The sequence below is a fragment of the Streptomyces sp. WAC 06738 genome (genome assembly GCF_003945505.1).
Lineage (GTDB): Bacteria > Actinomycetota > Actinomycetes > Streptomycetales > Streptomycetaceae > Streptomyces.
In genome coordinates this window covers 4,639,100-4,692,334 of the sequence record NZ_CP029618.1, presented here as the reverse complement: position 1 = coordinate 4,692,334, position 53,235 = coordinate 4,639,100, and the positions used below count along the sequence as shown (strand labels likewise).

Here is a 53,235-nt window from a genome sequence, read left to right as displayed (position 1 = left end):
CGCCGAGATTGCCACCCAGCCGAGTTGCTGGCGCCGAGCCCGGCAGGAGGCGGCGGCCGTCCCCGGGCTGCCGCAGCCCGGGGAGAGGGTCGCGGTGGTCGGCTGCGGCACCTCGTGGTTCATGGCGCAGGCGTACGCCGGGCTGCGGGAGGCGGCGGGCCAGGGGCACACCGACGCCTACGCCGCCTCCGAGTTCCCGGCCGGGCGGCGGTACGACCGGATGGTGGCGATCACCCGGTCCGGCACGACGACCGAGGTGCTGGACCTGCTGGCCGCGGTACGGAACGACGCCGCCGGGACCGCGACCACCGCCCTCACGGCGGACGCGGGGACGCCCGTCGCCACGGCCGCGGACGCGCTGGTCACGCTGGCGTACGCGGACGAGGAGTCGGTCGTGCAGACCCGGTTCGCGACGACGGCGCTGGCGCTGCTGCGCGCCGGGCTCGAACTGCACGGACCGCCCGCGGCGGGTGTGAAGCCGGTCACGGACGCCGCGGTCGACGCCGAGCTGGCGGCGGTGCAGCCGCTGCCGAAGGAGCTGGCGGCGGCGGTGCAGTGGACGTTCCTGGGCCGGGGCTGGACCTGCGGCCTTGCGGCGGAGGCGGCGCTGAAGATGCGCGAGGCGGCCGGCGCGTGGACGGAGAGCTACCCGGCGATGGAGTACCGGCACGGCCCGATGGCGATCACCGGTCCCGGGCGGGCGGTGTGGCACTTCGGCGAGCTGCCCGAGGGGCTGGCGGCGGACGTCGGCCGGGTCGGCGGCCACCTGAGCGCGGAGTCGACGGCGCGCGGGCTCGACCCGATGGCGGACCTGGTACGGGCCCAGCGGCTGGCGGTCGCCGTGGCGGAGGCGAAGGGGTACGACCCGGACCGTCCCCGGAACCTGACGCGGAGCGTCGTCCTGCGATAAGGCCGTGCGGCCGGCGCGCGGCGGGGGGATCCGCGGTCGGCGTCCGGGGGGGGCAGCGGGGGCACTCGACCGGATACCGGCGGAAACCGGACCCGTCATCGCGACTGGACTAGACCTCTCGCCCCTCTACGGGCGAGACTGTCCCCCGTGAGACACGTCATCGCCCTCGATGTGGGCGGCACCGGCATGAAAGCCGCCCTCGTCGGGGCGGACGGCGCGCTGCTCCACGAGACGCGCCGGCCCACCCCGCGCGAGGCGGGTCCCGAGGCCGTCGTCGCCGCCGTGCTCGACTTCGCGGCCGAGCTGCGGGACATCGGCGTGGAGAAGTACGGCGAACCGGCCGTCGCGGCCGGGGTCGCCGTGCCCGGGATCGTGGACGACGCCGAGGGCGTCGCGGTGTTCTCGGCGAACCTCGGCTGGCGTGACGTACCGTTCCGCCGCCTCCTCGGCGAGCGGCTGGCCTGCCCCGTCGCCGTCGGCCACGACCTGCGCACCGGCGGGCTCGCCGAGGGCCGGCTCGGGGCCGCGCGCGACGTCGACCGGTTCCTCTTCATCGCCCTCGGCACCGGCATCGCCGCCGCCATCGGCATCGAAGGCCGCATCGAGCCCGGCGCCCACGGCGGCTCCGGCGAGATCGGCCACGTCGTCGTACGCCCCGACGGACCCCCCTGCGGCTGCGGGCAGCGCGGCTGCCTGGAGCGGCTGGCGTCCGCCTCCGCCGTCGGCGAGGCGTGGGCCACCGCCTGCGGCGACCCCGGCGCGACCGCCGCCGACTGCGCCGAGGCCGTCGAGGCCGGCGACCCGCTGGCGGAGGCCGTCTGGCAGGACGCCGTCGACGCCCTCGCCGGCGGCCTGATCACCGGCATCACCCTGCTCGACCCCCGCCGGATCGTCGTCGGCGGCGGCCTCGCCGAGGCCGGCGACACCCTGTTCGTACCGCTCACGCGCGCCGTCCGGGCGCGCATCACGTTCCAGACATTCCCCCAGATCGTCCCGGCGGAGCTGGGAGACGCCGCCGCCTGCCTGGGCGCCGGGCAGCTCGCCTGGGACCTACTCGCCACGGAGGTAACCGCCTGATGCGGGATTCGATGCGGGAGGGCGGCACGGTCCTCACCGGCGCCCGTGTGGTCCAGCCGGCCGGCACCGTAGAGGACGCCCGGCTCACCGTCGCGGACGGCCGGATCGCCTCAGTGGCACCGCAGGCCGGCACGGCGCGGAACGGCACGGCACCGCGGGCTTCCGGCGCAGAGCGGGACGACGGCGGGCCCGCGGCCCTCGACCTCTCCGGGCACTGGATCGTCCCCGGCTTCGTCGACATCCACGTGCACGGCGCCGGCGGCGCCTCCTTCTCCGGCGGCACCCACGAGCAGGCCCGCACCGTCATCGACACCCACCGCGGCCACGGCACCACCACCATGCTCGCCTCCACCGTCACCGGCGACCTGGACGACCTCGCCCGGCAGGCCGGCGTCCTCGCCGAGCTGGCCGAGGACGGCGAGCTGGCCGGCATCCACTTCGAGGGCCCGTTCATCTCCCCGCACCGCTGCGGCGCCCACCAGCCCTCGCTGCTGCGCGACCCCGCGCCCGCCGACGTGCGCAAGCTCGTCGAGGCCGGCCGCGGGCAGACCCGGATGCTCACGCTCGCGCCGGAGCTGCCGGGCGGGCTCGACTCCGTGCGCCTCCTCGCCGACAGCGGCGTCATCGCCGCCGTGGGCCACACCGACTCCTCGTACGACGCCGTGCAGGAGGCCGTCGCGGCCGGCGCCACCGTCGCCACCCACCTCTTCAACGCCATGCCCGCGCTCGGCCACCGCTCGCCGGGTCCCGTCGCCGCGCTGCTGGAGGACGAGCGGGTCACCGTCGAGCTGATCAACGACGGCGTGCACCTGCACCCGGCGGTGCTGCAACTGGCGTTCAGGACCGCGGGGGCGGGCCGGGTCGCGTTCATCACCGACGCGATGGGCGCCGCCGGCATGGGCGACGGCCGCTACCCGCTCGGCCCGATGGAGGTCGACGTGCGGGACGGCGTGGCCCGGCTGGTCGACGGCGGGTCGATCGCGGGCTCCACGCTGACGCTGGACACCGCGTTCCGCCGGGCGGTCACCGTCGACCGCCTGCCGGTCGGGGACGCCGTGGCGGCGCTGTCGGCGACGCCCGCGAAGGTGCTCGGCGCATACGACCGGATCGGCTCGCTGGAGCCCGGAAAGGACGCGGATCTCGTCGTGTTCGACGACCGGTTCACTCTCGTCGGGATCATGCGCAAGGGTGCGTGGATCGTCGAACCCGGTAGCTGAGGCGCGCCGTCGGCGGCGCGTGCCGTCGACGGCGCTCCGGCACCATGACAGGATCTTTCGCGCATATGTTCCTCACCGTCACACTCAATCTCGCACTCGACGTCACGTACCGGGTGCCGCGGCTGCGTGCCCACGCGTCGCACCGCGTCACCGACGTCACGGAGCGGCCCGGCGGCAAGGGCCTGAACGTGGCCCGCGTGCTCGCCGCGCTCGGCCACCCCGTCACCGTCACCGGCCTCGCCGGCGGCCCCACGGGCGCGCACGTCCGCGCACTGCTGGCCGCGGAGCCGGGATGGGCGGCCGGCGGGCAGGTGACCGACGCGCTCGTCCCCGTCGCGGGCAACACCCGGCGCACGGTCGCCGTCGTGGACGGCAGTACGGGCGACACCACCCAGCTCAACGAGGCGGGGCCCGAGGTCACCGCGGAGGAGTGGGCGGCGTTCCTCGACGCGTACGCGGCGCTCTTGAAGGACTCCGGCACCGGCGAAGGCGCCGCGCCCGTACGGGCCGTGGCCCTGTGCGGCAGCCTGCCGCCCGGCGTGCCCGTGGACGCGTACGCCGAGCTGGTACGCGCCACGCACGCCGCCGGCGTGCCCGTACTCCTCGACACCAGCGGCGAACCGCTGCGCCACGGCGTCGCCGCGGGACCCGACCTCGTCAAGCCCAACGCCGAGGAGCTGGCCCAGCTCACCGGCGGCACCGAGCCGCTGCGCGCCGCCGACGACGTCCGCCGCCGCGGCGCCCGCGCCGTCGTCGCCTCGCTCGGCGCCGACGGGCTGCTCGCCGTCACCGCCGACGGCACCTGGCGCGCCGCACCGCCGCGGCACGTGCCGGGCAACCCCACCGGCGCCGGCGACTCCGCCGTCGCCGGGCTGCTGTCCGGGCTCGCCGAGGGCCTGGACTGGCCCGCCCGGCTCGCCCGCGCGGTGGCGCTGTCCGCGGCGACCGTCGCCGCGCCCGTGGCGGGCGAGTTCGACACCGCCGTCTACGCGGAGACGCTGCCGCGCACCGAGATCACGTCGGGCCGCGGTGCGGCCCGGGATGGGGCCTGAAGATGCCACTCACGACCACCGGCGAACTCGTCGCCGCCGCCCGCGCCGCGGGCCACGGCGTGCCCGCCTTCAACGTCATCACGCTGGAGCACGCCGAGGCCATCGCCGCCGGCGCGGAGGCCGCGGGCGCGCCCGCGGTGCTGCAGATCTCGGAGAACGCCGTCCGGTTCCACGGCGGCCGGCTCACGCCGATCGCCGCCGCGACCGCGGCCGTGGCGCGCGCCTCGTCCGCGCCGCTGTCGCTGCACCTGGACCACGTCGTCTCCCCGGATCTGCTGCGCTCCGCGCACGGTCTCGGCTTCAGCTCGGTGATGTTCGACGCCTCCAAGCTGTCGTACGCCGACAACGTCGAGGCCACCGCGGAGGCGGTGCGCTGGGCGCACGAGCACGGCATCTGGATCGAGGCGGAGCTGGGGAAGGTCGGCGGCAAGGAGGGCGAGGCGCCGCTCGACGCGCACGCGCCGGGGGTGCGGACGGACCCGGACGAGGCCGTCGCGTACGTCACGGACACCGGGGTCGACGCGCTGGCCGTCGCGGTGGGCAGCTCGCACGCGATGACCGAGCGCACGGCGGCGCTCGACCACGAGCTGATCGGCCGGCTGCGGACCGCGGTCGCGGTGCCGCTGGTGCTGCACGGCTCGTCCGGGGTGCCGGACGAGGAGCTGCGGCAGGCGGTGACGTCGGGGATGGTGAAGATCAACGTCGGCACGGCCCTGAACACCGCGTTCACCGGCGCCGCCCGCGCCCACCTGGACGCGCATCCCGAGGTGGTCGACCCGCGCAAGTACCTGGCGCCGGGGCGCGACGCGATGGCCGCGACCGTGCGCCGGTTCCTGGAGGTCGTCGGCGGCTGACGGCCGCGAGGCCGACGACGGGCCCGTAGCGGCGCTACGGGCCCGGACGTACCGGCGCTATGGCACCGGAAGCGCTACGACGAGACCTGGCCCTTCTTCAGCTCCACCTTGCCGATCGCGCTCTGGCATTCCTTGTTCCCCGACTCGCAGGAGAGCGTGATCTCGTTGGCGCCCTCTTCGAGGGAGATCCACGAGTAGGTCCGGGTCCAGCCCGCCAGCCAGTCGTCCTTCTTCGCCTTCGCGAAGTTCTCCAGGTTCAGCGGGCGGCTCTCCGCCTCACCGTTGATGGTGAGGGTGAGTTCGGCGTCCTTGCCCGGGACGCTGTAGTCGACGAAGAGCGTGTACTCCCCCGCCTCGCCGACCTCGGGCTTCCAGGTGGCGGACGCGCCCTCGTTCTCCAGGCCGTGGACGTACGGGCCGTCCTCGGAGACGTTCGCGTCGCTGCCGACGACCGCGCCGCCGGCCAGCGCCAGCTTCGCGCCGTCCTCGCTCGGCGGGGTGGTCGGGTCCTTCTCGGGCTTGTCGTCGCCGTTCTTGGGCCCGTCGTCGCCCTTGCCCCCGGGGCTGGGGGCGACGGACTCCGAATCGCCGCCGCCGACGTCCGAGTCCTCCCCGTCGCCGCTGAAGAGCACCGCGGCGACGATGGCGATGACCACCGTGGCGACGACGGCGACCGCGCCGAGCATCAGCCCGTTCCGCCCGCCGCCGCGGCTGCGGCGCGGGCCCTCGCCGGGGTCACCCGGCGCGAAGGACGGGGGCTGCGGCGGGGGGCCGCCGTAGGTCTCGGGGGCGGCGTAGTGCGGGCTGGGGCTGGACTGCCCGTACGGATACGCCTGCTGGGGCGGCACCTGGTGCGCGGCCTGCTGGCCGCCGTACGTCCGCTCGCCGACGGCCCTGACCTGGGTGTACGACGTGCGCGGCACGCCCGGGGCGGGGGCCGTGCCCTCCCCCGGTCCCGGCACCGGCGCGGCACCGCCCTCGGGGCGGTACAGATGGGCGAAGGGGTCGTCGTCCTCGGGCGGCGTGCCCGCACCGTGGTTGCCGGCCGTCATCTCCCTCTCACTCCCTGGTGCGCGTTGCGTCCGGGCCGGCGGACCGCCGGCCAGGGGGCGAGCCTACCCCGTCCGGAGCAGTACCCGAGCGTTCCTTCGGTCGACTGTGGACGAAGCCACGACGGCCGCCTGTGGACGGCCGGGGGCCGCGGGGCGGCGCCGCCCCGGGCCCGTACCACCGCCACTAGCCTGCCCGGCGGTGCGAGCGGCCCTGCGAGCGGGCCCGCTTCTCGCGGTACATGAGCTGGTCCGCCGAGCTGAGGATCTCCTCCGTCGACATCCCGCACACCGCCCAGCCGGTGCCGATGCTCGCGCCCACGCGCACCCCCCGGCCGTCGACGCGGATCGGCGGGATGATCGCGTTCCGCAGCCGGACCGCCAGGTCCTCGGCGCCGCCGGGCGTCAGGCCGTCGGCGAGGACCACGAACTCGTCGCCGCCGAGCCGCGCGACGGTGTCGCCGTCGCGGACCGCGTGGGTCAGCCGCTGCGCGACGGCGATGAGCACGGCGTCGCCGGTGTTGTGGCCGAAGCGGTCGTTGATGGACTTGAAGCCGTCGAGGTCGCAGAAGAGGACCGCGAGCCCCTTGCCCCCGGACTCCCCGCCGGCCTCGGGGGCCATCGCGTGCACATGGTGCTCGTACGGGCCGGGTCCCGCCCACTGCTCCTCGGCGCCGTCCGTCCCGAAGCCGTGCCCGTTGCTGTCGACCTCGCGGGGGACGGGACCCGCGCCGACGATGGCGCGGCCGCGCGGCCCCGGCAGCCCGGCGGCGGAGTGGCTGACGGCGCCCGTGTACAGCTCCGGCGGCCGGTCGCAGAGCCGGGCGGTGAGCCGGGCGCGCAGTTCGGCGGCGTTGGGCAGGCCGGTGAGCGAGTCGTGGCTGGCGCGGTGCGCGAGCTGCGCCTCGTGGCGCTTGCGCTCCTCGATGTCCTCGACGTGGGTGAGGAGGTAGCGCGGGCCGTCGGCGGCGTCGGCGACCACCGAGTTGCGCAGGCTCACCCACACGTACGTGCCGTCGCGGCGGGCGAGGCGCAGCTCGGCCTTGCCGCCCTCGGCGAAGGTGCGCAGCAGGGTGCCGACGTCCTCGGGGTGGACCAGGTCGGAGAACGACAGCCGGCGCAGGCTGGAGGGCTGGCGGCCCAGGAGCCGGCAGAGCGCGTCGTTCGTACGGATCAGCCGCCCGTGGTCGTCGCCGCCCATCTCGGCGACGGCCATGCCGCTGGGCGCGTACTCGAACGCCTGGCGGAAGCTCTCCTCGCTGGCGCGGAGCGCCTGCTGCTCGCGCTCCAGCCGCACCAGCGCGCGCTGCATGTTGGCCCGCAGCCGGGCGTTGGTGATCGCTATGGCGGCCTGCGAGGCGTACATCTGCAGGGCCTCGCGCCCCCAGGGGGTCGGCACCCGGCCGTTGGCCGGCTTGTCGACGGAGAGGACGCCGAGCAGCTCGCGGCCGGCGTCGTAGATCGGTGCGAAGAGGCGGTCGCCGGTGACCCAGTCACCGGGGGCGGAGGGCGGCGGGACGACGGGGTGGGTCTGAGGCACCTCGTCGCCGTCGAGCACCCAGCCCTCGCTGTGGGGTATGTAGCGCAGCTCGCCCCACGCGATGCCCATGCGGAGCCGGCGCTCCCACGCCTCGCGCGGGCCGACCCGGCCCGCCATGATCGCCTCGGCGGTCGGATCGCCGCCGACGGCGGCGACGACGAGGTCGCCGTCGGGCCGTACGAGGTTCACCGCGGACACCTCGTACCCGAGGGCGACGAGCCCGTCCGCGACGCTCTGGAGAGTGTCGGCGAGGCTGCGCGTCTGGTTCAGGTCCGCGAGGACCGAATGCAGCCGGCGCAGGCTCGCCAGCCTTACGTAAGGTTCGGCCTCCGTCTCCATACCTGCCCTCCCGTCTCGCCCCGACCTCGGCGGAAGACCCCCGCGTGGAATTTCATCCAACGACACGGCCACTGAATCACAGCCCGCTCTTCGGCGGGTACACAGGGTCAACATTGGACGCTCTCTGTGACTCAAGTCACAGGGCGGGGAGGTGTTAACCGGCGTGCGGCCAAGAGCCGCACGCCGGTCTGCGGGAGCTTCGCGCCGGGTGGGGCGGAAGGGGCCGCGCGGCGGGGCCCACGGGGGTCCCGCGGCAGGTGGGACGGGACGGAGACCTAGGACTCCCCTCCGCCCTCTGCCCGATGTCCGGGGCCCGTTCGTCCCGTTACCGTTCGAGGCGTGCTGCATGAGACGCAAGCGGTGGACCATCCTGTTGGGGTGAGCGACGAGCAGTTCCGGGCGGCCATGAGCCGGCTGGCCGCGGGCGTGGTGCTGGTCACGGCGTACGACCCGGACCCCGGCCTCAACGGCGAGGACGTCGGGATGACGGCGACCGCGTTCCTGTCGGTGTCCCTGGACCCCCCGCTGGTGATGGTCAGCGTCCGCAACGGCTCCCGCATGGACGAACTGCTGACGGAGCGCGAGGAGTGGGCGGCGTCGGTGCTCTCCGAGAGCCAGCGGCACATCGCCGGGCGGTTCGCGATGAAGGGGCGGATCAGCGACCGGCTGCTCTTCGACGACATCCCGTACACGCGCGGCGAGGTGACCGGGTGCGCGCTGGTGGGCGGGGCGCTGGCGACGGTGGAGTGCAGGACGGAGCAGCGCGTGGTGGCGGGGGACCACACGCTGGTGATCGGGCGGGTGCTGAGCGCGACGCAGCCGAGTGCGGACGGCAGCCCGCTGACGTACTTCCGGGGCGGTACCGGACGCTGGGCTGAGCCTTCGCACCTTCGCGTTGGCGACGGGCGGGAGCGACAGGGGGAAGGCCGGGGTTACTGGCCCCAGCCGCGGCCCGTGCGGCCGCGCTTGACGTCGGACCGCTGCTTCTTCTCCCGCAGCCGGCGCTCGTTCACCCCCCGCGGGACCTTCCGCTTCCGCCGCGGCGCGGGCGGCGGCGCCGTGGCCTCCGCGAGCAGCGCGGCGAGCCGTACGGCGGCGGTCTCGCGGTTGCGCCACTGCGACCGGTGCTCGCCCGCCCGGACCACGACGTGCCCGTCGACGAGCCGGTCCGCGAGCCGCTCCAGCGCCCGCTCCTTCCACACCGGCGGCAGCGACTGCGTACCCGCGAGGTCGAAGCGGACCTCGGCCTGGGTGTCACTGGTGTTCACGTAACGCACCAATCCACATACGTCCACGTGGGTGGATGCGGGCGGCGTGGCGGCGGCTGGTCCGCCTCCTCTGCGGCCCTCGGGTGTAGGCGTGAAGGACCGCCAGACGACCGCGAGAGAGACCCGATGAAGATCAAGGCGTGGAGCCCGGCGCAGCTCGGCAAGGTGCCGCTCGTCGTCTTCCTGTACGTCCGTGTCAGCCTCGGCCGAGACATCATGGACAGCCCCGAAACGCAGGAAAAGAACGGCGAACTGACGGCCAAACTTCTGGGCGTCAAAATCAAGGAAATCGTCCCCGACATCGACGAATCCGGTCAGTTCTTCGGGCATCGCAAGGTGCTGTGGATGATCGAGCAAATTCGTCAGGGCGCGGCCAACGGCATCATGGTTCTGGACACCAGCCGCTGGGGCCGCAACCTCATGGAGTCGCGCCAGTACGTCAAGGAGCTGTACGACGCCGGCGGCGTCCTCATTTCCATGACGCAGCCGATTGACCCCACGACTGCCGACGGCCTCATGATCATGAACCATTTCATGAACATGGACGAGCACCAGGGCAACAAGATCGGTGAATCCTGGGTCCGCGCGCACAACATGCGGAAGGACAACGGAAAGCCTCATCACGGTCGCGAGGTTTTCGGCTACAAGCGCTGCCCTGACTGCCGACGCAGCGAACGAAACAAACGAGCTTACGAGTGGTGCAAAACCTGCGAAGGCGTTTTGCAGGTCGACGAGGACGTAGAGCTTTACTACCGGAACGCGTTCAAGGACTACAACGCCAACCGAAAGTCCATGCAGACCATCGTGCGGGAAGGAAACGCCCTCGGGATCACCACCGTCAACGGAAACCCTCTCAGCGTCAGCGGTTTGCGAAACGCCATGGACAGCGGGTTCGCTGCCGGATTTGTGCGGGTGAATGACCCGACGCAGAACAGCCGCACATCCACCCCATGGGATTGGAAATCCTGGAAGCGCGGAAAGCACAAGCGCATCATCAGCCTCGGCACCTGGATGCGCTACGTCCAGAAGCGCAGAAAGCAGAGCCGCCCTGAGTCGCGAAACATCGAACCCGCCTACTCCCTCTCCACACTCATGCGGTGCGGCAGGGGAGAAACGCACGACGCGCGCTGCTTGGCATCCATGCACGCCAATCCCCACAAACGTGCAGACGAGTCCACATTCCGCTGTAGCAATGAGTCGCAGGGCAAGGGATGCCAGGGAATCACTGTGACCATCGTTCGTGCAGAGCGATTGGTCCTCGAATGGGTGGCGGACCGCGCCCGGGGTGAAGAGCAGGCCGCCCTTGAAATGAAGCGTTCGGCTCAGGCGAACTTCGACATGAAGGAACTCAGAAAGCTGGAGAAAAGAAAGAAGGCACTGAAGACGCAGCAGGACCGTCTCCTCGATGCTCTGCTTGATGGGGTGTTCACCAAAGAGCAGGTGCGGAAGAAGCAGGACGAACTCAACACCGACCTCAGCATCGTGGAACAAAAGCTGTCCATGCTGGGTGAGTCGATCGCCAGTAATCAGGCGCCCCCGGCTGAAGCCTTCCAGGGTTTCTTGGCACTGTGGCCCAAGTTGACGGTCGTCGAGAAGCAGAAATCCCTCTCCGTGATCATCGACCATATCGTGGTCTACCCCACGCCGGCCGGCATGCCCAACCGGCTGGAGATTGTGCCGAAGTGGGCGCCGCTGGAGGACCGCCTAATCACGAAGACCAAGAACTGGGACCGTATCCGCGCCCAGCGTGCTGCCGCCGCCTGATGCTCGCTCCTCGGCCCAGACGCGGTATGCCGCCTGGCCGATGATGCGCCAGAACTCTGCCCAGCACTCCTCTTCGGTGGGGTGCTGGGCGGTCGTGTACCCGGAGGCAGGTGCGCGGTCGTCCATATGGGCACATTAGGCGCGCGTCACGCGGATCAGATATACAAACGCCACTCGTCAACCGAATGCCGCACACTCACCCCTCCGATGGGCGAGACAGGCACGGTCGCATAAATAAAGTGGGACACCCATTTGAGTGACGGTCCCCATTATTCGGTGGCAGCTCATTTAGCCTGCTGGCCATGGAACTTGGCGACGCGAAGGCACTCGTGCAGGCACTGGCCCGCGGACTGGCCCGTGAGCCGGACCCGGAGGCACTCGATGCCCTTTACCGCTCGCTCCCTCGAATGGAGTGCAAGGGGAGATGCGCGTCCGCATGTGGGCCGGTCCCGTTGAGCCCGCTGGAGAGGCAGCGAATCCGCGAGCGGGGGTTTCCCTGGGTCGACGGCCGGGTGGTCACCTTGCCGCTGGGGCAGAAGGGCGGGACGACGTGTTCCGCGCTCGACGTGGAAGGCGGGCGGTGCCGGATCTACGAGGACCGGCCGTTGATCTGCCGCATCTGGGGGGTGGTGAAGTCCTTGGAGTGCCCGTGGGGCTGTGTTCCCGAAGGCGGCCATCTCGACGACACCGAGGGCCTGCGCCTGGTGAACCTGTCGCTTTGGTACGGCGGTTCGCCGCTCGCCATCGAGCCGGGTCGGTATGACGAGCTGGCCGCGCATCCGGCGCGGCGGCGGGCGGCGGCGGAGTTCCTTGCCCGTTCGCGGCCGGTCAAGGAGGAGCTGCGGGTGATTCAGACGACGATCCCGGTGCGGTCGGCCGGCTGAGGTACCGGGAGGTACGAGGGCCCCGTCCTGGCTTTCTAAGAGGGGGCCGAGTCTCTGTTTCGTGTGACGAGTGGCCGCGCTGTTGTCCTAACACGGTCCCCGTGGAGGCTTATGCGGCCGGCGCGGACGTTTCTGCTGCGTCCCGGCTCGGCGCGGGCTCCCAGCCTTCGCTGTCGGCCTTCTGGATGTGCATGGCCAGCCCTGCCGCGTTCTTGAAGCCGAAGCCGCCGGCCTCGGCGCACAGCTTGTGCTCGAAGCACTTCACGCTGAGGGTGAAGGTGGCCTCGGGCGGGAGCTTGTAAGGGATCTGCGGCCCAAGCAGGTCGTGGCTGGATTTTGCGTGACTGCCACGGTTGCGGACTTCGACCCAGTATTCCTTGGGGCTGTTGGCGCCCTTGTGATCTAGGGGGCAGAGAACCTGATCCACCTTCGGGTCCCAGCGGCCTCGGTTGCCCTGGGCTTTCTTGCGGACCTGCGCCGGCGGAGGTTCGGTCTCGGGCTCGGCCTTGGCGACCGCCTTCTTCGTCGACTGCTTGGGTTCCGATGGTGAGCCGGGGATGGCGAGTTGGGCCGGGACCCGCCTGCGCTTGCCGTCTTCAGGTTCGCGGCCTGAGCGGAGGAGGCGTTCGATGACCTCGCGCTTGAAGAACTCCACCAGCACCTCGACCCGGGGCATGCCGAGGTCGAACAGCAAGCAGCAGCCTTCACAGAGGTCAACTTCCTTGCCTGTGGGGGTGATGCGTACGTGGCCGGCAGGGAGCTTCACGGGGGTGTCGAGCTGCTCGTGCCAGTCACAGCTCTTCTCCGTGACGATGCGCTGCGCCATTTAGGCGGCTCCCATGTGAGGGCTGGCGATCTTGACCAGGGATCGCCGGATGCGGTCCTCCCGGATGAGGTCGGGCATCTCGGCGCGGACGTTGATGCCCGTGTGAGAGACGCCGGCCGGGCTGGCGAGGTCGGGGTGCATGTCGTCGTAGCTGTACTCGGTGGTGCGGACCAGACTCTGGCTGCGCTCGTTCCACTCCATCTGGTACCTGCGCTTCCGGCCGCAGCCGCGTTCCTCGTGTTCGTCGACGACGCAGGTATCCGTGCACTCGAACCAGGAGGCCCTACGGAGGTCGCCTCCTCGGAACTTGTTGCCGCTCGCGGTGTAGCCCTGGGCGTTCGTCATGATGTCCCAGTTGTGGTCACCACCCTTGCATCGGCGGTACTTGGGATGGATGCCGCGCATGTGCGCGTAGATCTCTGCTTCGGTGGGGACCTCGTGCTGTGTTGCTGCCACGGTTACTCCCTGTCGCGCTCTTATTGCGATGGAACACAAAATAGCTGGGGGGCGACCTTGGCTGGAACTACGCTGGACTATTTCTTTCACCGACACTCGAATGGGTGAAGCTGTTTGCTAGCGGAGTTTGGAGCCTGCCACGGCGCGTTTCGTGCAGGCTCCACGTAACCGCCACACCTCATTCACCCATGCCGTGCATCTTGACGGCGTATTCGCCGAAGGTTGTCACGCTCCAGCCGTGAGGACTGTCCGCGTCGACCTGGATCATCTCCAGGTCTTCCAGCTTGGTCGCTGAGGTCTTCAGGCCACTGACCCTGCCGCCCCTGTCGAGGTTGATGTGACCAGCGAGCTTGCCGAGGATGGTGGCGTTGGAGTCAGTGAGCTTCGCCATCCGCTCGACAAGCGTCATGTCCTCGATCTTCATGCCACCGGTGGTGCGCTGCTTCCAGTACGCGTCGCTGGCCGCTCGTTCGCTGCGAACAGACAGCGGCTTGTAGTGCTCGCGAGCCGCACCCTCGTCCAGGTCTTCCAGCTTCTCGCCGCCCTCGCCCACGGGTTCCGGCACCGGGTCGGTGGCCGGCAGGCCCAGCGGGCGGCGTTGCCGAGGCCGCTGCATGGGCTGGGCCCCGCCCACGACGACTGCGGTGCCGTACCGCGGGTCTTGCCTCAGCTCGTTGAGCGGACCGTAGTTGTGGAACTTTGCGGCGCGGAACGCCTCACCGAACGCCTTGGGCAGCCTTCCTCGCTCGGGCGCCTTCAGCCCGTTCTCCTTGGCCCAGGCCCGGACGGCGGCGGGATCGGTGCCGTTCTGATGCCTGTTGGTGGCGGCGCTCTCGCGGGCAGGCTCGGTGATGGGCCGCCTGCCGCGCTTGGAGCCACCACTGATCTGTCGGCCGGCCTGGATGAACTCCTTGAGCCGGGCGCGCAGTACGTGTGCGTTGTCGTTGGTGAGGTCGATCTCGTAGGTCTTGCCGTCCAGACCGAAGACCACGGTCTCGTCGGCTTCGGTAGCGTCGTCGTTGATGAGGTCATCGAGCAGGATGACGCGTACTTCTCGTGCCATGGTTCTTCCCTCCGGTGTGAACGAAACAGGCCCCGCATTGACGGGGCCTGGGCTGGAAATGGACAAGGAGAAGCCCGCTGCGGGGGGCGTACAGCGGGCTTGGGGCTTCCCAGTCGGGTCAGTCTTCGGTCGGAGAGACTCCCCGGACCTCGAAGTAGAGACGGCCGACTTCGGTGATCTGGTAGGTGGTCCTGCCCTTGCGCGTGACGACCGCTGTGCAGCAGCCACGGTTGTCGAGGGCCTGGAAGCTCGCCTTGTCACCACTCGTGCCGTCGGTCGTGACACGGCCCTTGTCAGCGGCGAGCATCCTGCGCAGTCGGCTGAGCTGCTGGGAGTTGAGCCGACCGACGTTCTTGGCCTTCTTGCGGAGGACTTCATCCTCTGTGGGCTCAGGCTTCTTCGAGTCCACGAGAGTCAGGGCCCGTGCGTCGGCCAGGGCCTTGTCGGGGTCGATGTCGTGTTCCAGGAGCAACTTCCGCCAGGGCTCTTCGTTGTCGTTCTGGAAGGCTGTGTAGATCTCGCGGATAGCCGCCGGCATTTTGCCGCGGGCAGGGATGCCCGGCACGCCGTAGCGCTTGGCCCACTCCCGTACCTGCGTGTCCGGTACTCCGCTGCCCTGGGACACCGCCCCGTTCTGCCGGTCCTCGGTGGCCGCCTGGCGGGGCACCTCCCCCAAGTGAGGGGTGGGCGGAAGCGCGGGGGCGGCGTGCAGCACAGGGCGGTCGGTGACGAAGTCGCTGTGGCTGATGAGGTACTCGCCAGGACCGGTTGCTGTCGCCACGACCGGGACGGTGTTCATGCTGGAGTCGTCAAGGATGTTCAGGGCCCCGGTCGCGTGGTTCAAGCGACCTGGGAGGCACACCAGAACGTTGGTGACGGAGGCTGCGCGAGCCTTTAGCAGGTAGGGACGCAGCATGGCCTTGAAGGCGTCGGCGTTGTCGGGACTCAGGTTGATCTCGTAGGACTCACCGTCGTAGGCAAAGGGGATGGTCCTTGCCCCTGGTGAGTTGTCCATGTCGTCGTAGAGGTCGACTTCATCCTGCGCCATGGGCTGTTCCTCCATGCCATTTTTTTATCGAAGTCTCGTGGTCACACCTGGCTTCGACTGTAGCGGCATCAAAGGGGTGGGACTGGGATCAGAGGGTAGGCGCAGTGGTTTGGGCAGGGACAGGGTGTGATGGGATTTTGTCCCAAAGTGCCGGGGGTTTTTCACCGCTGCGGGGGGCGCATACCCCAGGCGCATAGGCGCGTGCACTGGCCAGAGCTGCGCCTGGGCGTAGCGCAATTGTTCGGTACATGCTTTTCGCATATCGCGTGACAGGCTAGGGCGAGCCTGATGTGCCGGTAGGCAAGAGGATGTAGAGATTTTGGTGAGGGACCCGTATTTCAGGCGTCGGTGCCTGCACCTCCGCGCTTGGGCCCCCGCAGGCCGCCCCCCTCCTCGACACGGCGCTCCCACTCCGCGAGCAGCTTGCGCCCCTTTTCGGTCAGCCCGTCGATGCGCCACGAGCCCTTGCGCTCGACGTCGCCGGCGTCCAGCCAGGTGACGTTCCACAAGCCCTGGTCCTGGAAGTTGCGCACCTCGTTGGTCTGCCATGTCGCCGGGGTCTGCAACCGGCCGACAGGGGCGCGCTCGGCGACGTGCTTCAACCGCGCGGCGCCGCTGGCCCAGAGCTTGCGGCGTGTGCCGTGCTCGTCGGTCCAGTTCATCCCGACCCGAGGTTCCGCCACGACCCTTTACTCCTTAACCCTTTTCATACGGGAAATCCGCGGTGCCCGTTGACACTGGCAGCCACTCCAGCTCACCCCTCGTCCGATCACTCGCACGAGGGATGAGCTGGCGAAGCCGTCAGTCGTTGCTGTTGCGTCCTTGGCCCCGAACCTACGCTCCCACGAACAGAGCAGGGAACACCCGCTCCGCCATCACGCGGTGCTCGGTGCAGAACGCCGACCCGTCGTCCGTCGTGTCGGGATCGTCGCAGTAGACCGAATCGGTCTGGTCGATGAGCAGCCACTGGCGCGGGGCGTGCAGGTCGACGATCCACTTGCAGCCCGGTCGCCTGGCAACGTCCCAGAGCTTCTCGAACTCCTCGGCCGGCACCTCCTCGACCTTCTGGAAGGCGGCGCTGTTGCGGACGGACAGCAGAGGCACGTCCGTGGCCTGGACCCACTCCTTCGTCGTCGTGCCCGGCTCGAAGCCGCCGTCGTCCTGGTGCCACAGCATCCGGCCGTCCGGGTACAGCTCCACCCGACGGATCTCGGTGTCGGTGAGGTCGTCGATCTCCTGGAGGACCGCCCACGGCTCGGCCAGGCGCAGGCTCGCGCCGGTGCGGATGACGCGGTGGAAGGAGAGGCTGGGGATGCCGGTGCGGCGGGCCTTGAGGAGCTTGAGGCCCCGGTCGAACTCCTCCGGGGTCTTGTCGCCGTGTCCCGTCCGTTGACCCAGGTGGAGGCGGATGAACGCCCTGTTGACGTACCGCGCCGAGAAGGGTGTCTCGTCCTTGAGGTATACGAGCGGCACACCCAGCTCGTCGTACAGCTCGAAGAGGGCCTTCGCGCGGCGCAGGCACTCTTCGGCGTTGTCCGCGGTGTACTCCTCGACGCCCATGAGCGCGGCAATGACGAATTCCGTCAGCGGGTAGTTGGTGCGCCTCTCCACGACGGGGGCGGTGAGGTACTTGCCCTCGTCGGCGGTGTCGTCGGGCGTGTTGTCGGTCGGGTTGGTCATGGGGACTCCTCTTAACGGGTGTCGGGTGTGTCGGTTCGGGGCAGCAAAATGGCCCGCCCCCTGCCTCTCGTACGAGGTAAGGAACGGGCCGCGGCCCCCAGAGGGATTTACTCCGACTGGCGCTTGACCAGCCTCATGCCGCGTCCCTCGGGGAAGACCGCCGGTGCCGCCGTGTCCTCGGCCGCCGCCGGCGCTTCGGCCGACCCCTCTGCGGCTGGCGCTTCGGCCGGCTCGGGCTCCGTGGTGTGGCGCGGGTCGGTCGTCCTGACCACCTTGGCCTCGGCGGAGCTGAAGTTCAGGAACCACGTGACGCCCTCACTGGACGTGGCGAGCCCGCCCACCCAGCCGGACGGCCCGGTGTGCTCCGGCGGGGCGAGCTTCCGCATGGCCTCCTCCAGACTTGCGCCCGTGGCCCTGCCCGAGATCCGCGCCTGGAACGCGACGTAGTACTCGAACTCCGGCTGCTCGGCCTGGAGTTGCTGCACCGCAGCCGGCTGACGGAACGCCCTGAGAGCGTCACGCCACTCCACCAGGGCCTGGGCGTACTCACGCACACGGGTCTGCCGCTCGGCGGTGGCGATCATGCCGACGGTGATCCACTCACCGTCGAGCTTGTACACCGCGTCCGGTGGGGCGCCCTCCTCCTTCGCCTTCAGGCACTCGCCCTCGATGTACGTGGGGCTGGTCGCTCCGAGGGAGACGTTCCAGGCCCACACGTAGGGGTGGCCGTGCCACTGCTCCGGGCGCTTCGGTTGAGATTCTGCGCCCCCGGTCGGCGTGCGCAGCATCGGGCGGTCATCGGTCATGGTCATGGGTCTCCTAGACGGCGGTAAATGCGGCGACGGCCTCTTGCCTGCGCCGAAGTCGGGAGAGCGGCAGGGAGTGGGCTACGCCCTGCCGACGTTCGCGGAGCATCGTCACGTCACCGAGCAGCTCGCGTAGGCTGGCCTCCTGGGCCTCGGCGTAGGCGAAGCGCTCGGGCTGGACCTCCAGCGTGTGAAGCCACTGCTTCTGGCCGGCGCGGACGCACAGACCTCCGCAGTTGTTGTGTTCGTAGCCGAGCGCGTACAGCCGCGGCGGCTCAATGTCGTACCAGCGGGCCAGGTCCATGAGCTGGGCCTTGGACTCCTCCTTGCCCAGCTCCGGCATCCACTTGTTGCACAGCGGGAAGCGGACCGTCCACGGCTTCCAGTTCCGGGCGATGGCGCGGCAGCGGGCCCGGTCGCGCTTGGTCTTCTCGATGCCGATGTAGACCAGGGAGTCGTCGACGGGGGCGTTCTCCTTCATCCACTTCCGGCACGGGATCTGCTTCAAGTACTTCGTGCAGGGGGTGATGCGGTCGTTGCCCAGGAACCTCTTGTCGCGGAACAGCTCCCAGGGGTTGCGGCCGTCGGCGACCTTCGTCAGCGGCACCCCGAGCAGGCGGCTGGTGTCGTCGGCGAACCGCCACAGGTCCGGGTCCTCGGCCTTGGTGTCCGCTATCAGCAGCGTCATGTCGCTGGTGCCGTACTTCTCGGCGACCCAGAGAGCGGCCCCGAAACTGCCGAGGCCGCCGCTGAACTGAATCACGTGCTGAGTCATCGCGATGCCTCCGCGTCCGCCGGGGGGAGGTCGAGGTAGAAGTTGCGAATGGCCTGCCACTTCTGACGCGGCAGTTCGTTCGCTCGGGCCGTGTACCACTCGCCGTGGTCACCGTCGGGGCCCGTGTAGCCGATCCGGTTCTCGATGATCTGTCCGTCGGCGGTGTAGTGCAGGAACGAGCGGCCATAGGGGTCCTGCCTCCGGGAGCGAGGAACCAGGAGACCGACGACGCGCTTGTCACCATGGAACATGGCCACCCACCGGGGCCGGGTGACGTGGCGGATCGACCGGTTCGGCAGCCGTCGGCAGTTGAACTCGTCCTCGCGTGATTTCAGCATGGGGTCCTCTCAGGCAGCTGGGTGGAGGTCGGTGTAGGTGGGCTCGGGAAAACCGTCGTGCCACGCCTTGACGGCGACCGCGAGCGGTTCGGTGCCTTGGTCGACAGCCATGTGCTCGACGACGGAAAAGACGGAGCCGGCGAAGTCCCGGCGGGTGAGGAGTTGGAAGTCGTCACCGTCCCCGGGGTGCCAGGGATTACCGGCGTAGAAGGTGCGAACCCGCTCTTCCTCGCTGGACTTTTCGCCCTTCAGCAGCTCGGCGGCGATCAGCTCGGCGATGATCTCCAGCCACTCGTTACCCGTCTCTGTGTCCAGAGCTTCGAAGCTGTCGTAGCCCGTCATGCACGAGCGGGCGATGAAGAGGCGAGCGCGGTCGAGGCTCGGCACGGTTGTCAGGCAGTCGACCATGTCGCCGCCGCGGTAGACGGTGCACGAGGGAACACCGGTCCAGGAGCAGCGGTCGTACTGGAGCGGTGTGGAGTCGACGATGGTGAAGACCTTGGGCGTGTAGGCGCTCGTGTCAGTCAGACGCCAGATCTTGACCTGGCACACGAACTGGTCCGACTCGCTGGTCTGTTCGTCGGCCAGCTCCAGCTTCTGGTGCTTGCGCCAGTTCGCCCGGTGCTCGGCGGCCATGGCCCTCTCGCAGTCGGAGCAGCCGCAGTCATCAGGGCCGCCGATCCCGTCGTCGTGCCACTGGCAGCCCGCGCACTTTCGCGTCGCGTAACCGTCCTCGCCCGGCTTCTCGCCCTCGTTGGCCTCGATCACCTTCGAGTTGCAGCTGCCGGGGCACTTGAGCATGACCATGATGTGACTCCCTTGCGAGCCGATCGGTTTTCCGGTGCGCCTGGCCCAACGAGCCCGGCTTTAATTAGTCAGGTCACCCATTCGAGTGGCGAGAAAGAAAAGAGGGGCCCCACGCCGGAAACACGGGGGCCCACGGGGCAGATTTATGCCGCTTCGGCGTACGCAGCCCAGCCGTGCACCTGGGGGTACCGCTCGGCCAGATAGCGGCGCAGGCGTGGCACCCAGTCGATGCCAAGCAGGATGGCCCACACCACTGCCGAAACGAGCGGGGAGAAAATGTCGCCGAGCTGCTGACACTGCGAGGTACGCGACCCGACCACCGGGAAGTCGGCAGGCAGACCGACGAGCAGGCACACCTCTTCGATCGTGAAGCGGTGCTCCGGGTCGTCCGCGTCGTACCAGCCTCGGATTTTCGAGGTGACACCGGGCATGGTGCGACCCATCTTGAACTCATTCCCACCGGATGTTTTCCGGACTCCGCGGGTGTTGATCCACGTCTCGGGGTCCCAGCCGATGGCGTCCGACGCCCAGGTGGTGATGCCGGGCGCCTCGACCGTGCCCAGCGTTCGGTCCCGCGAGCCCACCATGATGGCCCTGCGCCTGGTCGACGGGCTTCCGAAATCGCCCGCGTCCAAGATGTCCCAGTGCGCGAGAGGCCAACCGGCCACGATCAGCTCCATGCCGATCGCCTCCCGGATCTTCTCCGGCAGCGTCCACGCTTGCTCGATCAGCACCCCCTCCAAGGGGGCACCGGAGCGCAGCAGCCCGATAGTGACCAGCACCGGCGCCAGCATGAGGCCGGCCGTCTTGCCACCCATGCCGTCCTCGCCCAGCCACCCCCACATTTCCTTGATGGAAATGCCGGAGTCCTGACCGAACTCGACGGTGGTGACGTCACCATGCGCGCCACCCGTACGCCAGACGTTCCCGAACGCCTCCGACACGTCGGCCATGACGTCGCACAGGATGTTGATGTTCTCCGGCTTCAGCCCTTCCCGCTTACCGGCCACCGAGTAGTCCGGGCAGGGCATCGTGTACACCGCAAACGAGGTGTACCTGAGCGCCGGGTGACGCGGGTCGACGTCGCGTGCATCCATATGCATCGCGTTGCACCCGGCGGCCCGTGCCGTCGCCGTGGCGTCCTTCGAGGTGTCGACGCAGATCATGTCCAGCTCGACCCCCAGCACCAGGCGCAGCCCCGCGCAGCCTCCACCGCAGCCGCCGCACACGTTGATCCCGCGCTTCGGCTCTCCCTCTCGCCGGGGATACAGCCACCGGACCGGCCACGGTCCGGCAAGCTCCTGTCTCTGCTGGTCGGTGCGGCTATCGAGGTAGGCCACCAGGGCTTCGCCCTTCAGCTCCAGGCCCTGCGGCTCGGGCTCCGGCGCGTCCGGGTCGTAGCACTCACACGGGCCGCAGCACTCCTCGCACCACTCGATCTCCAAGCCGACACCCCCTTCCGGGCATGAAAAACGCGGCCCTCCCGTCTGGGAAAGGCCGCGCGAATGGTCAGGCGACGCTGCGCAGGGAGGGACGCAGTTCGAGAGCGGTGAGCAGGACTTGCTCGGCCATACGCGGCGGGAAAGCGTTGCCGATCTGCGTCAGGACTTCGGTGCGCGAGCCCTGGAACGGGTGACCCATTTCGAAGGACTGGAGGAGCGCGGCGTCTTGCGCGTAGACGCGGATCTGGTCTTTGCGTCCGCCCTTGTATGCAGGCAGATCGTCAGCGGACATCAGACGGTTGAACGCCACCCACCGGCCTGCGTCCCGCTCGCCATAGAGAGTGGCACGGGCTCCAGACCCCCCGACACAGGAAGGGTCCGCTCCCCCGGCACCAGTGCCCACCGTGACGGTCAGTCCCGGACGGTGGGTCATGCCCCACCCGATCCCCTGAGCCATGGACACCCACGGCCTGAGCGACTGATCGCCGTCCTCCTGGGCCACGTTCTTGCGGTACTTGCGATGGGTCGGCGCGGGCAGCCTGGCCACACCGTGCAGACGCGCAACGAAGATCGCGCGGACACGGGTCTGCGGAACGCCGTACTCCTCCGCGCTCAACTTGCCGGTGGCGACGCTGTAGCCCTCGGCGCGCAGGATGATGGCCAGCGCGTCCCATACCGGCTGCACCGTGGGGACCTGCTCCAGTGTGATCGCTTCGTAGGGCCGCTGCTGGTCGATGGCCTGAAGCGCCCAGCGCAGCGGTTCGAGCACCAGGCCGATCCGCTCGTCTTCGAAGGCGGCCAGGTCCCGGGAGATGTCCTCGCGGTTGGCCATCCGCTTGGCGAGCGCCAGGACGTTGTCCAGTGCCTGACGTCCCTTGCCCAGCCCGTTGATGGCGTACGGCTGGCACGGCGGCGAACCGATCTTGAGGTAGCGGGCCTTGGGGAAGTCGTGCGGTCCGTAGTCACGCACATCACCTTCAACGGTGCCCAGGCCGGCCGCCCGGCGCGTCTCACACGCCGCGTGGTCCTTCTCGATACCCGTCACGCTGATGCCGAGGCCCCGGGCGGCCAAGTCCCAGCCACCGGGGCCGCCGAACAGGTCAACCGCGTCCGCGTTGCTGACATCCATCGCATGGTCTCCTGGCATGAAAAAAGCGGCCCGTATCAGGCCGCGCGAATTTCTGTTGTGTCCCTGCTACTGCTCAATGTGGATCTCGGCGCCCCCGGGCAGGCCGCAGTACATGCACTGTGCGTCCCAGGGGAGGTCGGACCACAGGTAGGAGTCGAAGCCGTGCGGGATCTGCTGCCACAGCGTCAGCGGCTCCCCCGGCTGCGGCATGTGGTCCTCGTTGGGCATGCCGAGGAAGACGGTCGGCAGTTTCTCGACGTCCTTGGCCACGGCCCACTGACTGCCGCCGCCCTCCAGGAGGATCAGGCGCTTGTTCGGGTCGTGGGGGTACCGGGTCCAGTCCCGGTCGACGATGCCCCGCCGTCCGGCGAGCAGCACCACGTCCTCGAAGTGAATGCACTCAGCCATGAATCCCCCTACTGGTGGCCGTACTTCTCGCGGACCTGGGTGAGAAACGCGACGCTCTCGGTGATGCTCACGATGCCGATGATCCTGTCGCGGTGCCGGTCGTGGATGACTTCCATGTGGGCGTACGTCTGGGATGACGTCATGTAGAACCGCTGGCCCTGGTGCTCGCGATAGACGCAGTGCTGGCGAGTCGGGAGCGGCTCGCAGTTGCAGAGCACCACCACCATGTCGAGGATGACGTTCTCCGGGCCCTGGTCCAGCGGCAGGCTCGACTTCGAGAGCGTGGTGCGGATGAGCTGGTCCCGCTGCTCGGGGTCTCCGGGCCGCGTCATCTGGGCCGAGTCGACGATGCACGTCGACCTGCGGGTCTGGCCGGGGCGCCCGGTCCACTGCCAGGAGACGGCGTAGCGCGTACGGACCGAGACTTCTTCCTCGTCCTTCTCAGCGTCGCTCATGTCCAGCCCCTCTCAGTTGCTCGTCTCGTTGTCGATGCCGTACAGGGCGCGAGCGACCTCCGGGTGCTCGCGGTCCCAGTGCCGAAGCAGCCAGTGCGCCCCGCCGTTCCCGTTGAGCGGCCGAGCGTCATGGCCTGCCGCGACCATCTCGTCCCACTGGTGGTGCTTGCCGGCGAGCCCGTAGTGCAGCGCGAAGTCGGCGAACCACGGGGCCGTGCACCCGTGGTGGACCAGGTAGTACAGCTCCTGGTGCCGGGGCTCGGTCCAGCCCTCGACGTCCTCCGGCTGGTCGTGGACGATCGCACCGCGGAAGCCGTAGCGCGAGCCCGGGTGGAAGTCATGCACCGTGGCACCCCAGATGGTGCGGACATGCGCCTTGGCCGGAATGGTGTGCAGGTTGCGGCCGTTGTCGAGGATCACGCGGTAGCGGGGGGTGACCTCGACGATGTCGCCATCGAGGCTCGCGAACCCGTAGGGCTCAAGGAGCTTCTTGGTGATCCACTTCGCCCGGTAGACGACGGTGGCAGGCTTGAACGTGCGCTCCAGCTCCTCCACCACCCTGCCCACCAGACGCTCGGGGGTGGCCAGCGGGAGCGTACGCACGATGGTGCCCCGGTTGTCGTCGTAGATCCCCAGGCGCCGCGGGGTGTCGTCGCGGTTCTTCAGCGTGCGGACCTCGTAGCGCGGGTGGATCTTGCGCTCGGGTGGGGACAGCAGCATGACGTAGCTCCGATCAGTTGCCGGTCGTGGTGAGGATGGTGAGGTCGTCGGGGCTCTGGTGGGACTCGTTGGGGTCGTTCGGGTCGCCCCCGTCCCAGCGCACGTGCACGGGCCAGGGACAGGCGGAGGCCGCCCGCGGGTAGCCACAGCGCGCATGCCCGCACTCTCGGCCCGGCCCGCCGTCACCGACCTGCCGCTGCCACTTGTGCCGCTTGCACAGGCACACCACGACCGTGCCGGTCCAGTTGCTGAACTCGGGATCGTCGAGCGTGACCCGAGTGCCGGGGGCGAGCCGCAGCGCGGTCGTCATCGGTCCTCGTCGGGCAGCAGCACCCGGACCGCCGGGTGCTGGATGGGGATCTGGTCCTCGGACGGGGTGAAGCCCTCCAGCAGCGGGGCGTAGCGCTTGTGGGTCGTGTGGAGTGCCATGACGGCCCACAGACCGGCCTCGGGGGTGGTGGCGATGCCGACGTGGATGGACCCGAGCCGGGTGTCGTACGTCCCGTCGTCACGCTGCTGGAGGTAGCCGATGCCGGACCCGGCTCCTCGCGTGTTGAGGTCCACGAGGAAGTCATCGCCGTTGATCGGCTCCAGGGAGATGAGTACGCCGTGCTTCGGCAGCAGCTCGGGGTTGAGGGGGCGTGGCCGGTCCGTGGGGTTGGTGCGGTCGGACTGCTCGGGCGCCTTGAACCAGTACATGAACTCGGCGGCCAGGTGCTCGGTCCGGAAGCCGTGTACACCGCCCTGCTTTCCGGTGAGGCCGGCGTGCTCGGCGACCCAGCCGGCCCCCTTCGTCAGGTAGGTGACACCGAGGGCCTCACCGGTGTCCTTCAGACTCACCCGCAGGCGGTTGTCGTTGTCGGGGTCGACCTGCTCGAACTTGAATTGCGGCTGCATCCCTTGTTCTCCTACTCGTAGATGCGGGTCTGGAGCTTGACGCGGCTGATGGGCCCGAACGCGTCGCAGATTGCGCCGGTGGTCTCGTCCCACCCGCGCAGGCCCGGGACGCGCAGGACTTCGCTGATCTGGCCCTCGGGGGTGTAGAGGATGATCAGCTCCCGGTCGGTGACGTTGGCGTGGCTGGGCGTCCAGGTGGCGAAGAACTCGGACCCGGACTCAGTCATCCGGCCGTGGAAGTAGAAGACAGCCTGCTTGTAGTCGAGTTCGGGGTTGATGATCTCCGGCTTGGGGCGGCCACGGTTGGGCAGCTTCTCCGCTCCGAATCGGCCGCCGGGCAGGTCGTGCCGCAGGCCGTACTCGCGGTCGCGGAACGTGAAGTAGGCGCTGTACTTGTCGTCGTCGGTGACCACCCGCCAGTCCTCGATGTGCGTGTGGATGAAATCGACGGCGTACTCTCGCCACTCGGTGGCGGATGCCGTAGCCCGCTTGTGCAATTCGGCGTGCACCATGTCGCGCGAGAAGCGCAGAACCTCGATGGACTCCGGACGCCCCGGGCACCCGTTGGTCTGGAAACGGAACCAGTTGACGCGACCGGTCGTGCCGCAGTCGAAGCACCGGGCCTCACGCTCCGCGTCCTTGACCAGCCGGTGTCCTTCGACGATCTCGGTGAACACGCTCTCCGGCATGTGCACGTGGAGCGGGACGATGCGGGCCTTGAGCGAGGGGCGCCGTACGTAGGACTCGCCGCAGGGCTTGCACACCGGATCGCGGAACGGCTCTCGCGTGCCGTCCTCATCGCGGAGCGAGCCCAGCAGCATGTGGGTGGCATCCCCGTCGCACGGGTCATCCGCAGGGCTGATGGACTTGGGATCGGTGGAACAGCGCATGACGCTCCTATGCGGGAAAGGCCGTAGGCACGGCGGGAGTTGAGGGCGCATCTTCGGCGGGCACCGCGCTGTCGTGCGCTTCGGCACACAGCTCGCAGACGTACCCGCCGGGCACCCGGTACTTCCGGGTGTTGGGGACGGGGCCGTGACCATTGCCGAACGCACTGGGGCATTCGTCGTTGGCGCAGTAGAAATGGCTCTGCGCTTCGGGCTCCGGCTCTCCGTCCGGCCACTCGGGGCCGACGTAGACGCTGCGGGTCATGACGGCTCCGCCGCGAGCCAGTACGTGTGGTAGCCGTACTCGAAACGCACGGGGCCGGTCGCCTTGGTGACCAGGTCGACGGCCTGGTGCCGGTCGAGGGTGATGCCCTGGGTCAGGTGCTGCATCGCGCTGAGCTGGGTGGCGCGCAGGAAATGCAACAGGTAGTACTTCGCCTGGTGGAACGGCAGGTAGACGGTGTGGCTGCCGACGGGCATACCGCCGTTGGCACTGCTCTGCTGCCAGCCCGCCGAGAGCTTGGGGGCGTCGGCAACCTCGGGGCCGGCCAGGTACCGGTCGATCACTTCACCGGTGCGCTGCTCGAAGATGCGGTCCCACACGAACGTCTCGTGGGACATCTTCACGTACGCCTCCAGCGCGGCGTCCGCGCTGTCCGTCGACCGGGGCCCCGCGAAGCGCTTGGAGTACGCCCACTCCCCATCACGGAACACGTCGTCCCGGCTCTTGCCCACGAACAGACGGCCGACGACCCACTCCATGCCGCCGCTGGGACCGTGCTCGCGGGCGCCGAGAAACTGCCCGTAGTACCGGTCGTCGTAGTGCTTCTGGCGGGCCAGGTCGACGATCGTCCAGCCTTCGGCGCCTACCCTCGTTCCGATCATGTCTTGTCCTCTCGAATGCAGTAAGCCCACCGCTTCGGGCTGCATCGCGGTGGGCGGTCAAGCGGCCAGGCTGCGCGAGGCCGACCGCACTTGGGGCAGGTCACGTGAGTTCGAGCACGCGACGCGTGGCGTTCTCGGCCGACACCCGCACCAGAGCGCCCCCGGCGGCCGGTCGGCACACCAGGTATCCGGTCGCATAGCCGACGGCGTCCATGTCGTACGGCTCGCATTCCAGACCGAGCACGGCGTGGACCTTGCCGCCGTAGTGGATGAGATCGCCCTGCCGAATTCCGAGGTTGAACATCCACATGTCGATGACGTAGAAGCGCAGGTTCTCGTCACTGATCTGGCGAGGGTGGGAGTAGACGTTGTCCTGGCCGGGGTTGCCGAAGTAGTTCCCGCACGAGTCGAGGAACGTCCATTCCTTCGGCTCATCCCAGTTCTCGTCGGTCCGCGGCTCGATGATCGCGACGTCGTACACCGCGATGTCACCGGCGCGAATTGCTGCTGCGTCCTCGTCCTCGTACTCCTTGAGGTCGATGTCCGAGCGCAGCGCAATCCAGATCTCAGGCGGCAGCAGACGCATTCTGGTTTTCCTTCCACTGCTGGTACAGCTCGGCCGCCGGAGCGGGAACGAGCCACGGGAAGACGTCGGCAAACTCCCGGTACTGCTCGGCGGGCGACTTGTCCCAGCGGTCCTCGCTTGCCGGTCCCGTGATCAGCGTCGGGTCCGCGCGCAGCTCCAGAATCGTGCTCTTCGCATTGCGCTGGTACATCAGCGCCTCGTCCGCGAGCCCGGCCCGCTGCTCCGGCGTGTTGCAGGCGTCGCAGAACCGCTTCTTACGGCCGGACACCTTGTGGATCACGAGCGTCGTGGCGGGCGGCGGGTAGGGCCCGTGCATGCCGATGCACGAGTAGACCCCGTAGTTGTGCTGGGGTCCGCCCTCGTGGACCTGGGACCACTCGGTGATGATCTCGAAGTCGTTGATCTCCTCGACCAGGTCGGCCAGCGGCACGACGTGGCTGCGGGTGTGCTCCGGGTGGAGGAACGCCGCGTGCGGATTGGCGACGTGGCGCCGGTAGTGATTTCCGTCGGGCTTGCGGAAGTTCTCGATCGGGCCGTAGTGGTGCTCGGTGAACCCGTCCTCGACCTCGACCGTGATGCGCACCCAGTCACCGACCATGAAGCGCTTGTAGTGCTTCTCGACGGCCGCCTTCCAGGTCTCGTCCGAGCCGTTGCCGTTGATCCACGCGTCCCGAACGATGCCGTCGATGTTGTACCGGTTCGGGTCGCGCTGCTCCCAGCCCAGCTCTTCCACGGCCTGCTTGCGCAGCTCACGCATATTTGCGCCCATCTTTTCCCTCCCTTGCTGCCAAAAATGAATGGGTGAGCGCCCGGCGCGGGAATTGAACCCGCGAATGCGCAGGGGAGTACGCACCCGGTGAACCTCACCGGCCGGGCCCGACCGTCAGGTGGTCAGTTCCTTGTTGATCCCGGGAAAGGAACGCTGGCCCTTCATCCGGATCTCGTGGGAATGGGTGCCGACCGCGGGCACCTCCTCCTTGCAGACCTCGCAGGTCAGCGTGTGCTCCTCAAACGGCCGGCCGCAGTGCACGCACTCCTCGCCGTCGGTGTCGGGCGTGGAGATCGGCTCGGTCTCCGTCGACTTCGGGTAGTCGACGAACCGGTAGCTGACCCAGTCGTGCACGTGCAGGGCCGCGGCCTGCTTGACGTTGTCGGCGTCGAAGAACTCCGGGTGGGACAGTCCCCACTCGCGCAGCGTCCCCGCGACCGCACGGGCCAGGGCCTGCGGCAGCTCGTAGGAGTCACGCACGTACCGGGTCAGTCCGGCCGCGGTCGGCGACTTCTCCCCGAGCTTCATCCACAGCCCGCACCGGTCGCACTTCTCGTCCTCGATCTCACCGCGCTCCCCGTTCGGCAGCTCGGTCAGCTCGGTGCTCGCCTGCTGCCCGGTGATCGTCTTCGGGAAGTCACCGGAGTCGTAGGAACGCTCGTCGCTGAAGTCGACCCCGACCCGCTCCGCGGCCCGCCGGATCGCCGCCTCATGGTCACCGCCGCGGGCGACCGTGATGCCGTTCGCTCGCATCCGCCCGACCGTGCACGAGGGGCACAGGTTGTCCTGCGCGTAGGTGTAACCGACCACGCCACCGATCATCAGTACGCTCCCACCTTGAGAATCTTGTTGCCGCAGCGCGGGCAGAGGCGATTGCCGTCCGCGTCCTCGGCCAGCTCGTGGAGCTGGAATTCCTTACCGCGCTGGCCGACGCCTTCGACGTAGAACTGCCAGCGGTAGGTGTCCTCGGTCTCGAATGCGTGGCCGCCCTCGCACTCCATCCACGCCTCGGTGAACTTCAGGAAGTCGTCCGGCTCGTCACACGTGAGCCGGTAGAAGTTCGGGTCTTTCACGTGGCTGGGCGGGGAGACCGCGACGTAGTACGTCTCGTCGATCTTGAAGATCGTGAAGTGGACCAATTCGTCGATCCACGAGACGAAATTGCCGGTGTGCTGCGTCTTCAGCTCACCGCTCCAGTGCGGACCGGCGACCTTGTCCCCCTGCTTCTCCCGCCACTTCAGGAACTGGACCGGCCCGTACGGGTAGTCCGACCAGGTCGCGTGCTCCTCCGACCAGGTCTCGTACAGTTCGTCGAGCTTCTCGGACTCCTCGGCCTTGTCCGCCAGCCAGGCGGACCACTCGCCGATAATTCCGTCACCCTCGAACCGCAGGTCAATGCCCATTTCAGGCCCCCACCTTCTCGGCGTTGTAGGTGTACGGCTTGCCGGTCGTCGAATCGGTGTAGATACCGGCCTCACCCCACGTGATGGGGAAGGAGTACGGCTCACCGTCCTTGAGGAGCTGCGCCCCGTGCTCGCGCACCTCCACCTCCATGACCCTGTCGGCGACCTGCAAGGCCAGGCACGCCTCGGACCACGGCATGGTCACGAAAATGCGGTCGCCGATTTCCAGGTCCATTCGCTCCTGCTGCTGCGTCACTGCCCCTCCCAGATAACTGCTGACTGTCGAAAATTCCGGGGCGCGGCGTTGCTGCTGCGTCCTGGACTTCCCCTGGCTCAAGCGCCGATTGCTGTGCGGGTGCCATCGATATGCACCACGAATGCACTACAGAATGCGCGGCCCAGATATTCATGGACCACCACGCGATATTTCGGCTGCCCGTTACGCATGCGCGCTGTCATATGGCGCACGCAGTACGCCGTGACCGGATCGGATTCCTTGCCATCACGGCGCGGCTTGAGTTCCACGTACCGGGTCGCTGTGTCGACCCAAGCGGCCGGTTGATCACCGGCCGGGGGCACGTACTGCTGGAGCATGAAGAACCACAGCAGCCGGCCGGTCACTGGCCCATCAGGCGACGCAGGAGCTGAGCGGCCGGCCCGTCGTCGGCCGGCTCCTCCTCCGGCTCGTCCTCCGGCTCGTCCTCGTCCTCGTCCTCGGGCTCCGGCTCGGGCAGCGCCGTGACCTCGATGGCCACCCACTTGAGCGCCCCGCCGGTGAAGTCCACCGACTCATCGGCCTTCAGCTCGTCCACGCGCCCCTGGACCCAGTCACGCACGGACTCGATGTGGTGGTGGCGACAGTCCCCGTACGCCCGGCAGCGAAGCGAGACGGGATCAAGGACGCAGCCACCCTGGCCGAAGTCCTCCATGCCCGAGAACCCGATCCGCGGGTGGGCACGGAGGAAATCAGCGACCGAATCGGCAACGCCGTTCGACCACTCGATTTCCTCGGTCTCCCTGCTCAGCAGCTTCTGACTCGTCTTCCCGCGCACCGTCCGCTGCTGGCGCCATTCGATCGTGACCGCGTACATCACTCGCCCCGAGTCGTGAGCCGGGTGCCGTTCATCAGCGAGCGGCTGCCGTCATCGCGCTTGATCTCGTACCAGCCGTTGAAGTACTCGCCGCCGGGGTCGCACATCCCCTTTCGCTCGAACTGCTCCGGGTCGACCACGCCCCACTTCCGGTCGTAGTCCAGGACCCGGAGGCCGGGCGTGATCTCGACGCCGTCGAACGTGTGCGTCTCGTCGCTGAGGTCTCGCATCCGATACTCCTTTCCGCCATTCGATGGGCGGACTTTCAAATTCAGGATGGGCAACAGAAAGGGAGCCGACCGGCATTCACACGCGCCGGGGCCCCCTTTCCGTCAGATGGTTCAGTTGTCGTACCGGCTGTTCTGCCGTCACTTCTTCGTCCGGTCGGCCTGCCGGAGCTTGTGGCGCAGATCGGTCTCGTACTCGTCCGCCTTACGGCCGTGGACCTTCTCGTAGGCCGTCAGGTCGACCTCGGGCACGGCGCGGGCGAACTCGGGCACCGACCGGGCCATCAGCCTCATGTACAGGCACGCGGCGGCGGACGTCAGGGGCGCGACCTTGCTGGTCTCGGACAGGACGGCGATCATCTCCGCATCCGTCCCCGGCCTGGTGTCCGCACCCTTGGCCCGGCGGTCGAGGATTTCCCGGCAGTGCGCGCGGTAGAGCGGCTCGCGCAGCAGCATCTCGTTGCCGTTCACGTTGAGCAGGCTGAAGCTGTTCCAGATCGGCCCGGTCCCCCGCGTGCCGGGACGCGGCTTCGGCTCGCCGTGCCGTGCCTGGGCCTTCTCGATCTCGTCCTCGGCCCACTCCATGGCCTCGAACAGGGACTCCAGCAACGGCAGTTCCGGCAGGATCGTCGTGATGTCGATGGTCAAAGAGACCGCCCCCTCTGATTTCGGGCATGAAAAAGGCGCCGCTCGAATGGCGGCGCCGATTGCTGCTGCATCCCTGCCGACCTGACGGTCAGCTGATCGGCAGCCCGACCATGCATGGCGCGCACAGCCACGGCCGGACTCGGTACCTCCCTCGCACCGAGTCCGACCGGAAGCCTTACGCGACGACCGTGTCCACGGCTTCCTTCGACGACTTCCAGCGGTCGAACATCACGGCCGGGTACAGCCACTGCTCCGGCGCGATCTCCGGCGTGTGCCAGACACCGGCCAGCAGATTCGGGCGTCCTACACCGGGGTCGCGCTGGTCCCACACGAACGCGACCGCGTGCCGGGGGTCCCTGCTGTGGCTGCACTCCAGCCGTGACGGCCGGTGCGGCATCCGGCCGGTCGCCGAAAACCACAGCGCGCGAAGCGAGTCCCGGATCAGCCGCTCCCTTTCCCGCTTCCTCATGCGCTCACCTTCTCCAGCCGCACCGTGCGCACCGACTCCGGCTTGTCCTCGCGCACGTGGAGAACCGAGAAGTCGAGTCCGCCGGAGATCGGTCCGACTGCCGTGACCAACTGCGCAGCGAGCGGCGGAAATTGCTCCGCGTCGGCCACGGTGATGTTGAAGAAACCGACCGTGAGCGTGGAGACCGGGTCGAAGACCTCGACCGTGTAGACCAGCGTCGTCACTTCGTACCGCCGATCGTGGCCGGGTCGATCTCGACCGTGCGGCCGTCCTGGTCGGTGACCTTGACCTTGCCGACCGCGAGAGCGGCGGCGGTCGTCCACTCCAGGAACGTGCGGGGCTGACCGGACTTGTCGGTGATCTGGAACGTCATGCTGCGGATTCCTCTCCGAACTGGAAGATCACGGGCGCCACGGGACGGCCGGCCTGGGGGCTGGCCGGCTGGACCTCGGGGCTGGAAAAAGTGATGAGCTGGACCGACTCAACCGGGGTTGACTCACGCGGGTAGTCCTCCGGCACGATGCGCACGGGCTTACCCAGGAATTCGGCGTTGTGGTTGCGTCCGTGCTCGGCCTCCCACTTCGACAGGCCCCACGCGCCCCACAGCTCGCGCCATCCCTCACCGTCGCCCCAGTCGATTTCGAGGCGGAATGTCGGCACGGCACCGATCGACCAGAGCACACGGTCCGCCTCATCGATGAGCCGCACCCCGCCCGGGTAAAGGTCCGACCGCCCGCCGTAGAACTTGCGCGCGTCGGAAATCGCACGGGCCTTTTCGTTCTCCGGCCACCGCTGCCCGCTGTACACGGTCCACACGCGGCGCGCGTCGAACATCTGAAGTCGGATGAGCCTCACAGCGTCACCCGCTTGAACTTCCGGTCCCGGATCTCGCGGCGCAGCTTGGTGCGTGCGCGGCATGCGTCGGTGTGCCATCGGGCCACCATTTCCGGCGTGATCCCGGAGTGCTCGCGCTCCAACTGCCGCAACCCCGACAGGGAAATGCGTGCGCTTGCGAGTCGGCACTGACCACCGAAACCACTGAGATGCTCGGCGATGACGACGCGACGCGCCGCACCCCGCCGCAGGATGTTGTGCATCCGATAATTCCCCTTCCCGGGCATGGAAAAGGGCGCCACCCCGCGACGGTTTCCCGCCCGGAATGACGCCCTTATGTGTGCTGCTGTCAGGCAGCGATGGAGTAGCGGACCGACGCCCCGTGCTTGCGCGCGTAGACGTCTACCGTCAGGTCGTCCGGGTCGTCGAGGACCCCGACACAGAACCAGTCACCGGACAGATCACCGTCGGCCAGGTGCTTGCGCGTGACGTCCTTGATCTCCGCCGGGAGATCGGCCGCCTTGATCGGCCGGTAGACCGTCGGCACGGCCGCCGCCTTGACCGGCTCCGGCGCGGGCTCCGGCGCCTTGACCGGCGCGGCCTCACCCGTGGCGGCCTGCCACACCGTCTTGGGGGTCGGGATCACGGCCGAGTCACGGGCCGGGGTGTGCGGCAACTCGCCCGGGTCCGGCTTGCTGGCGAACGTCCCGGCCACCGTCGCGCGGGTGCGGTCGACGTTGCCCGCGGCGAGCGTGGCGAGCGGCGAACGCGTGGCCACGCCGCGCCATTCCGTGAGCGTGGCGCGCGTGTCCGCTTCCTGCTGACGGATGCGCCCCATGCGGCGAGCGGCCTTACGGCGTGCGGTCGTGCGACGGCTCATGACTGCCTCTTTTCCATGGCTCGAATGGACTTGCGGAATTCACGCGCGTCACTCTGCGCGTATTCCGCGACGACAAGGTTTCCGCGTGCTTTCGCTTCCCGGGCACGCGTCAGCGCGTGATCACGCGCCGCACGCAAACCGTCAAGCGTGGTCAGGTCGAATTCCGGCGCAATCTCGCGCGGCTCATCCGTCGCGAAATATCCGCCGTTGTCCGAGTAGCCCATGCCGCGCGTGAAACTTCCGGGCGCGTAGGTGGGGGACTCCCCGTAACCGGCCGGACGGCCGGACACGATGTGACGCTTAGGGGTGCGCAGGTTCTTACCCGTGTGCGCGCGGAACGGCTGGTTTTGCTTCTGTCGCACGTTGTCACGCGCGCCACGCAAGTTGATACGGCCGCCGTAGTCCACACGGACGGTAGCCATTTCCACTTTGTAACTCCGCGTACGACTGTCCGCGGACCACGTGCTAGCGGGCCCCTGTACGTCACGCTTAACGCTCATGTCTGCCCCCTTCCCTGGGTTGTGTGCGAGTGAGTGAGTACGCGCGGTAGGTATCGCACCTACCTGATACGGGCGGAGTTTTTCTCTCCCCCGTTCAGCCTGATATTCGCGCGTGCCATTCTCCGGAGATTCAGCCGCTAAATGCGGCCTACGCGTTTCGCTAGGCATGCCCCCGCACCACATCCATGGTTTCAAGGGGGCAGAAAATCCCGGCACCTGTTATCGACTCTCGCCCGGTGCTTGATTCTGTCCGCTGTGCGCCACACTCTCCCAAACAGGACCGGACGAAATTGGGAGGTATACCGAAGTAGACCCAAGATCATCTCTGCCAGCTGGCAAAGTACAGACGTGTCACACTGTGTTCACTCGACATACGGGCCTCTTGGTATGGCCCTAGGGCATGCGCACGGGTGGTTTCTGCATTCCAGCAGACCTATCCCGTACAGGGTCCCTAGATACCAATCGCGATTGCGTCGCAAGATCACACGCGGTGGGATTTTGCTGAAAACGTCACTCCCGACTCTCCCGAAGTCAAGGGCGCGAGCAACCGCGCGAATGATGGAGAAACCGGGGGACAGTTTTCGTCCCTGTACGCTATTCCGCCCTAACCGTTTCGCTTGCACGACTGCCCGCCAGTCGGAGCCACCCGACACGTCCCATGCCCGCCAGTTGCGCGAGAGCCCTACTAGAGGGAATGCCCGCAACCGAGCTAGCCAGGAAACCTAGTCCTCCCACGCGAGAGCCCTTTACAGGGAATGCCCGGGGAAAACCGCGGTCCGGCATCAGCGCACGCCCGAAACAGGGCTTTGCTGTGCTCGCGTCTGGTCATGCCGCGCCGGAAAATGCCCGCGTGCACGCCAGGGATACGCGCGTTACTCGCGCGCCTGTTTCCACTCACCTCCCTTGCCGTTCGGGACCCCCCAGGGAGGGGGGCCGCCGCCGCCCCCTTGCGGTTGCGGTGACAGGTACGACGTTAGGGGTACAGGGCGGGTGCGTGTACCCCTTTTCCGCGAGGAATTTGGGCCTGGCGACGTTTGTGCAGCTCAGAGGCATGATCAGCCCCTAAAGAATCTTGAAAACTGCCGGGAAATCTCAGAATGTGGACGATCTAGGTGTCCGCATTGCCCGGATGAATACGGACAGAAGGTGATGTGTCGCTTAGTTCCTTATGAATGCAGCTCTATGCGTGCATGTCATGCCAAAAATTCAAGATCACCGGCATGGGCCCGCGAAGATCGTTGTACCGCGGGTAACGGGTCTGACCTGCGAAAACGCAATTTTCTGATACAGCGTCAGAAATAGCCGTGAGCCTGCCCGCACGCCCGGAATTTCACGCTGCGTAGACGAAAATCGGGGGAAATTCACGGAGAGTCACCGCGCCGCTGTGCGCCTCCCTGGGGGCCGCTCCCCCCGCCGGGGCCCTCCGTCCGGCGACGCTCCCCCGGGCCCGCACACGGCCGGTGACGTGCGCGCATGGCGCCAATCCGGCCGTGCCGTCCGGCCGTATCCGGCCCGTGCGCGCTGCTGTGTGACCGTGTCGCGGCCTATCTCGGCGCGCGGGTCGCTCGGTACCCTCACGGTGTCCGGCGCGGCAGAACGGCGCTCAGCGCCTCGCCTCCACATACCAGGGCATGACGGACACGCCCTAGAAAATGCCTGGGCGCGAAAATTCGGGGGTTCTAGAGCATCTGCCCTCTTGCGCTACACATGAGAGGAGTACGCCTATAAGGCATGCTCGCCCCGCTATGCCTGGCCCGTGCTCATGCGTCCTGCTTCCTGCCTGCATGCGCGGCTCATGCCCGTCTGCGGCATCCGAGGTGGTAACTCCCCCTTGCCTCAGATATTGCTTATGCCAGGGCCGCACCGTATATACCGAAGTGCCCCATAAGGGCAGTACCTCATGCTTGCCCACATACGCGGGGTAACTTGCGCTATGAGTGTAATGGGCTTTACGTCCATATTTGCTGTGCAAACCGGAATTCGCACTCCATTTGCGCTACGCAGCGCGCACGACTGGTTACGCTCGGCTCAACATTACACATGGTAGCTGGGACTACCGTGCGTTAATACGGACATGAGCGGACATTGACGACCTAGGCGACATGGGGGGTGTTTGCCTACAGACCCGGGCATGCCTCACAATCGCCTCTATAGCCACATGTGGCGCGTATGGTGCGAATGCCGCGCGGGGGTCGAATCCACGCAAACGGCACCCCCCACCATTAACCGGGCAAAGCGGACACTGGGGGGCCTGGGCCTTGATACGCATATCGGCCCTCCCTCCAGAGGCAGTGTCCGTCCGCCGGCAGTGGCCGGAAGCAGAAATTCCGGTTAGGGGCTCGCAGCCGACGGCCGCGGGCTGGTGCTCGGCCGGCACTTCCAGGATCGCTGTACGGCCCAACGCCGCGGACTGATGCGCCAGATGCCGTCTCAGGTCCAACCGACCGAGCAGAGTTGAGACTAGCGCAGCGGGCCGCGAGGAGTGCCGCCGTACCGGATGACGGCTCGTTGCAGTTCAGCCCGCTCCCCCTTGGTCAGAGGGGTGCCCTGAGCGAATTTCAGGACGTCCTCAGCGACGACGCGGAGCTTGGTGTTGGTGTGCTGAGACACGTCGCGCAGAACGCGCCATGCCTCCTCCGGCGGGATCTGTCCGAAGGCGACGACGACACCCATGGCTTGGTCGATGACCGCGTGCGAGGCGGTGGCTTGCTCCAGGTCGACATACGCGGCTTCGAGGCGCTCGACCTCCTGGACCAGATCGGCGACGGACCAGAACTTCAGGGGCTGAGAAGGCAACAGCACGAAGAAGGTCAAGGTCATGAGTCCACCTCACTGAGCCGAGTAGCACTGCACGTTGCACCGCGTCTTCTCCCAGCGGGCAGCATACGTGCGGTGTTACACCGTGAAGGTCGTGCGTACTGCATTCGAGTGCATGCGGGGGATTTGGTAGCGGAAAATGGCTTTCGCGTCGCTAAGGTCAAAGTCGTGCGGCGGGAGCAGGTACCTGGTGGACGCTAGGGGCCAGGCCGTTCGAGTGCGACCGCGCGGTCTGGGAAGTGCCGACCACCGGGCCCGAAGACCAGCTCCCGCCGCATGCCCTCGCCAGGGTGAGAAATGGCGGGGGTCAAGAATTTCGGGGTGAGTAATTCGTAAGCGCTGGACGGGAGTTGGCGCCTGGCGGCACGGTGAGCTTGTGACCAAGCCTCCAGCAGCGGACTACGTGCCCGACGCCATCGGCCGGCGCTTCCCCAAGTGCGGTACGCACGGCATCCGTACGCTTCGTGCGGTGCGCGCGGCTCCCGAGGGGATTGGCGGCTGGGGCCTGCTGTGCCCTGGGCCTCCAGAGGGCCCGCCGCACGTAATTCCCGTGCGCGAGCCGGGGCCCGCGCATACGGACCGCTTCCCGCGGTGCCCAGTCTGTGGTGTGGAACCGGGGGCGATCCGGCCCGCGCTCAGCGAACAGTCCGTGCTCGTCGAGCGGTTCACGTTCGTGGCGTGCGGTCACACCATGGCCGTGCCGTGGGCCGTGGCGTTGGGCTTCTGACGGATTCTCGGCTGAGTGACGCCGTGGCAGTCTCTGCCCGCCACTCCAGCGCGACTGGGTAGCATCCGGCCATGGTTCAGAAGACTGTGGTTTATTTCGAAGACGACCTCACCGGCGAAAAGTCGGACGAGGTCAGCACGCATGCGTTTTCCCTGAACGGCGTTGAGTACGAAATCGACCTCACGCCGGATAACTACGACAAGTTGGACGAGGCGCTTCGGCCGTTCATCGAGAAGGGCCGGAAGGTAGGCCGGTCCAAAGGGGCGGGGCGGGCGCGCAAGGCCGCCACGGATGGTCCAAGTGCTGAGGAGGTCCGTACGTGGGCCCGCGCGAACGGTCATGAGGTGAACGACCGCGGTCGCGTTCCTCGGGAAATCCGGGCGGCGTTCGACGCCGCCCACTGACCCCCGGACGCTAAGCAGAGGCCGGCGGCTCCTTCGGGGGATGAGGAGCCGCCGTCGGCCGCCCGCCCAAGACGGCCTACTTGGCGTGTACCCGGCACCTACACCCGCATTCAGGGGGTGGGGGTGAAAATCGGGGGTGTAAGGAGCGCGGTTCGTCGGCGTGAGCCGGGGGCGTACGCGGGCTCGTAGAGGGGGTGCCTGCACCACACGTGGAGGCGACGGCCTCGGGCCGACCGCAGCAAAATGCGCGGGCGAAAAATGGCGGGGTGCTATTTCTCGGGGTCGCTGGCCCGCGGCTTATGCTCCCGTACCTTGGCGACGACTAGCTCGTGTGCGGCCTCGGCCTCGATGAGCGTGCAGGGGTGGTGGCCGGCCCAGGCGTCGCGCCAGTTGCCGGTCTCGTTGCTCTGGTAGCCGGTGTGGAACAGGTCGCCGGCACCGACCACTCCGGCGTCGATGCCTTCCCACATCGTGCGCACCAGCTGGTCGCCCACCCTGGTTTCGGCGACGAGGCGGTAGTCGAAGTCCTCGTACAGCTGGGCCCACTCCAGCAGCTCTAGGGGCCGGCCTTCCTTGTCCCGGTGGCTGATGCGGCCCGCGGGCGGCTCGGTCATGGCTCCTCCTGGCCGTGATTTTTGCGTCGCGTCGCCTGCCGGGTGCAGGCTCCGCCGGCCGTCCATATTGCTCGATGTTCTCGCGCGGTGTCAGCCGGCCTTGCGAGGGGGGAGCCTGGGCTTGTCGTCGGTGTCCGGTGCGAGTTCCGGGAGCAGCTCGACGAGCGCGGCCTTCACGTCGTCGTCGGTGAGGGGCTGGGTGCGGGGCTCGGCCTTGGCGATGCGCGCCCAGATGGTTCGGGTGCTGAGCGCGTAGGCGGTCAGGCAGGGGGCCGGCTGTTGGCAGGTCGTGCAATTGCCGTCGTCGTCGGCCTGGTGGTGTTGGAGGGCCTCTTCGATGCGGAGGCGTTTGTCGAGGGCTTCTGCGCGCCAGGCGCCCCGGTCGGCGAGGACTTCGACGTGGCGGGTCGCGGTGACGGTATGGGGCCAGCATTCGGCCCAGCGGTCTGCGAAGCGGATTTTGGCCTCCTGGGTGTGCTGGCGGGGGCCGGGACGTAGCCTATCCCGACCCCCTGGGAGGGTTCTCGATTAAGAGTCGAGTCCTGTGAAGGAATCCACCCATCAGCGGACGCCGGCACTTTTAAGGCTCCGAGTCGTATTGAGGTCTCCGTGTCCTGCCGTTGGACCACCGCGCATCGAGCTGCGCGGGCCGGATTTGAACCGGCATTTCGGGGATGTGGCTCGGGCCGGTAGATCCGGCGCTTGGTGGCGTGCCTGAGCTTAGGAGCGAGAGCTTCAGTTTGTCGGCGGGTCGCTATGCCTCTACCGGTTGGGCTACCCCGGCTTGTGGTGCCGGGAGAAGGATTCGAACCTCCACTGTGATGCCCGCCTCGTGCTGAATTTCAGTCCTGAGCTTCAGATTGCGCTCCTTGAGCACCCGCCGCACGCCGGCGGCGGGGGTCTGTGGGTTGGTGCGGGGTACCCCTCCCGCTCCCGGGCGTTGTCTCGCAATGCTGACTGTTACCCATGTGCCTGACTGGCATACAGATGCCCGGCCCTCGTTGCGCGTTACGCCGCGGCGGCCTGTTCGCCTGCTGGCGGGGCGAAGTTGGTGAAGAGGTAGTCGAGGAGGGGCCCGGCCACGCGCACCTGGGGGATTTCGGTGGCGTTGGCCTCTTCACGTGCGTACTTGACCGCGTCGCGGAGGGCCTGGACGCGTCCCAGGATGGCCTTGACGTGGCTGGCCGGCAGGGCGCCGGAGTACTTGACGGTGGTCCAGGTTCCTACGGGGATGTCCTCGTAGATAATTTCGACCTGGGCCTTGTGCTGTGGGGTAGCTTCGGCCAGGACGTGGTTTCGGGGGACCTTTTTGGAGCGGTGAGTGTCATAGGCGGGGGTCTTGTAGACGCCCTTGTCCTGGTCCCACACCCATTCTTCTGAGGGGTCGAGCACGGGGAGCTTCTCGACGAAGGTGTGCAGGTTCTGGAGCTGCTTTTCGAGGAACAGCAGGAAGGGCACCGGGACCTGGGAGATGAGCACCTGGCCGGCGATCTTGATGTCCGCCCTGGCCGTGGTGTTGGCCCAGTCGCGGGTGGCGGTGACGTCGTAGAAGCGGGTCAGGGCCTGCATGACCTCGCTGACGGCGTCGATCGCGCGGAGTTGCACGCGGGTGGATTCGGGCGGGAGTTGCTCGCCTTCGTCGTCGCGGGGTCGGTAGGTACGGAGAATGCCGGTGAGCAGCGGGGGCTTCTGGACCTCGTGGTGTCGGGCACTGAGGGTGCCGTATGCCTCGGTCTTGATGGGCTTTTCCACTGCGACGACCTGGCTGAGTCGCGTCGTCATGGGTCGAGAACTTAGGGAGCGGCTTTCTTTATTGCAAGGCGGTATTAACCCGTTTGGGTGGCGCCTTTTGAAATTGGGGGTTGTGGCGCAGGTCGGCTACGGGTGTGGCATATGCCAAGTGGGCGGTGTGCGTACGCAGTTGCGTACGCAGGTCGTACTCTTCCGCACAGACAGTGGTCGCGGCGTAACGGAGTGGATCAATGTTCGACTTGCGAGAGAAGGTCGCCGAGGCTGAGCAGCTGGCTGTGCCGTTCATGGCCAAGCCGATCGACATGGTTCGGTGCCCCACATGCCGCCTCCCGTACGCGAAGGACTGGACGGGCCTGCTCAGGTGCCCGGGGCGGGCGCACTGGGCAGACCGTGGCGAAGAGGAGTGACTGCGGTGCCGATGTTCGAGCTGGGCTTGTCCCATGAGGAGCTGCCGGGCGGAGTGGTGCTGGTCAAGGTGGTGGGCGAGCTGGACGTCTACACCTTCCCCAAGTTCCGGGAGTACCTGCGGGAGTTCCTTGAGCGGGAGGTGCTGCCGCGGTATGTGGGCCTGGAGCTGTCCGAGATCGATTTCTGGGACTCGACCGCGCTGGGCGTGGCCGTGGGCTTTCTGAAGCAGTGCCGGCAGGCGACACCGCCCATTGGGGTCGTCATCGTCGCGCCATCCGAGCGGGTCGGGAAGATCTTCCGGATCACGGGCCTGACCAAGGTCTTCCCGATCTTCGAGTCCACGGAGGCCCTACTGGAGCGCGTCAGGGGCGAGGACAAGCCGGCCAGCGAGGGTGATGCGGGGGAGGAACTGTGTGCGTGAGGTAAGGACCCTGCGGGGTTATTACCGTGCGTCATCAAGGGTCTGAAAAGCCTCGGTCAGCGGGCCCGCATTCCGCCACATCTTGGACATCGCCATCGGCCAGAGCATGCGCGGAGAGTTATTGCTTCACCCATTAGAGTGACTCGGGGGGAAATTCGGCGAGAACCGCGTGACTCACCCCCGCGCCTGTGCGTTGATGAATATGCGTGCACACAGGGCGGGGCTCCTGTCGAACCCCCCCTCGTCGGAGCCCCTGCCTGCACGTTCGGAATGGTCCGGCGCAACCAGATGCACGACGCTCATCCCCCCCAAGCGTCGTCTCTTCTCCTGGTTGCGCCGGGCCTTCGGTTTTCGTAGGAAAGGAAAGCGGCGTGGCAAGCCAAGCTGTCCTCGACACAGTGACCGACCAGAACGCAATCCCTCGCGGCCCCGACGGCACCCCACTCGCCTTCGACCTCGACGGCCAGGCCATCACCGCGAGAGCGGCCGTCGAACTCTCCGAAGATCTGGACCGCTGCACCATGTACTGGACGCCCACCACGCTGGCCGACGGCCGGCAGGTTGAGGTGCGCACCGTGTTCACGGTCTTCGACGAGGAGGCGCAGAAGGGACCCGTGCCGGAAGGCCACGTCCCCCACCTCTACGCCTCCAGCGTGTACCCCCCGAATCCGGACCCGAAGTGCCGGCCTCTTCCGCTCGACATCCCCGGCACTGGAGAACCCCCCGTCTACCGGCTATGGGTCTACGGGTCGCTGGACGAGGCGAAGGCCGGCCACCCCGAGGCCGTCGAGGAAGTCATCTCGGGGCGGGCCCGTGTCGTGGACTGAGTCGGCGTGGAAGCAGTCCGGCCCCGGCTGCCTCGTCGTACCGAACGTCGAGAACGGCGACCTGGGCCTGGTGCTCACCGTGTGCGCGGTGGAGTGGGACGGCGGCTACCGGCAGTGGTCCGTGACTGCGGCCAACGGCAACCGGTACATCCTGCCGGCCGACCTTCACGAGTGGGCTCGCCGACTGGACTCCGACGCGCGTCGGCAGCTCGTGAACTGGCCTACCGTCTACGCCTTTTCGCGCCAGGGCGGCGGGGTGGCCACGCGGATACTGTCAGCCTCACAGAGAGTGTGACGGGGAGAGGTTGTGGCACGACTGGACCTGGCCGGGACGGTGAGGAGCACGTACCTCCAGCAGGTGCGGGGCTTGCACATGTTCCAGGTCGAGCGGCCCGTGACGCTGTTGCTGGAGCGGATCTACGTCGAGCCGATTGAGCGGCTGGTGTGGATGGAGTGCCATCAAGGCTCGTGGCGGCTGCCGGCGAAGACCATGCCGTGGGCGGAGGCCATCGAGAGCCGCGCCCGGGAAATCGTCGGGTACGACGAAGTACTTCCGTGCCCCATCGTCTTCGCCCCGAAAGCCAACGGCGAGTTCGAGATGGAGCTGAGGCCGCGAGGCTACCGCCCATTCCTTGACACATAGACCGAGGCCGCACCCCCCTGCGTGGGAAAGGGTGCGGCCTCGACCATTGTGGGGTGTCCAAGCCCCGTCCTGTCGGGATTAACTCTGGCACGTCCCCCAGTTTCGATCAGCCCGCCAATCGGGGGAACTCGCCGATATCGTCTGCTTGGTTAGACCACTTCCAGGTCAGACCGTCCCACACCACCACCTGGTCGTGCCGAGTGCAGCGGAAGTGCCGGCCGGGCCTGGTAGCCGGGTCCGGCGCCATCTCGGCGAGCGCGGCCACCACGCACTTACACACACCCACCTGCTGTTTCTCAGGCATGGGGGAAGCCCAGGTACGGCAGAGCGCGCAGTACCCGTAGTCGTTGCGGGACAGCTCCATCGGATGGCCGCACTGGGGGCACAAAGCCCGTGAATCGGGAGCACACTTCATGACCGGAAGGCTAGGCAAAACCATGCAACAAATGACGGAACCGGGAGTCGTCGAGGACCCGCGTCTCTGGGCTATGGCGTACATCCGGTTCTTCGTGAAGGACGCCGACGAGAAGAGCCGGAAAAGCAGAATGCTCCTGGAAAGCGACGCGCGGTACATGGCCAGGGCCGTCGGGAACTTCGCGCTGTTCCTCATGGACTCGGTGTGGCTGCCGGTTCAGTTCGGTGTGGAGTGGACTGACTCATGGGTGGAAATCGACTCACTCAAACGCACCAACCCAGCTTTCAAAATGGCCCTGTTGGAGCGCGAGCGGTACCGGCGGATGGGGCTGGGCTACTCCCTGCTGCCCAGGCAGCGACTGCGGAGGACGGCCCGCCAGGTCGTCGGCATGCTGTGGCTCGCGTACCAGGCCGAGGCCGGCTCCGACGGCCCCCTCCTCTACGGGTCGGAGCCCATCGTGGAAATGCTCCAGCGCTATCAGAATCGGTTCGGCCATTCGGGTGGGACGGCGGAAAGTGCGTAACCAGATGTCCGACTCGCCCGTTTTACAGCGCGACGGACGACGGAGAGTCCCCCGTGACGTGGTCGCTTCTTACGGTGAGGTGATTGGGGGATGAACCGGAGGCCGGAGCGACAAGGCCCCCCGCTGCTGTTCCCAGTGGGGGGCCTTGCTCATGCTCTGCGCGCCCCACCTTCAACGAAGTGGAAGACTCAGACGCCATGGATGAACCCACCAGTGTCCGGGACCTGGTCGAGCTGCTGCGCTCCCTCATGCAAGGGCTCTACCTGTCCACCGCGTGCGCGGCCGGCGACCACGCGAAGTGCCGGCAGGTCGACAAGTACCGCGGGCTGCCGTGCTGCTGCCTCGAATGCGGCCACGCCGACCTTGACGGCAGTCCTCCGCCGGTCTGCCTGCCGCTGCTGCACATGGCCGAGGAAGGCCGCCAGGAGGACGGTTACACCTACCTCGACGGCCAGGTTCTGGGCGTGCGTACCGACTTGTACAAGGCCATCTCCGGCGCCCTGGAGCTGCACGTCCACGAGCTGCGCCGGGACCGGATCGCTTACGACGCCGCGGTGAAGGCCGCCCTCGTCTTCGCGCCCCGGATCGGCGCATGACGGCCGTGCGAGTGAGCTGACCGGAAAGTCCCCCCGGATAACGCACGCGTCACCCGAAAGCCGGTCCGTGTCGCGCCGAGACATTTTCTCTGCCGTTCCAATATGGCGTCAGCTTCGTTCCGGAAGGACGCCCACATGGCTGACGGCTGCCAGAACAAGGAAATGGACATCTACACGGAGCGCGCCCACCTCCTGGCCGTGCTGGTCGCGCTCTTCGGTGGGGCACTGTCCCACACCGACCCACTCACCCCAGGCTGGCCAGTGCTGTACATCGAGAGTCCAACAGGCCAGCTCTCCTGGCACATCCACCCCGATGACGTCTGGCTGTTCCCCAACGTGCCGGTCGTCGACAACTACCCCTGGGACCGGCACACCACCAGGGCCAAGTACAAGCGGATCAGGTCGCTCACCGCGAAGCTGCCTAAGCTCACCTACGCGAAACCCGAGTACGGCAACCCCTGAAATTACCGCCTCGTTTTTCCGGCCGGGCACTTTTAAGAGGTCCCTGCCTGATCCGAGGTGAGCGCAGTGCCCCTTGTACGACGCCCCAACCCGAGCTGGGAGATATTACCCGGCACCCCCACCGGAGGCCCCAGGAGCAGCCTCGCGGCCAGCTGGCCGGCGGAACTGCCTGACCCCCGTGGGACGCCGGCACTCTCCGCGGCCTCCCTGCCGCGGCTGAGCACTCAGCCGGGCACCACCCCCGTCCGAGGACGCCCCACGCGCGCCCAGCTCGGCCTCGGCGCCCCCGGCACCGCACCCACCGGAGCACCGTCGATGGGCCACGGCCGCTCCTCGATCTTCATGGCCCCCACCTACTGACTCGGAGTCTCTCATGCTGTCCACGATCATCAATGACGTCGTCACCCTCGTCACCAATCTCCTCAACTGCGTCACCAGCGCGCTCTGACGATGCCGTTCCAGTCGCGGGCCCAGGAGAAGATGGCCTTCGCGAGGGGCATGAGCTGGGCGAAGGAATGGGCCGACAAGACGGACCACTCCAAGCTCCCCGAGCGCAAGGGCAAGGGGAAGAAGAAGGCCGCGAGGAAGGCGAAGCCCCGGAAGCGGTCATGACGAAGGCCCGCCCCCTGACCTGAACAGGGAGCGGGCCTCGTCTTGTGGAGTGTCAGACGCCCGGAACGAGACCGGGCTGGTTCGCCTGCACGCCCTTCACGTACGCCTCGTACTCAGAGTCGGTCAGGGGGATCACATGGCTGGTGAGGATGGAGTGTCGCAGCACCCACCCGAGCCCTTCGACCCGAGTTGCTTCGAGGCAGTCCTGAGCAGTGTTTCCCGAGGCCGCTGACTTGGTCCACTCAGCGTTCGTGAGGTCGGCCGCCAGCAGGGCCTTCAGGGTCTCTTCCTTAGTCACGCGACAGCTCTTTCTTGAGTGCTCGGATTATTTCCAACGAGTCCGCCGGAGGAAGCGCCAGGTCTCTGGCTGAGTCCAGGAGGGACCGGATGCCCCGGATCTCCCTCGCTCGCTTCTCGAAGGACATACCTGTCACGCCGTCGAACGCGGCGATCGGATCTTCACTCGTCCCGCTGAACTCGAACAAGTGAAAGAAATAGGAGAGGGTGGAAGACGCATGGAAGGGGATGACGCGAACAGTGACGTTCCGCTGCGTCATATCCTCGATCAGTTGGCCGAGTTGCTCGGCCATAACGTCCGTGCCGCCCACTCTTTGATGTAGAGCGGCTTCGCCGATGATGGCCTCGACTGCCGGCGGGTTGGGCTTCTCGAAAACGCCCCGCCGTTTCATGCGCAGCTCGACCGACCGCTCCACGAGGTGCTCGGTCGTCGTCGTCTTGGAGAGCTGGCTGATGACGGCACGCCCGTAGTCGGCGGTCTGGAGGAGACCTGGTACGAGATTGGCAGCGCACGTGGTGACGCTCCTTGCCAAGTCCTCGTAGGAGATGAACTCGATCAGACTGGCGGGGAATTCGTCCTGGAACTCCGTCCACCAGGCGCTGCCGATTGCCATGCCCTCTTCACGCTTGGTGGACAGCCGTACGCGGGTCACCTCGTCCATTCCGAGAAGGTTGCAGATGATCTCCCATTCATGGTCGTTGGGCCACGTCTCGCCACGCTCGATACGGGAGTAACGGTGGTACTGCTTGTAGCCCAGAGCCTGGGCCACCTGCTTCTGCCCGACGGGTTTGCCGTCGAGGCGGGCCGCGAGTCGGACACGCTTCAACTCCTGGCCAAACCGCTCTCGCGCGGCCATGTTTGCGAGGTTCACTGCCATGATCACCCCTCCCTTCCTCGGCCTACCGTCCTGCGCAGGGTAGCGCGAAGGCACTCAATCGTGGCACGTCCGGGGGCAAATCAGGCTTCGGGGTTGCGTACGCACCTGCGTACGCACCACACTCTCAACTACACGCCGGACGGGGCTCGTTGCGGTGTGTGATCGTCTTGCGCGGCTGGCCGATAGCCGCGTGCTGGAGGCTGCCATGCGCACAAAACAGCACTGTAAGCAAGGCGCGCTCGTGGCGAGTACAGCTTTTCCGCGCACGCGGCGGGCCGTAGGGCCTGCTCGCGACTGGGTCCGAGTGTGGTGCCTGGAAGTCGGCGTCACCGAGGACCGAGCCGAGACCAGCGCGTTACTGCTCAGCGAACTCGCCACGAACGCGGTCGAATACGCCGAGGGTGACAGATTCGAGGTCACCCTATGGTCCGCGCCACTCAGCGTGGAGGTGAGAGACGGTTCGCCGAAGAAACCGGAGAGACGCGAACCGAGCGATGACGAAGATGAGCACGGTCGAGGGCTAGTTCTGGTTTATGCCCTTTCCTCACATTTTGAGGTAAACGAGACCGATGATGGGAAAAGCTGTAGGTTCTGGCTCGGTGAGGCATGACCGGCATGCGGTTAGCAGAACAGGACTTCGACCTGTCACTCCTGCCCGAGGCGGACCTAGTCGAGGACCCGCGCCCCGAACAGTCGCTTCAGCTTGATGTGACGTGCTGGGACGAGACCACGGAGGGCGGTCGACTCGAACGCCTTTCCATCCGCACCACGCCGCGGCAGTTCGATGCCTTGATCGAGCAGTACCGGGCGCTTCGGTACTCCCTCATTCAGCGGGGCCAGGCCCAGGCAGAGCGGGAGTCGCCGGCCGACGCGGCCAGGCGCGAGGCCCTCGCGAAGGAGCGGGTCGGACGTCCTGATCTGGAGGACCCAGTGGTGCTCATGGATGTCCTGGAGCAGGTGCGTCGGGGCCTGGAGCGCAAGCTGGGTCCCACCCCGAGAGACTCCCCGCTGGGCGAGATCGAGCCCTAGTCCGGCGGGACCTGTCGCAGCCCGTAATGCGGCAGGGGGAGCGCACGGCCCGGTTCCGGCTGAGGGACCTAGGGGGGCCGGGCCGTGCAGCTCAAATCGGCTCGAAAGCAGCCCAGTTCAGGGCTCTCAGGCGGTGGCGGGAGGTGTCAGGAAGGCCCTCCCGTCACCTGACGCAGGGCTCGGCCGGCTTCTCAACTCCTTGTGCCGGCCGAGCCCACCCCCCATAGGAGAGCAGCAGTGAGCGACAGGGCGACCGGCGCGACAGTGTGCGGCCTCATCGGGGCCACCGGAGTGTTCCTCTGGGCCGGCCTGGTCGCCGCCATACTCTCCGCGGCCGGGCGCCGGCGGTGCTGTCCCCCGTGGTGCCCCTGCCGGGCCGAGCCTGACTATTTGGACTCCGCCGAAGACGACCTTTCCGCATCTCCCACGGCGTCTTCCCGGCGGTTCACGATGCCGATTCAGAGAGGGGATGGTTCAGGGAACGAAAGTTAGCGTTTTCGCACTGCGATTGTCTGGGCTGACCTCATCCGCGTGACTCCCCAAGTCGCTGGTTGGCCCAGACATTCCGCCTGCCCGAATTGCTTCAACTCTTTTCACATATGCCAATGCTGGTGGAGGCTCAATTGCCTCTTCCGATGGCCTAGTTGAAGCAGTAGCTTTCCCGAGAGCGAGCAGGAATTCCCGTCCTCTCGCACAACGACCATTGGCTACATCGGAGGTACTGCCTTGTCCACTGCGATCGCGGAGAACGCGTCGATCACCACGGCCACGTCCCCGGACGAATGGGAACTCGAAATCGTCATCACGGACTCCCCCACTCCCGTGCCCGCCGACTGCGGCAGCGGCGACGGGTGTGGTAGCACGTGTGCCTCGGCGTGCGCGAGCTGACACCTGAACTGAAGTCTGTGCGGGGCGGGGAACCGCCCCGCACGGGCTTGATAGAGGGGACTTAATGATGCCGAGGGCCAGACTCCTGCGAAGCGGTGACGTGCTTCTCGTACGGGCCGCCGTCCTTCCGCTGCACTCCTTGAGCGTCGGCTGGCCGGTGGACAACGACCTGTCAGATTGTCGACGCTGGCTGGAGGAGGTGTGGGCCATCTCCGCCTTCTCGGACGCGACTCGGGCCGCTACTCCCCGTCTTGCCCAAGCTGCCGACCGCGTCCTGCAAGGCGAGGACGTCTCGCCCAAGCAGCTGCGCAAGACGGTGGACGCCACCGCCCGGTACTTCCTGCGTGCCGCGGGCCGGCCGACACCCTTCGGGCTGTTCGCCGGTGTGGCCACGGCGGAATGCGGTCCGTGTGCGGGCCGGGTCGGCTCAGCCCACACGCCTCTGGCCCGGCCGGACACGTTGTGGCTGGACCACGTACGCCGCGGTCTCGCGGCTCGACCGGACGTCGTGCCCCACCTGTCCTTTCGCGTTGACGACCTGGCGGTGCAGCACGGCGACATCCTGGACCGGCCGCTGTCAGGCGGTCGGGTTGCCAGCCTGCGCGTTCACCGGCCACTGGGCGCCCTGTTGAAGCTCGCTGCCGTCCCGGTCACCGGAAGTGAAATCCTGGACCAGCTCTCGGCGTTGGGGGGCACACCCGACAAGATTGTTCAGCTCCTCGTCGGTGCGCTGGAAGCCGGCGTGCTGACGAGCAGCCTGTTTGCGCCGATGACCGACTCCGATCCTCTCGGGCACATGCTTCGCGTGCTGACACCCGTGTCGTCGCACCTGAATCCGGACACGCTAGCCCTGCTCGATGAACTGGCCGTCGTCCACCGCCTGTTCTCCGTACACAACGCCGCCAAGTCCCCCGAAGCGGCCCGGAAGTTGCGGCAGACGGCCACAGCCAGGATGACCGGTGTCTGCGACCAGGGCCGCACACGGCTCAGCGTTGATCTACGGCTGGACGCCACGGTGCGCGTTCCCCCGCTCGTCCTGGAGGAAGCCGAACGCGCCGGGGAGGCCCTGCTTCGCCTCACCAGGAATCTGCGGGAACAGCCGGTGTGGTCGGCGTACCACGAGGTCTTCTGGGAGCGATATGGCGCCGGCAGTCTCGTGCCGGTCCGTGAGGCCGCCGATCTGGCTGCTGGAGCAGGACTGCCGGCGGACTTCCCCATGTCCCTGCTCACGGAACCCACCGTCAGGGTGCTTCCGCGCGATGAACTGCTGATGCGCAAGGCGTGGCAGGCGGCTATGCACGGGGCCCAGGAAATCCGGCTCACGGACTCCGACATCGACGAGCTGTGCACCGCTGATCTCGACAAAGTGCCGATCGTGCCGCACATGGAGATGGCCGTGCGCCTCCACGCTGCGACGGCCGCGGCGGTCGACGAAGGTGACTTCACACTGTCCGTGCGTCCCGCATGGAGCACCGGCACCTTTTCCGGCCGTTTCGCTGTCGCGCTCGACGACAGCGGCATGGGCGCGGCCTACAGGAAGCTGCCGACTCTGGTCGACGGTGCGCTCTCGGCTCAGCTCTCCTTCACCCCGCCCCACCCGCACGCCGAGAACATCGGGCGCATTCCCCCGTTCCTGCCGTACGTCATTCCTGTCGGCGAGCACAGGGAGCCGGCCGACAACGTGATCCCGCTCGATGACCTCGCCGTGGTGTCCACCAGCAAGCGGATGCATCTGGTGAGTATTTCCCGGCGCCGCGTAGTCGAGCCGGTCGTCCTCCACCCCCTCGCGCTGGAGAAGCAGGCACCTCCCATCGCCCGGTTCATCGCTCTCCTCGCCCGCGGATTTGCTGGCGCCTGGACTCGCTTCGACTGGGGGCCACTGGCAGCCGGAATGCCGTACCTGCCGAGGGTCCGCCACGGGAGGGCCATTCTCTCCCCAGCCCGCTGGCGACTGACCACCGAAGATCTGCCCACCGGCGGCTTCGGGCCCGCCTGGCACAAGGCACTGTCCGAATGGGCCGTGGAGTGGACATGCCCACGCCGTCTGGAACTGTTCTCCGACGACCGGTATCTGCGCCTTGATCTGAACGAACCGGTGCACGCGCGGCTGCTGCACGCCCACCTCCGGCGCCACGGGAACGCCGAGCTGGTGGAGACCCCCGACGACCGAGAGCTAGGTTGGATCGGGCATGCTCACGAAATCACTCTCCCCATGTCGTCGGCACGTTCACCGCTGCCGCACCCCGATGTCGCGACCGCCCCGGTCGTGCTCAATAAGATGCTGCCGCCGCCGGGGGCTGCCTGGCAGCGGTGGGCGCAGGCCAAGGTGTTCACGCATCCCACAGTGATGGACCAGATCGTCACGCGTCGGCTGCCCGAGCTGCTCACTACTCTCGGCGAGCCCGACTGCTGGTTCGTCCGTTACCGCACTTCGCAGGAGGATGACCATCTCAGGCTGCGGATCGCCGTGCCTGACGCTGGCGCCTACGCCGCGGTGACCCAGTCCCTGGCCGACTGGACCGAGCAACTCCAAGCCCACGCGCTGGCCTCGCGGCTCATTGTCGACGGCTACCGGCCCGAATTCGGCCGCTACGGCACCGGGCCGACCCTCATCAGCGCAGAGACGGTGTTCGTCGCGGACAGCGACATGACCCGCCATCTGCTCGCTGATCTCCCCAAAGCAGACCGCCATGTTCTGTGCGCGCTCGGCATGATCGATATCGCGCGTGGCCTACTGGGAGACCAGGAAGGGGTGCGCTACCTGGCTGATGCCTCTGCCGATGCGGCAGGTCGGCAGGAGGTTACCCGGGCGGTCCTGGACGAGGTCCGTGCCGGCGCCCTGGGGCGCTGCACAGGATGGACGGACCGGATCGTCACCGCACGGGAGCAGCGTCACAAAGCGCTGGGCGCCTACCGCGAGCAGCTCGACGCGCGTCTGCTTAGTTCCGTGCTCGAATCGCTGCTGCACATGCATCACAACCGACTAATGGGGCCGGACAGGGAGACAGAGGCGGCATCCCGTCACGCGGCGCGGCAGGCATGCCGATCCCTTCTCGCTCGGGAGGCGGCCGATGACTGACGTCCTGCACGACTTAGGCCGTGGCCTGCCTGGGACCGTCACCTACAAAGGGGTGCTCGCCCAGGGCAGCGGACGGTGGGATGCAACGCACCAGGCAGCACGCGCGATGGCTGCCAAGCCGCCCCCCGCACATCACGACAGCGCCGGCCTGTTCTACGGGGCACCTGCGGTGGCCTTTGCCCTGCACACAGCCGGGCACCCTGCATACCGGACCGCGCTTGAAACTCTGGACGAGGCCCTGACCATTTTGGCGGCGCGGCGGCTGTCGGCGGCCGAGCAGCGCATGGACAGCGGCCGGCCTCCCCGTATGCGCGAGTACGACCTGATCAGCGGCCTGACCGGACTGGGTGCGTATTTCCTGTACCGAAAGTCGCGACCTGAGTCACTCCACGGCGTACTGCGCTACCTGGTACGGCTCCTCCAGCAGCCGGTCAAGGTCGGTGCCAACGAGATGCCCGGCTGGTGGACCTCGGACAGCCCAACCGGACACCCTGACGACACCTGGCCGGTCGGGCATGGGAACTTCGGGATGGCCCACGGCATCGCCGGCCCCGTTGCGCTTCTCGCGCGGGCTAGCCGAGCCGGGCACACCGTAGCCGGTCAGCTTGAGACGTTGGCGGCCTCGTGCCAGCTCCTGGAGCACTGGGCTCAGCCTGAGCCGGACGGGGGCGCGGCCTGGCCCGAAACAGTGTCTCTGGATACGTGGCTGGCAGGACCGTCGCCCCGCTTCCGCGCGGGCAGGCCCTCATGGTGCTACGGCACTCCGGGCATCGCCCGAGCACTCCAACTGGCCGCGACTGCCTGCGACCGGGGCGGAAGCCGCAGCCGGGCCGAAGCCCTCCTGGCAGCGTGCCTGAGTGATCCCGTCCAGCTTTCACGTCTAACAGACCCCACGGTCTGCCATGGCTGGGCGGGGCTCTGCCTCGCAGCGGACCGGGCTGCTGCCGATGCCGACGCTGACAGCCCACTGCACCGTACGCTGCCGAGCTTGCGAGCCCAGTTCACCGCTCACCTGGCACACAATCCGCTCCCCGAGAGCGCCGGGCTGCTTACGGGCGCCGACGGCGTACTCCTCACGATCCACACCCTCAGCCCCTCCCGCCCCGTTGCATCTGGGTGGGAGACCTGCCTCCTCCTCCACTAGAAAGGGACCCTGTGAACGACACGCCCACACTCGACGAGCAGCGCAACCAACTCGTAGACGAAATCGTGGCCGGCCGCCCCCTGCCGGTCGCCGTCGAGCAGGCCATGCGAACCGTCCCGCGGGACCAGTTCCTCCCGGGGCTCGACCCCTCGAAGGCGTACACCGACGAGGCCGTGAGCATCAAGGAGAACCCGGGCGGCCCACTGCCGCTCTCGCTCGCCTCTGTGCCGTCCATCGTCGCGATGATGCTGGCCCAGCTCGACGCGCAGCCCGGTGATCGCCTTCTGGAGATCGGCGCCGGCACCGGCTTCAACGCCGCACTCCTGGCCGAGATCGTCGGCGAGGACGGCCAGGTCACCACCATGGACATCGACTCGGACGTTGCCCTGCATGCCCGGACCATGCTGAACAAGACCGGATACGAGCACGTCACGGTCATCGAGCGGGACGGGCTGAAGGGCGTTGCCGAGAACGCCCCGTATGACCGGATGATCGCCACCGTCGGTCTCTGGGACATTCCCAGTGCCTGGTGGGAGCAGCTCGCCGACGGGGGGCAGCTCGTGCTGCCGTTCCGCTGGCGCGGTCAGACCCGCTCCGTTGCTCTCACCCGTCACGGCGAGACCTTCGTCTCCGACGGTATGGAGCTGTGCGGCTTCGTCCCCATCATCGGCCAGGACGGTGAACGCACCGCCGAACTCGCCGACGGCACGATCCGC

The 53,235-nt window shown here is 67.7% G+C and carries 65 protein-coding genes and 3 pseudogenes (2 of these 68 only partly in view); 24 read left to right on the top strand and 44 right to left on the bottom strand.

Going from position 1 to position 53,235, the window contains the following annotated elements:
- The 5 genes from DMB38_RS20665 to DMB38_RS20645 form a co-directional block, all read left to right on the top strand.
- Positions 1 to 910: the 3' portion of an SIS domain-containing protein gene (locus tag DMB38_RS20665; protein WP_125936445.1), read on the top strand. 29 nt of this gene lie to the left of the window's left edge; the window shows 910 of its 939 coding nt (coding positions 30-939); its start codon lies off the left edge, out of view; the stop codon is at positions 908 to 910.
- A 147-nt stretch (positions 911 to 1,057) separates the two neighbouring features.
- Complete coding sequence (locus tag DMB38_RS20660; RefSeq protein WP_164716061.1) at positions 1,058 to 1,987, top strand: ROK family protein; 930 nt, start codon at positions 1,058 to 1,060, stop codon at positions 1,985 to 1,987.
- Entirely contained in the window at positions 1,987 to 3,204 is a 1,218-nt protein-coding gene (nagA, locus tag DMB38_RS20655) for an N-acetylglucosamine-6-phosphate deacetylase (RefSeq protein ID WP_125936444.1), read from the top strand. The genes DMB38_RS20660 and nagA overlap by 1 nt, the downstream gene beginning before the upstream one ends.
- Positions 3,205 to 3,269: 65 nt before the next feature.
- Entirely contained in the window at positions 3,270 to 4,256 is a 987-nt protein-coding gene (locus DMB38_RS20650; RefSeq protein ID WP_125936443.1) for a 1-phosphofructokinase family hexose kinase, read from the top strand.
- A gap of 2 nt (positions 4,257 to 4,258) precedes the next feature.
- Positions 4,259 to 5,110, top strand: coding sequence for a class II fructose-bisphosphate aldolase (locus DMB38_RS20645; RefSeq protein WP_125936442.1), 852 nt, complete (start codon positions 4,259 to 4,261; stop codon positions 5,108 to 5,110).
- A gap of 74 nt (positions 5,111 to 5,184) precedes the next feature.
- Here DMB38_RS20645 and DMB38_RS20640 read toward each other — a convergent pair whose 3' ends face one another.
- Both DMB38_RS20640 and cdgB read right to left on the bottom strand, forming a co-directional pair.
- Positions 5,185 to 6,162, bottom strand: a complete 978-nt coding sequence (locus tag DMB38_RS20640; protein ID WP_125936441.1) for a hypothetical protein — start codon at positions 6,160 to 6,162, stop codon at positions 5,185 to 5,187.
- Between the two features lie 184 nt (positions 6,163 to 6,346).
- Positions 6,347 to 8,038, bottom strand: a complete 1,692-nt coding sequence (cdgB, locus tag DMB38_RS20635; RefSeq protein ID WP_125936440.1) for a diguanylate cyclase CdgB — start codon at positions 8,036 to 8,038, stop codon at positions 6,347 to 6,349.
- Positions 8,039 to 8,377: 339 nt separating this feature from the next.
- Between cdgB and DMB38_RS20630 the strand changes: the two are divergent.
- Positions 8,378 to 8,896 (top strand): annotated as a pseudogene (locus DMB38_RS20630) (flavin reductase family protein); the annotation flags it as partial.
- Positions 8,897 to 8,970: 74 nt separating this feature from the next.
- On the opposite strand, the pseudogene arfB reads toward DMB38_RS20630, so the two are convergent.
- Positions 8,971 to 9,312, bottom strand: a pseudogene (arfB, locus tag DMB38_RS20625) (alternative ribosome rescue aminoacyl-tRNA hydrolase ArfB); the annotation flags it as partial.
- A 120-nt stretch (positions 9,313 to 9,432) separates the two neighbouring features.
- Here arfB and DMB38_RS20620 point away from each other — a divergent pair.
- Positions 9,433 to 11,070, top strand: coding sequence for a recombinase family protein (locus DMB38_RS20620; RefSeq protein WP_125936439.1), 1,638 nt, complete (start codon positions 9,433 to 9,435; stop codon positions 11,068 to 11,070).
- Between the two features lie 302 nt (positions 11,071 to 11,372).
- Entirely contained in the window at positions 11,373 to 11,954 is a 582-nt protein-coding gene (locus DMB38_RS20615; RefSeq protein ID WP_125936438.1) for a YkgJ family cysteine cluster protein, read from the top strand.
- Positions 11,955 to 12,063: 109 nt separating this feature from the next.
- Here DMB38_RS20615 and DMB38_RS20610 read toward each other — a convergent pair whose 3' ends face one another.
- From DMB38_RS20610 to DMB38_RS20440, 37 genes and pseudogenes are all read right to left on the bottom strand, one after another.
- Positions 12,064 to 12,780 carry a hypothetical protein gene (locus tag DMB38_RS20610; RefSeq protein WP_125936437.1) on the bottom strand — a complete coding sequence of 239 codons (717 nt, stop codon included), beginning with the start codon at positions 12,778 to 12,780 and terminating at the stop codon, positions 12,064 to 12,066.
- Positions 12,781 to 13,236 carry a hypothetical protein gene (locus tag DMB38_RS20605; RefSeq protein WP_125936436.1) on the bottom strand — a complete coding sequence of 152 codons (456 nt, stop codon included), beginning with the start codon at positions 13,234 to 13,236 and terminating at the stop codon, positions 12,781 to 12,783. It lies immediately after the preceding gene.
- A 709-nt stretch (positions 13,237 to 13,945) separates the two neighbouring features.
- Positions 13,946 to 14,299, bottom strand: a pseudogene (locus tag DMB38_RS36990) (Lsr2 family protein); the annotation flags it as partial.
- A 118-nt stretch (positions 14,300 to 14,417) separates the two neighbouring features.
- Positions 14,418 to 15,362: a histone-like nucleoid-structuring protein Lsr2 gene (locus tag DMB38_RS20595; protein WP_125936434.1), complete on the bottom strand. Its 945-nt coding sequence runs from the start codon at positions 15,360 to 15,362 to the stop codon at positions 14,418 to 14,420.
- A 323-nt stretch (positions 15,363 to 15,685) separates the two neighbouring features.
- Positions 15,686 to 16,030: a hypothetical protein gene (locus DMB38_RS20590; protein ID WP_125936433.1), complete on the bottom strand. Its 345-nt coding sequence runs from the start codon at positions 16,028 to 16,030 to the stop codon at positions 15,686 to 15,688.
- Between the two features lie 151 nt (positions 16,031 to 16,181).
- A complete protein-coding gene (locus DMB38_RS20585) occupies positions 16,182 to 17,027 on the bottom strand; it encodes a hypothetical protein (protein WP_125936432.1) in 846 nt (281 codons plus the stop codon).
- A gap of 107 nt (positions 17,028 to 17,134) precedes the next feature.
- Positions 17,135 to 17,839, bottom strand: coding sequence for a hypothetical protein (locus tag DMB38_RS20580; RefSeq protein WP_125936431.1), 705 nt, complete (start codon positions 17,837 to 17,839; stop codon positions 17,135 to 17,137).
- Positions 17,840 to 17,846: 7 nt separating this feature from the next.
- Positions 17,847 to 18,608 carry a hypothetical protein gene (locus DMB38_RS20575; protein WP_125936430.1) on the bottom strand — a complete coding sequence of 254 codons (762 nt, stop codon included), beginning with the start codon at positions 18,606 to 18,608 and terminating at the stop codon, positions 17,847 to 17,849.
- Positions 18,605 to 18,946 carry a hypothetical protein gene (locus tag DMB38_RS20570; RefSeq protein WP_125936429.1) on the bottom strand — a complete coding sequence of 114 codons (342 nt, stop codon included), beginning with the start codon at positions 18,944 to 18,946 and terminating at the stop codon, positions 18,605 to 18,607. The genes DMB38_RS20575 and DMB38_RS20570 overlap by 4 nt, the downstream gene beginning before the upstream one ends.
- 9 nt (positions 18,947 to 18,955) lie before the next feature.
- Positions 18,956 to 19,753: a hypothetical protein gene (locus DMB38_RS20565; RefSeq protein ID WP_125936428.1), complete on the bottom strand. Its 798-nt coding sequence runs from the start codon at positions 19,751 to 19,753 to the stop codon at positions 18,956 to 18,958.
- 143 nt (positions 19,754 to 19,896) lie between these two features.
- Complete coding sequence (locus DMB38_RS20560; RefSeq protein WP_125936427.1) at positions 19,897 to 21,198, bottom strand: DNA cytosine methyltransferase; 1,302 nt, start codon at positions 21,196 to 21,198, stop codon at positions 19,897 to 19,899.
- A gap of 64 nt (positions 21,199 to 21,262) precedes the next feature.
- On the bottom strand, positions 21,263 to 22,324 hold the full coding sequence (locus tag DMB38_RS20555; protein WP_125936426.1) for a DNA cytosine methyltransferase: 1,062 nt from the start codon (positions 22,322 to 22,324) through the stop codon (positions 21,263 to 21,265).
- Positions 22,325 to 22,390: 66 nt separating this feature from the next.
- Positions 22,391 to 22,732, bottom strand: a complete 342-nt coding sequence (locus tag DMB38_RS20550; RefSeq protein ID WP_125936425.1) for a hypothetical protein — start codon at positions 22,730 to 22,732, stop codon at positions 22,391 to 22,393.
- An 8-nt stretch (positions 22,733 to 22,740) separates the two neighbouring features.
- A complete protein-coding gene (locus tag DMB38_RS20545) occupies positions 22,741 to 23,187 on the bottom strand; it encodes a hypothetical protein (RefSeq protein WP_125936424.1) in 447 nt (148 codons plus the stop codon).
- A 12-nt stretch (positions 23,188 to 23,199) separates the two neighbouring features.
- Positions 23,200 to 23,907: a hypothetical protein gene (locus tag DMB38_RS20540; RefSeq protein WP_125936423.1), complete on the bottom strand. Its 708-nt coding sequence runs from the start codon at positions 23,905 to 23,907 to the stop codon at positions 23,200 to 23,202.
- A gap of 13 nt (positions 23,908 to 23,920) precedes the next feature.
- Complete coding sequence (locus tag DMB38_RS20535) at positions 23,921 to 24,217, bottom strand: hypothetical protein (protein ID WP_125936422.1); 297 nt, start codon at positions 24,215 to 24,217, stop codon at positions 23,921 to 23,923.
- Positions 24,214 to 24,804 carry a hypothetical protein gene (locus tag DMB38_RS20530; RefSeq protein WP_125936421.1) on the bottom strand — a complete coding sequence of 197 codons (591 nt, stop codon included), beginning with the start codon at positions 24,802 to 24,804 and terminating at the stop codon, positions 24,214 to 24,216. The genes DMB38_RS20535 and DMB38_RS20530 overlap by 4 nt, the downstream gene beginning before the upstream one ends.
- An 11-nt stretch (positions 24,805 to 24,815) precedes the next feature.
- Positions 24,816 to 25,694 (bottom strand): hypothetical protein, encoded by an 879-nt coding sequence (locus tag DMB38_RS20525; protein WP_125936420.1) that lies wholly within the window; start codon positions 25,692 to 25,694, stop codon positions 24,816 to 24,818.
- Between the two features lie 7 nt (positions 25,695 to 25,701).
- A complete protein-coding gene (locus DMB38_RS20520) occupies positions 25,702 to 25,956 on the bottom strand; it encodes a hypothetical protein (protein WP_125936419.1) in 255 nt (84 codons plus the stop codon).
- Positions 25,953 to 26,576, bottom strand: coding sequence for a hypothetical protein (locus DMB38_RS20515; RefSeq protein WP_125936418.1), 624 nt, complete (start codon positions 26,574 to 26,576; stop codon positions 25,953 to 25,955). The genes DMB38_RS20520 and DMB38_RS20515 overlap by 4 nt, the downstream gene beginning before the upstream one ends.
- A gap of 100 nt (positions 26,577 to 26,676) precedes the next feature.
- Positions 26,677 to 27,162 (bottom strand): hypothetical protein, encoded by a 486-nt coding sequence (locus DMB38_RS20510; RefSeq protein WP_125936417.1) that lies wholly within the window; start codon positions 27,160 to 27,162, stop codon positions 26,677 to 26,679.
- Complete coding sequence (locus DMB38_RS20505) at positions 27,143 to 27,931, bottom strand: hypothetical protein (protein WP_125936416.1); 789 nt, start codon at positions 27,929 to 27,931, stop codon at positions 27,143 to 27,145. Before DMB38_RS20505 ends, DMB38_RS20510 begins: the two co-directional genes overlap by 20 nt.
- A gap of 114 nt (positions 27,932 to 28,045) precedes the next feature.
- A complete protein-coding gene (locus tag DMB38_RS20500) occupies positions 28,046 to 28,753 on the bottom strand; it encodes a hypothetical protein (RefSeq protein ID WP_125936415.1) in 708 nt (235 codons plus the stop codon).
- Positions 28,753 to 29,334, bottom strand: coding sequence for a hypothetical protein (locus tag DMB38_RS20495; protein WP_125936414.1), 582 nt, complete (start codon positions 29,332 to 29,334; stop codon positions 28,753 to 28,755). The genes DMB38_RS20500 and DMB38_RS20495 overlap by 1 nt, the downstream gene beginning before the upstream one ends.
- A gap of 1 nt (position 29,335) precedes the next feature.
- Positions 29,336 to 29,590 (bottom strand): hypothetical protein, encoded by a 255-nt coding sequence (locus tag DMB38_RS20490; protein WP_125936413.1) that lies wholly within the window; start codon positions 29,588 to 29,590, stop codon positions 29,336 to 29,338.
- Between the two features lie 77 nt (positions 29,591 to 29,667).
- The gene (locus DMB38_RS20485) at positions 29,668 to 29,955 is read right to left on the bottom strand and encodes a hypothetical protein (RefSeq protein WP_164716060.1); all 288 of its coding nucleotides are present in this window, start codon (positions 29,953 to 29,955) and stop codon (positions 29,668 to 29,670) included.
- The gene (locus DMB38_RS36210) at positions 29,952 to 30,425 is read right to left on the bottom strand and encodes a hypothetical protein (protein WP_164716058.1); all 474 of its coding nucleotides are present in this window, start codon (positions 30,423 to 30,425) and stop codon (positions 29,952 to 29,954) included. The genes DMB38_RS20485 and DMB38_RS36210 overlap by 4 nt, the downstream gene beginning before the upstream one ends.
- The gene (locus DMB38_RS20480) at positions 30,425 to 30,655 is read right to left on the bottom strand and encodes a hypothetical protein (RefSeq protein ID WP_125936411.1); all 231 of its coding nucleotides are present in this window, start codon (positions 30,653 to 30,655) and stop codon (positions 30,425 to 30,427) included. The genes DMB38_RS36210 and DMB38_RS20480 overlap by 1 nt, the downstream gene beginning before the upstream one ends.
- Positions 30,656 to 30,793: 138 nt before the next feature.
- Positions 30,794 to 31,300 carry a hypothetical protein gene (locus tag DMB38_RS20475; protein WP_125936410.1) on the bottom strand — a complete coding sequence of 169 codons (507 nt, stop codon included), beginning with the start codon at positions 31,298 to 31,300 and terminating at the stop codon, positions 30,794 to 30,796.
- A gap of 175 nt (positions 31,301 to 31,475) precedes the next feature.
- Positions 31,476 to 31,769, bottom strand: coding sequence for a hypothetical protein (locus tag DMB38_RS20470; RefSeq protein WP_125936409.1), 294 nt, complete (start codon positions 31,767 to 31,769; stop codon positions 31,476 to 31,478).
- Positions 31,766 to 31,993: a hypothetical protein gene (locus DMB38_RS20465; RefSeq protein WP_125936408.1), complete on the bottom strand. Its 228-nt coding sequence runs from the start codon at positions 31,991 to 31,993 to the stop codon at positions 31,766 to 31,768. Before DMB38_RS20465 ends, DMB38_RS20470 begins: the two co-directional genes overlap by 4 nt.
- Positions 31,990 to 32,142: a hypothetical protein gene (locus DMB38_RS36205; RefSeq protein ID WP_164716057.1), complete on the bottom strand. Its 153-nt coding sequence runs from the start codon at positions 32,140 to 32,142 to the stop codon at positions 31,990 to 31,992. Before DMB38_RS36205 ends, DMB38_RS20465 begins: the two co-directional genes overlap by 4 nt.
- On the bottom strand, positions 32,139 to 32,603 hold the full coding sequence (locus DMB38_RS20460) for a hypothetical protein (protein ID WP_125936407.1): 465 nt from the start codon (positions 32,601 to 32,603) through the stop codon (positions 32,139 to 32,141). The genes DMB38_RS36205 and DMB38_RS20460 overlap by 4 nt, the downstream gene beginning before the upstream one ends.
- Before the next feature lie 17 nt (positions 32,604 to 32,620).
- Positions 32,621 to 32,866 carry a hypothetical protein gene (locus tag DMB38_RS20455; protein ID WP_125936406.1) on the bottom strand — a complete coding sequence of 82 codons (246 nt, stop codon included), beginning with the start codon at positions 32,864 to 32,866 and terminating at the stop codon, positions 32,621 to 32,623.
- A gap of 86 nt (positions 32,867 to 32,952) precedes the next feature.
- Complete coding sequence (locus DMB38_RS20450) at positions 32,953 to 33,441, bottom strand: hypothetical protein (protein ID WP_125936405.1); 489 nt, start codon at positions 33,439 to 33,441, stop codon at positions 32,953 to 32,955.
- Between the two features lie 38 nt (positions 33,442 to 33,479).
- Positions 33,480 to 33,905, bottom strand: coding sequence for a hypothetical protein (locus tag DMB38_RS20445; RefSeq protein ID WP_125936404.1), 426 nt, complete (start codon positions 33,903 to 33,905; stop codon positions 33,480 to 33,482).
- A gap of 2,538 nt (positions 33,906 to 36,443) precedes the next feature.
- Complete coding sequence (locus DMB38_RS20440) at positions 36,444 to 36,803, bottom strand: ANTAR domain-containing protein (protein WP_125936403.1); 360 nt, start codon at positions 36,801 to 36,803, stop codon at positions 36,444 to 36,446.
- A gap of 795 nt (positions 36,804 to 37,598) precedes the next feature.
- Between DMB38_RS20440 and DMB38_RS20435 the strand changes: the two genes are divergently transcribed.
- On the top strand, positions 37,599 to 37,931 hold the full coding sequence (locus DMB38_RS20435; protein WP_125936402.1) for an Lsr2 family protein: 333 nt from the start codon (positions 37,599 to 37,601) through the stop codon (positions 37,929 to 37,931).
- 269 nt (positions 37,932 to 38,200) lie between these two features.
- Here DMB38_RS20435 and DMB38_RS20430 read toward each other — a convergent pair whose 3' ends face one another.
- Complete coding sequence (locus tag DMB38_RS20430) at positions 38,201 to 38,545, bottom strand: hypothetical protein (protein ID WP_125936401.1); 345 nt, start codon at positions 38,543 to 38,545, stop codon at positions 38,201 to 38,203.
- Positions 38,546 to 38,632: 87 nt separating this feature from the next.
- On the opposite strand from DMB38_RS20430, the gene DMB38_RS20425 reads away from it, so the two are divergent.
- Complete coding sequence (locus DMB38_RS20425; protein ID WP_125936400.1) at positions 38,633 to 39,043, top strand: hypothetical protein; 411 nt, start codon at positions 38,633 to 38,635, stop codon at positions 39,041 to 39,043.
- Positions 39,044 to 39,553: 510 nt separating this feature from the next.
- On the opposite strand, the gene DMB38_RS20420 is transcribed toward DMB38_RS20425, so the two are convergent.
- Positions 39,554 to 40,327, bottom strand: a complete 774-nt coding sequence (locus tag DMB38_RS20420) for a hypothetical protein (protein ID WP_240662388.1) — start codon at positions 40,325 to 40,327, stop codon at positions 39,554 to 39,556.
- Between the two features lie 388 nt (positions 40,328 to 40,715).
- Here DMB38_RS20420 and DMB38_RS20415 point away from each other — a divergent pair, with 388 nt between their 5' ends.
- From DMB38_RS20415 to DMB38_RS36200, 8 genes are all read left to right on the top strand, one after another.
- Positions 40,716 to 41,126: an anti-sigma factor antagonist gene (locus tag DMB38_RS20415; RefSeq protein ID WP_125939156.1), complete on the top strand. Its 411-nt coding sequence runs from the start codon at positions 40,716 to 40,718 to the stop codon at positions 41,124 to 41,126.
- Between the two features lie 371 nt (positions 41,127 to 41,497).
- Positions 41,498 to 41,953 carry a hypothetical protein gene (locus DMB38_RS20410; RefSeq protein WP_125936399.1) on the top strand — a complete coding sequence of 152 codons (456 nt, stop codon included), beginning with the start codon at positions 41,498 to 41,500 and terminating at the stop codon, positions 41,951 to 41,953.
- A complete protein-coding gene (locus DMB38_RS20405) occupies positions 41,940 to 42,248 on the top strand; it encodes a hypothetical protein (RefSeq protein WP_125936398.1) in 309 nt (102 codons plus the stop codon). Before DMB38_RS20410 ends, DMB38_RS20405 begins: the two co-directional genes overlap by 14 nt.
- 12 nt (positions 42,249 to 42,260) lie before the next feature.
- Positions 42,261 to 42,596 (top strand): hypothetical protein, encoded by a 336-nt coding sequence (locus tag DMB38_RS20400; RefSeq protein ID WP_125936397.1) that lies wholly within the window; start codon positions 42,261 to 42,263, stop codon positions 42,594 to 42,596.
- A 446-nt stretch (positions 42,597 to 43,042) separates the two neighbouring features.
- Complete coding sequence (locus DMB38_RS20395) at positions 43,043 to 43,534, top strand: hypothetical protein (RefSeq protein ID WP_125936396.1); 492 nt, start codon at positions 43,043 to 43,045, stop codon at positions 43,532 to 43,534.
- 197 nt (positions 43,535 to 43,731) lie between these two features.
- On the top strand, positions 43,732 to 44,130 hold the full coding sequence (locus DMB38_RS20390; protein WP_125936395.1) for a hypothetical protein: 399 nt from the start codon (positions 43,732 to 43,734) through the stop codon (positions 44,128 to 44,130).
- Between the two features lie 135 nt (positions 44,131 to 44,265).
- Positions 44,266 to 44,592: a hypothetical protein gene (locus tag DMB38_RS20385; RefSeq protein WP_125936394.1), complete on the top strand. Its 327-nt coding sequence runs from the start codon at positions 44,266 to 44,268 to the stop codon at positions 44,590 to 44,592.
- 450 nt (positions 44,593 to 45,042) lie between these two features.
- On the top strand, positions 45,043 to 45,204 hold the full coding sequence (locus tag DMB38_RS36200; protein ID WP_164716055.1) for a hypothetical protein: 162 nt from the start codon (positions 45,043 to 45,045) through the stop codon (positions 45,202 to 45,204).
- 52 nt (positions 45,205 to 45,256) lie between these two features.
- On the opposite strand, the gene DMB38_RS20380 is transcribed toward DMB38_RS36200, so the two are convergent.
- Entirely contained in the window at positions 45,257 to 45,502 is a 246-nt protein-coding gene (locus DMB38_RS20380; protein ID WP_125936393.1) for a DUF397 domain-containing protein, read from the bottom strand.
- The gene (locus DMB38_RS20375; RefSeq protein WP_125936392.1) at positions 45,495 to 46,379 is read right to left on the bottom strand and encodes a helix-turn-helix transcriptional regulator; all 885 of its coding nucleotides are present in this window, start codon (positions 46,377 to 46,379) and stop codon (positions 45,495 to 45,497) included. The genes DMB38_RS20380 and DMB38_RS20375 overlap by 8 nt, the downstream gene beginning before the upstream one ends.
- 205 nt (positions 46,380 to 46,584) lie before the next feature.
- Here DMB38_RS20375 and DMB38_RS20370 point away from each other — a divergent pair, with 205 nt between their 5' ends.
- From DMB38_RS20370 to fxlM, 6 genes are all read left to right on the top strand, one after another.
- On the top strand, positions 46,585 to 46,989 hold the full coding sequence (locus tag DMB38_RS20370; RefSeq protein ID WP_125936391.1) for an ATP-binding protein: 405 nt from the start codon (positions 46,585 to 46,587) through the stop codon (positions 46,987 to 46,989).
- Positions 46,986 to 47,408 carry a hypothetical protein gene (locus DMB38_RS20365; protein WP_125936390.1) on the top strand — a complete coding sequence of 141 codons (423 nt, stop codon included), beginning with the start codon at positions 46,986 to 46,988 and terminating at the stop codon, positions 47,406 to 47,408. The genes DMB38_RS20370 and DMB38_RS20365 overlap by 4 nt, the downstream gene beginning before the upstream one ends.
- A gap of 726 nt (positions 47,409 to 48,134) precedes the next feature.
- Complete coding sequence (locus tag DMB38_RS37505; RefSeq protein WP_276314962.1) at positions 48,135 to 48,296, top strand: FxLD family lanthipeptide; 162 nt, start codon at positions 48,135 to 48,137, stop codon at positions 48,294 to 48,296.
- A gap of 139 nt (positions 48,297 to 48,435) precedes the next feature.
- Positions 48,436 to 51,375, top strand: coding sequence for a lantibiotic dehydratase (locus DMB38_RS20355; RefSeq protein WP_164716053.1), 2,940 nt, complete (start codon positions 48,436 to 48,438; stop codon positions 51,373 to 51,375).
- Positions 51,368 to 52,519 carry a lanthionine synthetase C family protein gene (locus tag DMB38_RS20350; protein ID WP_125936388.1) on the top strand — a complete coding sequence of 384 codons (1,152 nt, stop codon included), beginning with the start codon at positions 51,368 to 51,370 and terminating at the stop codon, positions 52,517 to 52,519. The genes DMB38_RS20355 and DMB38_RS20350 overlap by 8 nt, the downstream gene beginning before the upstream one ends.
- Before the next feature lie 11 nt (positions 52,520 to 52,530).
- A protein-coding gene (gene fxlM / locus DMB38_RS20345; protein WP_164716051.1) for a methyltransferase, FxLD system crosses the window boundary here: on the top strand, positions 52,531 to 53,235 show its 5' portion. The gene runs 489 nt beyond the window's last position; only the first 705 of its 1,194 coding nucleotides appear in the window; its start codon is at positions 52,531 to 52,533; its stop codon lies off the right edge, out of view.

What these genes read in the sequence shown, in the direction of transcription:
- nagA (WP_125936444.1), top strand. Translation starts at nt 1,987, where the DNA reads ATGCGGGATTCGATGCGGGAGGGCGGCACGGTCCTCACCGGCGCCCGT.
- DMB38_RS20650 (WP_125936443.1), top strand. Translation starts at nt 3,270, where the DNA reads ATGTTCCTCACCGTCACACTCAATCTCGCACTCGACGTCACGTACCGG.
- DMB38_RS20645 (WP_125936442.1), top strand. Translation starts at nt 4,259, where the DNA reads ATGCCACTCACGACCACCGGCGAACTCGTCGCCGCCGCCCGCGCCGCG.
- DMB38_RS20640 (WP_125936441.1), bottom strand. Translation starts at nt 6,162, where the DNA reads ATGACGGCCGGCAACCACGGTGCGGGCACGCCGCCCGAGGACGACGAC.
- cdgB (WP_125936440.1), bottom strand. Translation starts at nt 8,038, where the DNA reads ATGGAGACGGAGGCCGAACCTTACGTAAGGCTGGCGAGCCTGCGCCGG.
- DMB38_RS20620 (WP_125936439.1), top strand. Translation starts at nt 9,433, where the DNA reads ATGAAGATCAAGGCGTGGAGCCCGGCGCAGCTCGGCAAGGTGCCGCTC.
- DMB38_RS20615 (WP_125936438.1), top strand. Translation starts at nt 11,373, where the DNA reads ATGGAACTTGGCGACGCGAAGGCACTCGTGCAGGCACTGGCCCGCGGA.
- DMB38_RS20610 (WP_125936437.1), bottom strand. Translation starts at nt 12,780, where the DNA reads ATGGCGCAGCGCATCGTCACGGAGAAGAGCTGTGACTGGCACGAGCAG.
- DMB38_RS20595 (WP_125936434.1), bottom strand. Translation starts at nt 15,362, where the DNA reads ATGGAGGAACAGCCCATGGCGCAGGATGAAGTCGACCTCTACGACGAC.
- DMB38_RS20585 (WP_125936432.1), bottom strand. Translation starts at nt 17,027, where the DNA reads ATGACCAACCCGACCGACAACACGCCCGACGACACCGCCGACGAGGGC.
- DMB38_RS20580 (WP_125936431.1), bottom strand. Translation starts at nt 17,839, where the DNA reads ATGACCATGACCGATGACCGCCCGATGCTGCGCACGCCGACCGGGGGC.
- DMB38_RS20575 (WP_125936430.1), bottom strand. Translation starts at nt 18,608, where the DNA reads ATGACTCAGCACGTGATTCAGTTCAGCGGCGGCCTCGGCAGTTTCGGG.
- DMB38_RS20570 (WP_125936429.1), bottom strand. Translation starts at nt 18,946, where the DNA reads ATGCTGAAATCACGCGAGGACGAGTTCAACTGCCGACGGCTGCCGAAC.
- DMB38_RS20565 (WP_125936428.1), bottom strand. Translation starts at nt 19,753, where the DNA reads ATGGTCATGCTCAAGTGCCCCGGCAGCTGCAACTCGAAGGTGATCGAG.
- DMB38_RS20555 (WP_125936426.1), bottom strand. Translation starts at nt 22,324, where the DNA reads ATGGATGTCAGCAACGCGGACGCGGTTGACCTGTTCGGCGGCCCCGGT.
- DMB38_RS20550 (WP_125936425.1), bottom strand. Translation starts at nt 22,732, where the DNA reads ATGGCTGAGTGCATTCACTTCGAGGACGTGGTGCTGCTCGCCGGACGG.
- DMB38_RS20545 (WP_125936424.1), bottom strand. Translation starts at nt 23,187, where the DNA reads ATGAGCGACGCTGAGAAGGACGAGGAAGAAGTCTCGGTCCGTACGCGC.
- DMB38_RS20540 (WP_125936423.1), bottom strand. Translation starts at nt 23,907, where the DNA reads ATGCTGCTGTCCCCACCCGAGCGCAAGATCCACCCGCGCTACGAGGTC.
- DMB38_RS20535 (WP_125936422.1), bottom strand. Translation starts at nt 24,217, where the DNA reads ATGACGACCGCGCTGCGGCTCGCCCCCGGCACTCGGGTCACGCTCGAC.
- DMB38_RS20530 (WP_125936421.1), bottom strand. Translation starts at nt 24,804, where the DNA reads ATGCAGCCGCAATTCAAGTTCGAGCAGGTCGACCCCGACAACGACAAC.
- DMB38_RS20525 (WP_125936420.1), bottom strand. Translation starts at nt 25,694, where the DNA reads ATGCGCTGTTCCACCGATCCCAAGTCCATCAGCCCTGCGGATGACCCG.
- DMB38_RS20520 (WP_125936419.1), bottom strand. Translation starts at nt 25,956, where the DNA reads ATGACCCGCAGCGTCTACGTCGGCCCCGAGTGGCCGGACGGAGAGCCG.
- DMB38_RS20515 (WP_125936418.1), bottom strand. Translation starts at nt 26,576, where the DNA reads ATGATCGGAACGAGGGTAGGCGCCGAAGGCTGGACGATCGTCGACCTG.
- DMB38_RS20510 (WP_125936417.1), bottom strand. Translation starts at nt 27,162, where the DNA reads ATGCGTCTGCTGCCGCCTGAGATCTGGATTGCGCTGCGCTCGGACATC.
- DMB38_RS20505 (WP_125936416.1), bottom strand. Translation starts at nt 27,931, where the DNA reads ATGGGCGCAAATATGCGTGAGCTGCGCAAGCAGGCCGTGGAAGAGCTG.
- DMB38_RS20500 (WP_125936415.1), bottom strand. Translation starts at nt 28,753, where the DNA reads ATGATCGGTGGCGTGGTCGGTTACACCTACGCGCAGGACAACCTGTGC.
- DMB38_RS20495 (WP_125936414.1), bottom strand. Translation starts at nt 29,334, where the DNA reads ATGGGCATTGACCTGCGGTTCGAGGGTGACGGAATTATCGGCGAGTGG.
- DMB38_RS36210 (WP_164716058.1), bottom strand. Translation starts at nt 30,425, where the DNA reads ATGTACGCGGTCACGATCGAATGGCGCCAGCAGCGGACGGTGCGCGGG.
- DMB38_RS20480 (WP_125936411.1), bottom strand. Translation starts at nt 30,655, where the DNA reads ATGCGAGACCTCAGCGACGAGACGCACACGTTCGACGGCGTCGAGATC.
- DMB38_RS20470 (WP_125936409.1), bottom strand. Translation starts at nt 31,769, where the DNA reads ATGAGGAAGCGGGAAAGGGAGCGGCTGATCCGGGACTCGCTTCGCGCG.
- DMB38_RS36205 (WP_164716057.1), bottom strand. Translation starts at nt 32,142, where the DNA reads ATGACGTTCCAGATCACCGACAAGTCCGGTCAGCCCCGCACGTTCCTG.
- DMB38_RS20460 (WP_125936407.1), bottom strand. Translation starts at nt 32,603, where the DNA reads ATGTTCGACGCGCGCCGCGTGTGGACCGTGTACAGCGGGCAGCGGTGG.
- DMB38_RS20455 (WP_125936406.1), bottom strand. Translation starts at nt 32,866, where the DNA reads ATGCACAACATCCTGCGGCGGGGTGCGGCGCGTCGCGTCGTCATCGCC.
- DMB38_RS20450 (WP_125936405.1), bottom strand. Translation starts at nt 33,441, where the DNA reads ATGGGGCGCATCCGTCAGCAGGAAGCGGACACGCGCGCCACGCTCACG.
- DMB38_RS20445 (WP_125936404.1), bottom strand. Translation starts at nt 33,905, where the DNA reads ATGGCTACCGTCCGTGTGGACTACGGCGGCCGTATCAACTTGCGTGGC.
- DMB38_RS20440 (WP_125936403.1), bottom strand. Translation starts at nt 36,803, where the DNA reads ATGACCTTGACCTTCTTCGTGCTGTTGCCTTCTCAGCCCCTGAAGTTC.
- DMB38_RS20435 (WP_125936402.1), top strand. Translation starts at nt 37,599, where the DNA reads ATGGTTCAGAAGACTGTGGTTTATTTCGAAGACGACCTCACCGGCGAA.
- DMB38_RS20430 (WP_125936401.1), bottom strand. Translation starts at nt 38,545, where the DNA reads ATGACCGAGCCGCCCGCGGGCCGCATCAGCCACCGGGACAAGGAAGGC.
- DMB38_RS20420 (WP_240662388.1), bottom strand. Translation starts at nt 40,327, where the DNA reads ATGACGACGCGACTCAGCCAGGTCGTCGCAGTGGAAAAGCCCATCAAG.
- DMB38_RS20415 (WP_125939156.1), top strand. Translation starts at nt 40,716, where the DNA reads ATGTTCGAGCTGGGCTTGTCCCATGAGGAGCTGCCGGGCGGAGTGGTG.
- DMB38_RS20395 (WP_125936396.1), top strand. Translation starts at nt 43,043, where the DNA reads ATGACGGAACCGGGAGTCGTCGAGGACCCGCGTCTCTGGGCTATGGCG.
- DMB38_RS20390 (WP_125936395.1), top strand. Translation starts at nt 43,732, where the DNA reads ATGGATGAACCCACCAGTGTCCGGGACCTGGTCGAGCTGCTGCGCTCC.
- DMB38_RS20385 (WP_125936394.1), top strand. Translation starts at nt 44,266, where the DNA reads ATGGCTGACGGCTGCCAGAACAAGGAAATGGACATCTACACGGAGCGC.
- DMB38_RS36200 (WP_164716055.1), top strand. Translation starts at nt 45,043, where the DNA reads ATGCCGTTCCAGTCGCGGGCCCAGGAGAAGATGGCCTTCGCGAGGGGC.
- DMB38_RS20375 (WP_125936392.1), bottom strand. Translation starts at nt 46,379, where the DNA reads ATGGCAGTGAACCTCGCAAACATGGCCGCGCGAGAGCGGTTTGGCCAG.
- DMB38_RS20370 (WP_125936391.1), top strand. Translation starts at nt 46,585, where the DNA reads ATGCGCACAAAACAGCACTGTAAGCAAGGCGCGCTCGTGGCGAGTACA.
- DMB38_RS20365 (WP_125936390.1), top strand. Translation starts at nt 46,986, where the DNA reads ATGACCGGCATGCGGTTAGCAGAACAGGACTTCGACCTGTCACTCCTG.
- DMB38_RS20350 (WP_125936388.1), top strand. Translation starts at nt 51,368, where the DNA reads ATGACTGACGTCCTGCACGACTTAGGCCGTGGCCTGCCTGGGACCGTC.